This window comes from Cytobacillus kochii (genome assembly GCF_020171845.1).
GTDB lineage: Bacteria > Bacillota > Bacilli > Bacillales > Cytobacillaceae > Cytobacillus > Cytobacillus kochii.
In genome coordinates this window covers 1-57,671 of record NZ_JAIVAM010000010.1, presented here as the reverse complement: position 1 = coordinate 57,671, position 57,671 = coordinate 1, and the positions used below count along the sequence as shown (strand labels likewise).

The window sequence follows — 57,671 nt, the reverse complement described above, 5'->3', positions numbered from 1 at the left end:
TGAAAAATGAAAAGCAATTAGTACTTTCATTATGTAGCAAGGTAGATTGGGATCAGTTCCTGCTAGCAGTAAAGCATCATCGAATATTCCCGCAAATATATCATGCAATCAATGAACAAAAGGTAGCTGGTAAGATGCCAGCATATATATTTACAAAAATAAAGAAAGATTATGAGCAGAACATCTATCGTATGCTGCATTTGACTGCGGAAATGCATACACTCTATTTGCAGTTTCAACAAGCATCTCTACCGCTTCTTTTTCTCAAAGGTCCCATCCTAGCTAAAGAGCTTTACGGAGATCTGTCTTTGCGTACTTGTGCTGATATTGATTTGCTTGTGCCAATTGAACGTATTGAACAAGCAGAACAATTAATGCTCCTACATGGTTATGAAAAAGATGAATATATTGAATCGGTGATGGATGATTGGAAGTGGCGACATCATCACTTTACCTATTTTCATAAGCAACATCGAACGAAGGTAGAAGTTCACTGGCGTCTTCACCCTGCACCAAGCACAGAGCCTCATTTTACCGAGTTATGGGAGAGAAGAAGAGAAAGTCAATGGAGTAGTCAAATCAGCTTTCCTTATTTAGGTGAAAAAGATTTATTCTATTTCTTAAGCACTCACGGTGCTAGACACGGTTGGTCAAGGTTAAGATGGCTGTTTGATATTCATCAGATCTTGTTACAGGGAAGTTTTGTGAATGATAAGGAATGGTCACATCATTTAACCCAATACCAATACGATAAAATCGCTGGGCAGGCATTATTATTATCAGTGAAACTATTTAATTCAAATGTAAAATCAACATACATGGATAAGCGCGCATCAATAAAGTTAGCAAGAGGGGCATCGTTTTATTTTCACCAATTGGTTTCGTTACATGATCATCATGTACCAAAGGAAATTGCTCATTATCATGCGCAATATTTACGCAGTTTATTTACTTTGAAGCAGAAATTCATTCATTATTTGCAATGGTTCTATCCTTTGTCCGAAGATTATCAAGCATTCCCGTTACCGAAAAGATTGTTCCCACTCTATTATGTGATAAAACCTTTTCTATGGCTAAATAGGAAACGGCAAATGCTACAAAATGCAAGAAAGAAAACTTGTTGACTTGTTCTTTATAAAGAACTAAAATGAAATAAACCTAATCTGATTATATTTTTTTACTCTTTTTGTTCTTTATAAAGAAAATACAAAAGGTGGATTACAAATGAACAGATATTTGAATGAACCTGGGGCTAAAGAAATACAATTACCTGAACTATTTAAAGTCATTAAGAAAAGGTTTTGGCTGGTGCTCCTTTTTACGTTGCTTGCTTGTGGGTTTGCTTTTATTTATCACTTATTAAATAAACCAACATTACTTTATCAAAGCGATACGAATATTATTATTGGGGCAGAAGTAGGGTATCGAAATACTCTACAGGTCATCATCAGAGACACAGTTGTGTTAGAGGAAGTAATTAAAGAATTGAAATTAGCGGAAACAAGTGATCAATTAGCGAATAAGATTGCTGTTACGAGTGTTGATGATACGCAGGTGGTGAATATAACCGTAGTTGATTCACATCCAGAAAGAGCCGCTTTAATTGCTAATACTACAGCAAAAGTATTTATTGAAAAAATCCCCACAATTATGGATTTTGATGAAGTCAGCATTTTGTCGGAGGCGAGAACAAACCCGAGCCCTATTAATGAAAGTAATGGGCTGAATATCATTGTGATTGCAGGGGTGTTAGGTTTAGTTGCAGGAATAGGCTTTATTTTTCTATTAGACTCATTAAATGATTCTGTAAAGTCAGAAAGCCAGCTTGAGAGATTAATCGATGTGCCGACAATTGGTACTGTCTCAATCATACATACGAAAAATTTAAAACAAAAGAAACAAAAACAAACAGTGAAAGAAAGGAGAAAGACTAATGGTCAATATGCGGAAATGGAAAATCGGTACGAGCAATAAGGAACGAAACTTAGTCACTTATTTGTACCCCCATTCTATCATTTCTGAACAATTCCGCACGATAAGAACAAATATCCAATTTATCAATGGTGAGAAAAAGCATATGGTCTTACTTATTACTTCACCCGATCGTTATGAAGGTAAAACGACAATGATAGGCAATATTGCTGTATCAATTGCGAACCAAAAAGAGAAAGTGCTCTTGATTGATGCTAATTTAAGAAATCCAGCATTACATCAAATGTTTATGGCAGCGCAAGAGCCTGGTTTAACAGATGTACTGAAAGGCGATGCAATACAAGAACAAGTGACCGTTTCTACGCAAATTCCTGGTCTAAAACTATTACCTAGTGGGAAGATTCCATCCAATCCCTCAGAACTACTTGGTTCTAGTGTCATGAAGAAACTCATTGCTAAAGTTAGCCCATTATATGATGTGATACTAATTGATTCTCCTTGTTTATTAGATGTGACTGATACAAAGGTGTTAGCGAATGTTAGTGATGGTGTGATACTCGTCGTAAAACAAGGGCAAACAAAAGCAGAACATGTCTACAATGCTAAAAAAACACTACAATATGCAAAGTCGAACATTATTGGCACCATCTTGAATGGAAGCCATTAATTTTTTTATAAATGTTCGTTATAAAGAATACCTAAGGTGATGTCTCCTTGCCTTTATCTAAGAGAGATACTCGGTCATGCTGTGGGTTGAAAAAAACCTTAGACGCCTTGTCGTCAAGAGTGTGGTGAGAGGTGGGGTTAGATGCCCTGTTTTACTTTTTAAAATTGTAAATGTCTATACATGAGTTGAGACTTGTGCTAGTTCTAATCATTCACTGATGGTAAGGCATTTGAAATCCTGAAGCAAGGGAGGGATGATATTGTGTCATACAGACTAAAGCTGATATTTTCGTTATTGATGGATGCAGTATTACTATTGAGTTCTTTTATATTTACGTATCTATTACTCCCAACTTCTATCTCATACAATCAAGCTATTATATTTTATAGTTTATTACTTCTATTTTATTATATCTTTGCATATAAACAGCAATTCTATGAGCAATTATGGTCCTATGCTAGTATCCGAGAATTTCTCATTATTCTCAGGCTTGTGGGAACGACAGTCTGTTTAACAATGATTACATACTACATGTTAATAAAAGCGTTTCTTCCTCAATTTACAATCATTTATAGTTTAGTGCTGCTTATTGTATTAACAGGTTCAAGATATGGCGTTAGACTCTATCGAGAACAAATGCAAGAGCTAGCTATGAATAAGAAAAAAACGTTAATTATTGGTGCTGGTTCAGCAGGGGGGATGCTTGCTAAACAATTGATGCAAGGACATGATCAATTAATTCCAGTCGGGTTTATTGATGATGACTATAGGAAGCAAGGGTTGTATTTAGCAGGCTTAAAGGTTTTAGGGAAGGTTGAACAATTAAGAGAGATTGTTCATGAAATGGATATAGAGCATTTAATTATTGCTATCCCTTCACTTAAAAAAGAAGAGCTCGAGATCATTTTTAATGAATGTACCAAAACGAATATTAAGACACAAACACTACCCTTTATTGAAGATATTGTCATGGGAGAAGTAAAAGTCAATCATATACGAGATGTAAAGGTGGAAGATTTACTCGGGAGAGAGCCGATTCTCTTAGAGGACAATAGTATTTCGGAGTATATTGCCAATCAAACGGTACTTGTCTCTGGTGCAGGAGGTTCAATTGGTTCAGAGATTTGTCGACAGATTTTAAATTTCTCACCAAAGCGTTTGATTCTTCTCGGTCATGGAGAAAACAGCATTTATTCCATACTATTAGAACTGGTAGATATGAAAAGTGATAGCGAACTGATTCCTGTTATTGCTGATATTCAAGATAAGGAACGCATGATTCAAGTCATGAAAAAATATCAACCGGCAGTTGTTTATCATGCAGCCGCCCACAAGCATGTACCATTAATGGAAGAACATCCAGAGGAAGCAGTAAAAAATAATATAATTGGTACAAGGAATATGGCAGAGGCAGCTCATCAGTCACAAGTCAATGTATTTGTAATGGTGTCAACAGATAAAGCTGTTAATCCAACAAGTGTAATGGGCTCATCGAAGCGTCTTGCGGAAATGCTTGTTCAACAAATGAATAAAGTAAGTGCAACTCGTTTTGTTGCGGTAAGGTTTGGCAATGTATTAGGTAGTAGAGGGAGTGTCATTCCCCTTTTTAAAAAGCAAATCGAAAAAGGGGGACCAATTACTGTCACGCACCCTGATATGGTGAGATATTTTATGACCATCCCTGAGGCATCAAGGCTTGTACTACAGGCAGGTGCACTAGCATTAGGTGGTGAGATATTTATTTTAGATATGGGTAAACCGGTAAGAATATATGATTTAGCAAAAAATTTAATTAAACTTTCCGGCTATACAACTCAGGAAATAAGTATTAAATTCACCGGTATTCGCCAAGGGGAGAAGTTATTTGAAGAACTATTGAATAAAGAAGAGATGGGCGATCAGCAAATTTACCCACATATTTATATTGGGAAAAGCGCCACCCTTTATATTGAGGAGATTGAAAGTTTAATTGATCTATATCCTGTGATCAGTAAAGAGGAATTAAGAGAACGTTTGTTAACCCTTGCAAACCGAAAAGAAACGCCAGAGAAACAGCAGGAAGTTGCTAATATGTTATCACTATCTTAATGAAGAAGGAGTGAGTAAGTATGGGGCAAGTAAGAAAAGCGATTATTCCAGCTGCCGGTTTAGGAACTAGATTTCTTCCTGCAACAAAAGCAATGCCAAAAGAAATGTTACCACTTGTCGATAAACCGGCAATTCAATACATTGTAGAAGAAGCAGTTGCTGCTGGTATTGAAGATATTATTATTGTTACAGGTAAAGGGAAAAGGGCAATAGAGGATCACTTTGATTATTCTTTTGAACTAGAACAAAATTTAATGAGCAAAGGTAAATTTGAATTACTATCAGAAGTGAAGAAGTCATCTCAACTGGCCAACCTTCATTATATCAGACAAAAAGAACCGCTTGGGTTAGGGCATGCCATATGGTGTGCACGGAAGTTTATTGGCGATGAGCCGTTTGCGGTCTTGTTAGGTGACGATATTATTGAAGGATTTACGCCCTGCATAGCTCAAATGATAGAACAGTATGAAGAGCATAAAGGTACGATTCTTGGGGTGAAAAAAGTGAAAGACGAAGAAGTATCAAGATATGGCATCATTGATGGTGAAATAGTGACGGAAAGACTTCATACGGTTCGTTCTTTAATTGAAAAGCCAGACCTTAATCAGGCGCCATCTAATTTAGCAATCATGGGGCGATACATCCTACCACCGAGTATTTTTGATATTCTTTCATATCAAGAGCCAGGGAGGGGGAATGAAATTCAACTAACAGATGCGTTAGCCACTTTAAATCATAGTGAACCGATATTTGCATTCGAATTTCAAGGAGAGCGCTATGATGTTGGTGAGAGACTTGGTTATATTCAAACATCCATTGAGTTTGCTTTAAAACGTAAGGATTTACAAGAGGAGCTGTTAGGTTTTCTACAAACGATAACAGAAAGATATCCAATCAAATGACGGCAAAAAAACTGCTATTAGTTGCCACAGTCGACTATCATTTCAAGGCATTTCATCTCCCCTTTATGCGACAACTATACGAACAAGGTTGGGAAATACATATAGCGGCTAAAGGTGACTTAACCTTACCTTTTGTATCCAAACAGCATCGCCTCCCAATTGAAAGGCATCCGTTGAAAAAAGCCAATCTATATGCGTACAAGCAGTTGAAAAGCTTAATGGAGATTCATCAATTCGATATTGTTCATTGTCATACACCCACTGGTGGACTACTTGGGAGATTGGCGACTTTTAGTATGAAGAAGAAGCCATTACTATTTTATACTGCCCATGGATTTCATTTTTGCAAAGGTGCCCCACTACTTAATTGGCTTATCTATTATCCTATTGAAAAAACCTTGGCGCGGAAAACGGATTGTTTGATTACGATTAATCAAGAAGATTATGCCTTAGCCACTAAGGCATTGAAAGCGAAGGAAATAGCTTTTATCCATGGAGTAGGCGTCAATGTGGCACAATATCAGCCAATTGATAAGGAAATAAAGGAAAAACTAAGAGAAAAGCATCTGATTGAAAAAGAGGCTTTTTTATTTTTTTATGCAGCAGAGTTTAATCGAAACAAAAACCAAAGGCTTTTACTACAAGCGTTTAAAAAAATAGCGAAACAACACCCATCTAGCCAATTACTATTAGCAGGAGAAGGACCGCTGTTATCAGATTGTCAAAGACTTGCTACTGAGCTTGGAATTGATCGTCAGGTAGTATTTCTCGGGTTTACTAATGAAGTGAAGGAATGGTTGCAAATGAGTGATGTGGCTGTGGCTTCTAGTTTTAGGGAGGGCCTCCCAGTGAATATTTTGGAAGCAATGGCTTGTGGCCTACCCATTATAGCTACTATGAATCGAGGGCATCATGAATTGATCAGGGACAGGCATAATGGATATCTGATAGCAGCGACTGATGTGCATCGTTTCGCCGAAAAAATGGAGAGTCTTATACTTTCTGAACAAGAGAGAGAGAGGTTCGCTAAAGCAAATAGGCAACTTGTTAGCAAGTATTCAACTGAAGTCGTCATGGAAGAATTAATGATCCTTTATGCTAAATACACGCAGGAGAAGAAAGATGAAAGCAATCATCAGCATTATCGTGCCTATATATAATATGGAAATGTATATTGAAAGATGTCTACATAGTTTACTCACACAAACATTTAAAAGAATTGAAATTATTGCCGTCAATGATGGTTCAACCGATCAAACGGGGGACATTCTTTCAAAATATCAAGAGAAGGATAAAAGGCTGAAGGTCTTCTACCAGGAGAATAAAGGTGTCTCCCAGGCCCGTAATTTTGGACTAAAGCACGCGGAGGGAGAGTATATTGGTTTTGTCGATCCTGATGACTGGGTTCACCAAGAGATGTATGAGGCATTATATGAAGCGCTTCAACGAGAGCAGGCAGATATCGCTATGTGTCGATACACACGAGCGTATCAACACTTCTCTAAGGAAAGATACTTCCATCACTTGAAAGAAAAAACCTATAGAGGTCAAGCCTATAAAGAACAAATTGTCAGGCGATTAGTAGGTCCAATTAAGGAAGAAGTATCTGATCCTAGTATGCTTGATGCTATGGGAACCGTTTGGTCAAAGTTATACCGTACAAATTTATTAACAAAACAACCTATCTTTTTTACAGATTTACATCATATTGGATCAAATGAGGATACCCTTTTCAATATGAAAGTGATGAGCCTGGCCGACTCTTTTGTCTATGTCGATCGGCCTTTATATCATTACTGGAAAGAAAATGAACATTCACAAACGAGTGAATATAAATCGGATTTATTTCAGCTTTGGCAGCAACTTTATGATGAAATGAATCAATGCATAAAGGAATATTCATTCAGTCGTCATGCTCAATCAGCTTTAAATAATCGTATTTGCTTAAATATGATTGGTTTAGGCTTAAATATCCTTGCTTCTAAAAGCCAACTAACGATACGAGAAAAAATCAATGAAATAGATAACATATTAAGTGCACCTATTGTTAGAGAGGCTTTTAAAGCGTTGGAACTCAACTACTTTCCATTCGTTTGGAGGGTATTTTTTGTTTGTGCCCGTTCACGTTCAGCTAGCAGTGTTTACTATATGCTTATGATGATTGATAAATTAAGAAAAAAACGCTGGGGGGGTAGGTCATAATGGAATTAAGAGTGTTGCAAGTGGTAACGATTATGAATCGTGGTGGGTTAGAGACCATGTTAATGAATTATTATCGTCGGCTTAGGCATGTTGGCATTCAATTTGACTTCATTGTCCATCGGCAGGAAGAAGGTCATTATGACGAGGAAATTAAGAGGCTAGGTGGTCGTATATTTCATATGCCGTCCATTCGCCCAGGCAATTACCAAAAATACTTTAGACAATTGGACACCTTTTTTGCCGAACACCCATATTATCGAATTGTACATGCTCATTTAAACGAAAATAGTAGTTTTGTTATGCGTGCAGCATATGATGCTGGAGTGCCGTGTCGGATTGCGCATAGCCATTTGAGTGATTTACATATAGATTTTAAATGGCCGTTTCGCAAGTATGCAAGATCATGTATGAAGGAATATCCTAATTATTACTTTGCATGTTCAGAACGTGCTGGGGAATGGTTATTTACATCATCTAAGAACAAGGTAACCGTTTTACCTAACGCAGTAAATGTGAGTCAATATCTTTATCATTTGCCAGAGCGAAAGCGGATAAGAAGAGAATTGGACGTGGATGATTCTTTTGTAATTGGTCATATTGGGCGCTTTAATTATCAGAAGAATCATGATTTCATCATAGATATTTTCCAATCTATATCTGATAAAAGAAAAGACGCTGTTTTAATTTTAGCTGGAGATGGTGACTTAATGCCACAAATAAAGAAAAAAGTTCACAAGCTAGGGCTAGAACAACAAGTGAAATTTTTAGGTGTTAGAGATGATATTCCTTCGCTTTTGCAATCCTTGGACGTCTTTTTATTCCCTTCTCATTTTGAAGGTTTACCTGTAGTTTTAATTGAAGCACAGGCTGCAGGTCTCAGTTGTCTTGTCTCTGATACGATAACGGCAGAAGTGAATCTGACGAATAGGGTAACATTTATGAGCTTACCTAGAAAGGCTTCTGAATGGGCAGATAAACTGTTGCAATTAGATAACCAACATAAGGATACCTCTACGGCGTTAAAAGTAGCTGGTTATGATATCGAGACCACGAGTCAGTGGTTATCTACCTTTTATAACGAATATAACGATACTAAAAATCATGCAAGCGGGACGAGATAAGATGAAACCAATATTAACAATCTTTACCCCGACCTATAACCGTGCTTACACCCTACATTTAGGCTATGAAAGTTTAAAGAAACAAACATGTCAATCCTTTGTGTGGTTAATCATTGATGATGGTTCGAATGATGGAACAAGGTCATTGGTTCAAGGGTGGATAGAAGAGGGAATCATTTCTATTCGCTACCATTACCAGGAAAATTTAGGTATGCATGGGGCACATAATACAGCTTATGAATTAATCGAAACAGAATTGAATGTTTGCATTGATTCTGATGATTATATGCCAGTGGATGCGGTACAGAAAATCATTACTTATTGGAACCAATTTGGAAGTGAGGAGGTAGCTGGTATTGTCGGGCTTGATGCCTATCAAAATGGGGATATCATAGGGACCGAATTACCCGCTGATTTGTCTACTTGTACTCTAGGGGGATTGTATGGTGTTCATAAAGTGAAGGGTGATAAGAAGCTTGTCTATCGAACAGCATTGACAAAAACGACCCCTGCCTATCCTATTTTCTCAGGAGAAAAGTATTGCCCATTAAGCTATAAGTACATTTTTATTGATCAGTTAAAACCGTTATTACTTCTCAATGAAGTATTATGCCATGTCGAATATTTACCAGACGGATCGAGTTTAAATATGCTTAATCAATATTATAAAAACCCGAAAGGCTTTGCGTTCTTTCGTCAAACAGCAATGATTCATGCTCCATCATTGAAAGAAAAGTTAAGAGAATGTATACATTACGTTTCTAGTTGTTTATTAAGTCAAAAGAAACACTTCATTCAAGCGTCACCTTTAAAAGGTATGACACTTGTTGCGCTACCATTTGGATATCTACTTTCATTTTATGTACGCTATGAGCAACGAAAGAGGAATGCCATGGGAAGTGAGCAGTAATCATGACTGTTTTTTGGATGTGTTTATTCGCAAGTTTTAGTGTGGCTTTAATAGCTAGATACTTTTCTAGACCTGTACTTGTAGGGGATTCAGTCCAGACTGTTTATCCTAATAAACTGATGATTACTTTTGTTGCTTTCATTCTTATTGCTGTTTCTGGGGCAAGAACCAATATTGGCGATACCTTTTTTTATATGCATGCATATGAAGTTAATGATTTTAGCTGGGCAACAATAGTAGAGGGAAAGGATATTGGCTTCGGATTATTACAAATGGTTCTGAAGTTTTATACTGATGACCCGCAAGTTTTAATTTTCGTTGTCTCGTTATTGACGAACAGTTTAATAGTATTTGTTCTCGCACACTATGCAAGATTATTTGAATTGAGTATTTATATTTATATAACTGGTGGTTTATTTTTAGTTACGATGAATGGTATTCGCCAATGCTTAGCAGCGGCGATAGTATTTGCGGCAACAAAGTTCCTTATAAATGGGAATTGGCCTGTGTACTTTTTATTTGTTATCCTTGCTTCTTCTTTTCATCAAAGTGCGCTCATTTTATTACCTATTTACTTTTTTGTACGTTATAAGGCTTGGTCGAAAGCGACGTTGATATTACTTCTGATTGCCGTTCTTATTGTTGTCGGCTTTAATGAGTTTTCGACGCTCCTTTTTTCAGCGATAGAAGATACCCAATATGGCCAATATGCAGAATTCCAAGAAGGAGGAGCAAATATTTTACGCGTCGCTGTGGAAGCAACCCCTTTATTCATTGCTTATCTTGGGAGAGAGAAGTTAAGGACTATCTTTCCTAAAAGTGATTTTATTGTGAATATGGCACTAGTTGGTTTAGTATTTATGATTATTTCTACACAAAACTGGATTTTTGCGCGATTTTCTATTTATTTTAGTCTTTATCAATTGATTCTTGTTGCTTGGATAGTCAAATTATTTCAACCAAAGGATCAACGCTTTATTTATTATTGTATCCTTGTGCTATATTTTTTCTATTATTTTTATGAAACAGTCATTAGTTTAAATATTCAGTATCAAAGTGATTGGTTAGGATAACGAGAGAAAGAGGGGAGAAAAAATGAGTGTTCTCGTCACCGGTGGAGCAGGGTATATTGGCAGTCACACATGTGTCTCTTTATTAAACCGTGGTATGGATGTCATTATTCTTGATGACTTCTCCAACAGTAATCAAGAAGTCGTGCAGCGGATTGAGCATATGACGAAGAAAGAGGTAAAGTACTATTCGATTGATTTAAAGGAAAAAGACGCAGTTCATTCTGTCTTTGCTGATAATGAAATCGAAGCAGTGATTCATTTTGCCGGGTATAAAGCAGTTGGAGAATCGGTTGTTAATCCACTTTCCTATTATGATAATAATCTCATTTCCACGATTTACTTATTGCAAGTAATGAAACAGTTTAACGTAAAAAAACTGGTGTTTAGCTCTTCAGCGACTGTTTATGGTAGACCAAAACAGGTACCGATTGCGGAGAATGCTCATCTATCGGCAACTAATCCATATGGCAGAACAAAACTAATAATCGAAGATATGTTGAGAGATATTTTTGCATCCGATAATGAGTGGGCGATTACATGCTTACGTTATTTTAATCCAATCGGTGCCCATCCAAGTGGAAATTTAGGTGAAGATCCACGGGGTATCCCTAATAATCTCATGCCTTATATTACCCAAGTAGCTATTGGTAAACGGCCGGTATTACAAATATTCGGTGATGGCTTTTCTACTAAAGATGGTACAGGAGTAAGAGATTATATCCATGTAATGGATTTAGCTGAGGGACATATCTGTGCACTAGAACAATTAAAAAAGGAGACCGGTTTTAATTTTTATAATTTAGGTACAGGGAAAGGCTATAGTGTTTTAGAAATTGTCCAAACTTTTGAGAGAGTAAATCATGTGAATATACCGTATATCATTACGGATGCCCGTATGGGTGATATCCCTATTAGTTATGCTGATCCAACAGCTGCAGCGACGGGGTTAGGCTGGAAGGCTCAAAGAGGATTAGAGGAAATGTGTATAGACGCCTGGCGGTGGCAGAAAAATAACCCCGCTGGTTATAGTGATAAGAAAAATCCGCACTTAATGCAAAGTGGGGATTTTTCTTTTTCTTAATAAGATGTCGGATGACGTATAAGAAGAGGAAGGAAATGAAAAGATTATTTGATTTTATTTGCGCATGTATACTGCTTCTTTTATTTGCACCTGTAATGGCAATTATATCTACCGTTTTGCTTATCAACGGATCGTCCATTTTTTTCAAACAAGAAAGACCTGGACTTAATGGATCATCCTTTCGCTTATATAAATTTTGTACAATGACTAATGAAACAAATGAGCAAGGTCATCTGTTACCAGATGAGAAAAGATTGACCAAAATCGGTAGCAAGTTAAGAAAATATAGTTTGGATGAATTACCACAACTTCTTAATGTCTTAAAAGGTGAAATGAGTTTGGTTGGACCTCGTCCGTTACTAATAGCGTATTTACCATTATATTCACCAGAACAAGTAAGAAGACATTGTGTCAAGCCTGGAATCACAGGCTGGGCACAAGTAAATGGCCGGAATGCGATTAGTTGGGAAGAAAAGTTAAAAATGGATGTATGGTATGTCGATCATCAACATTTTTTACTAGATTTAAAAATTCTTTTTCTTACGATTAGTAAGGTCATCCGTTCAGAAGGAATTAATCAGCCAGGTGCTGCCACAACTGAAGTGTTTAAGGGAAACCAAATAAAAATGAAAGAGTGACATAAATGGATATTGCATTAATTGGTTATGGCGGGCATAGCAAAGTAATCTTTGACATTATTACAATGCAAAAAAATAATGTGGTTGGTATTTTTGATGATAAGCATCGCTCATTAAAAATGAAAGGGAATGTGTTTTTAGCACCGATTGATTATGTACATGATGTCCTAAAAATCAACCCTAATATTAGGTTGGTTATCTCTATAGGCAATAATAAAATCCGCAAGCAAATGTTCGAAAGGCTAGCTTTACCAATAGAATACTATACCACTTGTATCCATCCTTCTGCTTGTATTAGTCCGAGCGCAATGATTGGTAAAGGAACCGTCATCATGCCACAGACGGTTATTAATGCGGATGCGGTGATTGGTCATCATACAATCATTAATACAGGAGCAGTGATTGAACATGATAATGAAATTGGTGATTATGTGCATATCTCTCCGCGTTCAACTTTAACTGGATCAGTAAAAGTTGAAGAGGGGGTGCATCTCGGTTCTGCTTCTGTTGTCATTCCACAAGTAACATTAGGGAAATGGTCTGTCATAGGGGCAGGCTCGACAGTGATTCACTCAATACCAGAGCGAGTGATGGCAGTGGGATTACCCGCACAAGCAAAGAAAATATTGAAATGGAGTGATGACATTGGCTGAGCGTATTTATTTATCGCCTCCCCATTTGACTGGTGAAGAAATTCATTATGTACAATCCGCATTTACGGATAATTGGGTGGCACCCGTCGGTCCTCATATCGATTTGTTTGAACAAGAAATGTCAACACTTGTGAATGTGCAATCTTGCTTAGCGGTGAACTCGGGTACTGCTGCCATCCACCTCTCATTATTAGCACTTGGTATTAGCTCTCTAGACACCGTTTTTTGTTCTACATTTACATTTGTAGCTACGGCTAATCCTATACTTTATATTGGGGCAAAACCGGTATTCATTGATTCAGAACCCGAAACTTGGAATATGTCTCCTGATGCGTTAGAAAGAGCTCTAAAGGAAGCGAATGCAAATGGAAATTTACCAAAAGCGGTGATTGTCGTTCATTTATATGGGCAACCTGCCAAAATGGATGAATTGCTAAAAGTTTGTCAACGTTATGGTGTGCCTTTAATTGAAGATGCTGCTGAATCGCTCGGCTCTACTTACAAGGAGAAGCCAACCGGCACAATCGGCAGTTATGGTATTTACTCATTTAATGGTAATAAAATCATTACTACTTCTGGAGGGGGGATGCTCGTCTCCAATCATAAAGAAGGTGTGGAATATGCTTCGTTTTTAGCCACACAGGCAAAAGATACAGCACTACATTACCAGCATAGCCAAATCGGGTTTAATTATCGTATGAGTAATATCGCTGCCGGTATTGGTAGAGCCCAATTGACCTATCTGGAAAACAGAATAAATGCACGTAGGAAAATTTTTCAGCGGTATGAAGAAGGGCTTAAAGGATTAGAAGGCATTTCATTTTTACCTGAGCTTCCGGGAACCTATTCCAATAGATGGCTAACTACTATATTGATTGATAGTGAGACAATAGGTGTAACCGTCGAGGAGCTAATTTTCGCTCTTAGAAATAAGAATATAGAGGCTCGTCCAGTATGGAAACCATTACATCTACAACCGTTATTTCAAGGTTATAGTTTTTATCCACATGATGTGGAGCACGAATCTATCTCGGAAATGATATTCGAAAAAGGAATTTGTTTACCTTCAGGATCTGATTTAACAATTGAGCAACAAAACAGAGTAATTCAATGTATTCAAACGACCATTACCTCAAGTCTTCATCTGCATCCTTATTTATTAGGATAGGAGGCAGATAATGATAGGAAAAAATATTGCCAAACTACGTAAACAAAAAGGATTAACATTAACAGAACTAGCCGAACGAGCGGGCGTAGCGAAGTCATATCTTAGTAATATTGAAAGGGAGGTCCATCAAAATCCTTCTATTCAAGTCATTGAAAAAATTATTTTCGTACTCGGTGTGGAAATAGAAGAAGTCATCAGAGGCGTTTATATCACGGAGCAAAATAGACAATGGCAAATACTTATTAAGGAAATGCGAGAGTTAGGCATTGAAAAAGATCAGATGGAGACAGTTAAACAAAGAATTTATGAAGTAAAGAATAAATAACTCAGTTTTAAGAAAAGGAAGAGAGCGCTGGAATGATGGAGAAGATACCAAGAATTATTCATTATTGTTGGTTTGGGGGCGGGGAAAAGCCAGAGTTAATGAAACAGTGTATAAGGTCCTGGGAAGAACATCTCCCTCATTATGAGCTAAAGCAATGGGATGAAAGCAATGTAGATGTAACATGTAATGCTTATGTACACGAAGCGTATCAAGCGAAAAAATATGCTTTTGTGAGTGATTATTTCAGAATGTATGCTTTGTATACAGAAGGTGGGGTTTATCTTGATACAGATGTCGAGGTTTATCAATCTTTTGATCGTTTCCTTCACTATCCATCCTTTTGGGGATTTGAAGAAGGCAATTATATTGCAACAAGTACGATTGGTGCCAGTAAGGGGCATCCGCTTATCCAGTATTTTCTAGATTCCTATCAATCTAATCATTTTATCAATGATGACGGGACTTTTAACGAATGGACAAATGTTGCCGCCATAACAGAAGAAATGAAGAAAAAAGGGGTTATATGTAACGGACAAAAGCAAGTGATAGAAGATTTGGGGGTAATATTTGAGCAAGCTATTTTCTCCCCATATGATTATATTAATTGCCGCGACCTGCAATCAGACGACACGGTAACGAAGCATCATTTTTATCAAAGTTGGTTGCCTCCTCATGTGTTAGTTAAACGAATGGTGAAAAGGAATATAGTCAAATTGATTGGCGGAGAAAAATTAGCTAGTTTACGTAAGAAGTTTTCGGGAGTGAGGTCATGAGGCGAATATTCATTGCTACATATGATATGGAAATTGGCGGGGTAGAAAGAAGTTTATTACAATTATTGAAACAACTTAACTACGAAAAGTATGAGGTGGATCTATTATTATATCGTCATCAAGGCGATTTTTTTCACTTGCTGCCTAAACAAGTGCATTTGTTGCAAGAGTTTTCAAGTATGGCTACTTTTCGTCAGTCCATTATTGAAACAATCCAAAAGAAACATATGCTATTGGCTTCTGTAAGACTATTAGCCAAATGGCAAACACAATGGAAAAGCCTGCACGCACGTGATGAAGAGTGGGGTTACTATCAGATGCAGCAAATCGGTAAATATTCATCACCGTTCCTTCCTACAATGGATAAAACTTACGATGTGGCTATTAGTTATTTATGGCCCCACCATTTTGTAGCCTATAAAGTAAAGGCTAAAAAGAAGATTGCTTGGATTCATACTGACTTTTCCTCTCTCCATATTGATACGAATGAGGATGAAAAAGTTTGGCGGTTATTTGATCATATTATCGCAGTTTCTGATGCTTGTAGAGAAGCATTTCTTACCGTTTATCCACAGTTAGCCAATAAGGTGATGGTGATGGAAAATCTGATATCGCCGACCTTTATACAAGAATTGTCTGAGGAAATGGTCGAAAATCCTATTCTCTTAGATCATCGCTTTACCATTGTAACAGTTGCTAGACTATCAAAAGCAAAAGGAATAGATATTGCCATACAGGCGATGAAAATAGTAAAAGAAAAAGGTTATCACAACATTGTCTGGTATGTGATTGGCTTTGGTGGAGATGAAAAAGAACTGACACAACTCATTCAAGCTTGTCATTTAGAAAGTCAGTTTATATTACTTGGTAAAAAGGTCAACCCTTATCCATTTATGAAGGCATGTGACCTCTATGTTCAACCCTCTCGTTATGAAGGTAAGGCTGTTACAGTAAGTGAAGCGCAAATACTAGCAAAGCCAGTACTACTTATGAATTATCCTACAGCAAAAAGCCAAATTCGTGTTGGAGTGGATGGTTATATCGCTGGCAACAATCCAGAAGAATTAGCTTCAAGCATTATTCAGCTATATGAACATCCCGAGGAAAGGGAGAGGTTGAGCAGGAATTGTCAACGAACGAATTTTAGTAATGAAGCCGAGCTTGAAAAATTACATGCCATCTGTGAATAAAAAAGGGGGATAGGGCCATTGGAACAACCGAAAGTAAGTGTCGTCATCCCCGTTTATAACGCAGCCGATTATTTGGAAGAATGTATTCAATCTTTACTTACGCAAAGTTTACAACAATGTGAATTTATCTTCGTCAATGATGGGTCTAGTGACCACAGTCAACAACTCATTGAAGCTTATCAAGAAAAAGATCATCGCATTAAACTTTTGAATCAAGAAAACCACGGGGTCAGCTATGCGAGGAATAAGGGGATTGAAATAGCTAAAGGTGAATATATCGGATTTATAGATGCTGATGATACAATAACAGAAAATACTTATCAGCACGTATATCAGCTTGCTAATCAATTCGATAGTGAGGTCGTTATTTTTCACTTAGTTGAAGAGGTCAATGGCATTCAAAGAGTGATTAGCTATCCCTTTCCAATGCGGGTAAAATTACATAAAAAGGACATTCATGAGTTTATCATTCCACACATGTTACAAAAAGAAGATTTTAATAGTGTGTGTAACAAGTTATATAGAAGAGAAACATTGAATAAGCTTCGGCTGCAATTTCCGATAAACGAGGTGCTTGGGGAAGATGGACAATTTAATTGGTCCTTTTTTTTATGTGCGAATTCAGCGATTTATAGCGATCTTCCTGGTTATTATTATCGTGAAGTAGCAGGCAGTGCGACAAGAAATCTCCAAGAAAAAGATTACTTTTCTCATGCGTTACGCTCTTATCAGCGTAGTATACCAGATCAGATTGAAATGAGTAGCCATCAAATCAAGATATTAAAGGCTATGAAGCTGCTTCAACAAGTGTTAGCTTATATTCACATCTATATTTTACCTACAAATGAATTAAGTAAAAAAGAAAGAAGGCAATATGTACAAACAATGATTCATCATCCAGTTGTTCAAGAAGCTTTACGACTCTACCCGTTAGAAAAGGTAAGAATGCTCGGCAGATATGACCGCTTCTTAATGAAGTGTATAAAGCATCAATCGCTTCTTGGCTTATATAGTGCAACGGCATATAGTAGGTGGCGAAATAGAAAAAAAGGGGAGGTTCATTCATGAAAATATTGATGTTTGCCCATGGAGGAAGTGAGAATCGCGGTTGTGAGGCGATTGTACGATCAACTTCAACTATGCTCAAAGAAAAAGTGGAAGATGTGGTTGTTTTTCTTTCATCTTATCATCCTGAAACTGATCAACATATACAACAGCTAGATGGAATCTTTGATGGTTCAGAAACAATTATAAGAAAATATTCAACAGATTGGTGGAGAGCTGCGATTCGGAATAAACTTTTTCAAGACGAAACATACGCCTTGCAAAAAGCGCAACAAAAAACGATTGATCAAATTGATGTGGCTGACATTTGTCTTTCAATAGGCGGAGATAATTACTGTTATGGTGAACAACCCGGTTGGTATGAAGTGGATAAAATGGTCAAAAAGAAAGGGAAAAAATTAGTATTATGGGGGTGTTCGATCGGAGAGGAAGATATGTCGGCAAGAAAGCTAGCAGATCTCAAAATATTTGATTTAATTTTGGCTCGAGAGACATATACGTACCAAATGTTAAAAAAGAGAGGCATTCATCATGTGTCACTTTGTGGTGATCCTGCATTTACACTAGAGAAAGAAGTAGTAGACCTGCCCTTTGGTTGGAAAGATGGGGATACGATTGGCTTAAATATCAGTCCACTTTTAGTTAGCAAGAATCAAGGTAGTAAACAAGCTGTATCTCATTTAATAGAATATATTTTAGAAAATACCGAATCTGTCATCGCGCTCACACCACATGTCATGCAAAAGGGGAATAATGATTATGATTTATTACAAGAATACTATCAAAAATATAAAAGTTCACGAAGAGTCATATTGCTACCAGCGCATTTAAACGCATTACAGTATAAAGGGTATATTGCAAAAATGCGTTTTTTTATTGGCGCAAGAACACATGCAACGATTGCAGCCTATTCCAGTTTTGTCCCGACCCTCGTTTTAGGCTATAGTGTGAAGTCAAGAGGTATCGCCTATGACTTATTCAATAGTGAAAGATTTGTAGTTTCGATTGAGGAAGTGTCAAATAGTAATAAACTGATTCAATATTTTGGTGAAATGGTAGAACAAGAAGCCCAGATTAAAGAACAATTGCTAAAAGTCATCCCCATTATACAAAACCGTTCGTATGAAGCCGTGCATTCTTTAAAGGAATTGCTAGGATAATGAAAAAACAACTATTATTTATTATCCCTAGTTTAGCAGCAGGTGGAGGAGAAAAAAGCTTGATCAATCTTCTATCACAAATCGATTATGACCAGTATGAGGTGGATGTTTTTCTTTTTGCCAAAAAAGGTGTATTTCTATCGTTTCTACCTCCTCAAGTGTCTGTGCTAAATCACTCCGTAGATTTTGAACATTTCTCTTTACCAGTCCATTCAGCTATATGGGCTCTAGCCAAGAGGCGCAGGTGGAAGCTCGTGTATAACCGTCTATTATACTTTTTAGCTAATAGAAGAATGGGAAATACAGCTCAGAAAGAACAGTATGCCTGGAAATATTTAAAACAAGCATGTCCACAACTAGTCAAAACGTACGATGCAGCGATCGGATTTTTAGAGAAATCTTCAACATATTTTTGTGTGGAGAAAGTAAATGCGAAACAGAAAATTGGGTGGGTACATATTGATTACAATGAAATGGGCATGGATGCAACATACGATCATACTTATTTTAAAGAAATGTCAACTATTGTCACAGTCTCTCATGAATGTGCGCGGGTGTTTATCGAACAGTTTCCTTCATTGAAATATAAAGTAAAGGTGATTCATAACATTGTGTCACCAACAATCATTTACGAAATGTCACGTCAGAACATACCGTTACAAAAGCAAATGTTAACGTTACTAACCATTGGCCGTTTACATCCGCAAAAAGGTCTAGATATGGCAATTGAGGCTTGTAGCCGTTTAGTACGAAAAGGAATGAAACTGAAATGGTACATTATTGGCGAGGGGCAAGAAAGAATCAAATTGGAAAGATTGATTAGAATTCATCAACTAGAGGAACACTTCATCTTGCTTGGACAACAAGCGAACCCCTATCCTTGGCTCGATGTAGCTGACATTTATGTACAGCCTTCAAGGTTTGAAGGTAAGGCAATTGCTATAGACGAGGCGAAAATACTGCACAAACCGATTGTCGTAACAAACTATACGACAGCAAAAGATCAAATTATAGATAGAGTAACGGGACTCATCGTAGATTTAAACGTGGATGGGATCGAAAAGGGGATTAGCTTATTAATGAAAGATGATGCTTTAAGAAAACAGTTAACAGTCAATTTAAGCGGGCACTCTTATGGAACAGAATCTGAAATAGACAAGTTTTATCAAATCGTATAGAGGGGTATAAGCATGAAAACAAAACTACTCTTTGTGATGAATAACCTCCAATGTGGCGGTGCAGAAAAGGCGCTTATCTCCTTATTACATGCCATTGACTATAAAAGATATGAGGTGGACTTGCTGTTATTTAAAAAGGAAGGCGTATTTTTGAATATCGTGCCAAATGAAGTAACCATTTTAAATGAACAAGAGGAATTTCGTTACTTTGATGGTAGAGTCATCGATAATGTGTTAAAAGCTATTTCATCTCGAAGATTTGATCTCGCCATTTCTCGTATAAAAGCAGCACGTATTTTTAGAACGGAAAATAATGGAGCTGTTTGTGAACAAAAAGTGTGGAAATATATATCCCCATGCTTATCTAATGTAAAAAAAGAATATGATGTCGCCATAGGATTCTTAGAAAAGAATCCTATTTATTTTTGTCTAGAAAAAGTAAAAGCGAAGCGAAAAATAGGGTTTATCCATAATGATTATAAACAAATGGGCATGGATAGAACGTTGGACCTTCCATACTTTCAGCAATTGGACGGTATTATGACAGTGTCAGATTCCTGTGCCGATGTATTACGCCAACAATTTCCAGAATATCAACAGAAAATAAAAGTCATACAAAATATCTTATCTAAATCGACTATTCACACGTTAGCTATGAATGAGATGCCTTTACCATTTCAAGGATTGAAGCTTTTATCTATCGGACGATTACATCGACAAAAAGGTTTTGACTTAGCTTTAAAGACAGCTGCGTTACTGAAGAAAAAAGGCGTACCATTTAAATGGCTCATCTTAGGAGAAGGTAGCGAAAGGGAGAATTTAATCCAGTTATCTACAAAGTATCAATTAGAAGAAGAAGTGCAATTTATCGGAATAAAGGAGAATCCTTATCCATATATTCGCTGGGCAGATGCATATATACAGCCTTCGAGATTTGAAGGAAAGTCAATTGCTGTTGAGGAAGCCAAAATATTATACAAGCCAGTGATTGTCACAAACTATAGCACATCAGGCGATCAAATTATTCATGGACAGACGGGGTTAATCGCAAATATGACAGCAGAATCACTTGCAGAAACGATTCTACAATTATTTGCAGATGAATCTTTACAGCATCAGTTAATGGATGGACTAGGGAAAGAGAAACTTGGAACAGAAGACGAAATCAAGCGTTTTTACCAATATATAAAAGTAGGGTAGGCGAATCTTTAATGATTATATGGCTGTTAGCCTTTTTCATACTGATTTTGGTTGGAGCAATCGGTTTGGATTTATTTCTTATATTCAAAACTTGGTTTTCGCGGATTCATTTTGGCAAATATGAAAATGAACACGATTGGGAGAAACCTATCATCACTACAGTGGCTCGTTGGTTAAAGCGAACACCGAAAGTACCTTTAACCGACCAAAGGCGTTGGGTGGCTTTAGATATCATCAAAGGTCAATATACAAGAGGCGAGATTCAATATTGGCAAGAGGCAGCTTTGTTATTGGCATTACCATCACCTCAGTTTATTTCAGAAATCGATCGTTTTATCAATAAGAAAATCACTCCCTCTGGTGAATGGAAAACATGTCCACAACAGATAGATGGTGCAATCTTAGCTTATGCAATCCTTAAAAATAATCGGCTAAATGGTGAGTGTTATCAGCAAGCAATGGATGAGATGTGGCAAGTGATTCAAGCACATATTGGGAAGGATGGAACCGTCATGTATAGAAAGTCGATGGTAGACTATCGGTACGTCGATACAATTGGTTTTATTTGTCCTTTTCTGATTACTTACGGTGTGAAAAATAATAAGCCGGAGTGCATTGACCTTGCAATTCTTCAAATAGAATCCTTCTTTACTCATGGGATGAGTAGTCAGATAGCAGTACCCGCTCATGCTTATCATATAAAATCAAAGGTGGGGACTGGACTATATGGATGGGGACGAGGAATGGCATGGTTAGCACTAGGCGTGATTGATTCGTGGAAGGAATTACCGAATCATCATCCTTATAAACATGAATTAGAGTTTAGGATAACACAATTGGCAAAAGTCATTTTGAGTCTACAGCAAGACTCTGGTTCCTGGAATTGGTTAATGACTAGAAAAGAAGCGAGAGCGGACTCTTCGACAACGGCGACATTAGGATATTTCTTAGCTCATGCTGCTTATATCGATGAGATTGCGGATCAGTGTTGCCAAGGTAGAGATAAAGCTATTCATTATTTGATGAAGGTAACAAGAAGGACGGGAGCGATTGACTTCTCACAAGGAGATACAAAAGATATTGGCGTTTATTCCCAATTGTTTGATATCCTTCCGTTTACGCAAGGGATGTCGCTAAGATTATTGGCAGAGAAAAGAAGATATCAGGAAGCAAAAAAAGATAGACAAGCTGTGAGCTAATGGGTGTGAACAAAGAAAAGTGAGAAGGGGACAAAATGAGATCACGCTACTCTCTAATTAATATAACAGCAGGTTTAACCAATCAGTTGATTATCACCATGTTAAGCTTCTTATCAAGAACGATTTTTATCCAAACATTAGGTGTAGAATATTTAGGTATTAATGGTTTGTTTACGAATCTTTTAGCGATGCTTACACTCGCTGAAGCAGGTCTAGGTGCTAGCATTATGTACAGTTTATATAAGCCTGTTGCGGACAATGATTATATGAAAATCCGCATTCTTATGAAATTTTATCGTCAAGCGTATATGGTTATTGCAGCAATTGTCTTCGTACTCGGTTTATTGCTTTTTCCGTTCCTTGATTTTTTTGTAAAAGGGGCGAATATTGAAGATGTAGAACTCATTTACTTTATCTTTTTGCTTAATACAGTTGCTCCTTATTTTTATATTCATAAAAATTCATTTCTGAATGTCGCACAGCGTGGTTATATTGTTACAGCCGTTTACACGGTTTCATCGATAGTAACGGCTGTAATGAAAATAGCTATTTTATCTTATACTCACAATTATTTACTTTATTTAATAATTGATAGTGTTATTACAATTGCCAATTCCATTATCCTTGCTGTGATGGTCAATCGAATGTACCCATATTTGCGCGAGAAGGTGGAGGGTAAATTAGATGAAATAACAAAGGGACAAATCACTACCAACGTGAAGGCGATTGTCATTCAAAACATAGGGAATTATTTATTATTCGGGACAGAGCATCTTCTGATTGCATCCTTTGTTAGCTTAGTGGCTGTTGGGATTTATTCGAATTATAAAATGGTCATTGATATTGCTCGTACGTTTATTAACCAGGTATTTAGTAATGTGTATCATAGTGTTGGCAATCTCGTGGCTAATGAATCAATGGTGAAGATCATAGCGATTTATAAATGTTATCGTTTAGTGAATTTTTGGCTGTATTCTTCGTTAACCATTGTATTGGCATTTACATTGGAGCCGTTTATAAGAATCTGGTTAGGAAGCGACTTCTTGTTTTATCAAGAAGCGTTACTCGTCATTCTATTATTGACGTTCTATGAACGTGGCATGCGAAATTCTATATCGGCAATAAAAACTACAGCGGGTTTATTTCGAGCAGATCAATATGCACCGCTATTACAAGCAGGAATCAGCTTAATATTTGCACTTGTCCTTGTACAATTTCTAGGGATTACAGGCATATTTTTAGGGCATTTCCTTAGTGCGCTTTTCGTTCCGTTTTGGTTTACCCCGTATGTGGTCTATAAAAAATTGTTTAAGCTACCAGTAAGACAATATTTTACTTCATATTTGTCTCTTATGTTCATAGGAATGGTAGCTTATTTATTAACGAAAGTCATTCTTATGCCGTTTTCTCCTGTCAGTTTTTCTACTTTTCTTATTTACTTATTTGTCAGTTTAGTGCTACCTAATTTATTATATATAATCGTATTTTACCGAACGGACGAATTCCAATATATTTTAAAAATGGTTTTGACTATACTAAGACGCTTGCAAGCGAAGCGAAGAGATAGAATGCTCTCTTCTTAGCACTAATATTTTAGGTGATTCTTGTCTAGTCCTGGACGTGATATTGGCTTTTTTAAATAGTAGTATTCTGGTAAGTGTGAACTTGATAGGATCCATTCTCATGTTCTTTACCAGTGGTAAAACCGGCACCATCGGTAAATATATTTCTGGCGAGAATGGATTCTGCCTGCGTACTAAAGTCATTGGTGATGGCGCCTTTACCCATAAAAATATTATTATAAATTCTAAAGTTTTGTGTTCTTCCCCATGCCTTCATTGTTGACATAGTAAATTCGTTTTCATAAATAGCTAAACTGCTACCAGCACTTAAGATAATACCTAGGGGCGAAGTAAAACGGTTATACCTCACAACATCCAACGCCATTGCATCCCAGCCATCTTCCCAATCAATGTCACAGCCTGGTGTTCGTCCTTTATTATTAACAAATGTGTTTCCTTCAATTAACCACTCTTGACCACCACACATCGCAAGACCTGTGCTGGTGTTTTCTTCAAAATGACAGTTTTTAATTTTACATTGTCTTGGCATGCCAATGGTACGAAGGAAAGCGACTGCGCCGTTAAAGTCGGTATCGCCATCTGCAGGGGGGGCTTCTTGATAAATGACAATTTTGACCCATTTTGCCGCTTGTGGCTTATCATAATTGTAAAATTGTAGATTATAAGTTTGGGAAGAAATGAATAGGTGATTTTCATCGTAAAAGTATATAGAATACAGTCTGGACCGTAAATAACGGAACCCTTGATAACCTTGAGTGTAACCTAACAAATAATAACTACCCAGTCCTGAAACATTTAAATAGGTAGATGAACGAAAACGATGGCTGTTTATTTCCGTGCGTGAGTTACCTTGATCATCTATATCTCCTGGTTCAAAATGTGACCAGCTAACAACCGTATCACTTTTCACTTCTCCAAGCTCACGGTTATGAATTGTTCCAGTGATGAAATTGAATCCTGGTGATTGATTAAACGTACAAGATTCAAATGAAATATTTTTACAATCATCTATGAGCACACTCAAGCACCCTTCTGTAGACTCTCCAACAGTTGTGTCATTTTTTTCGCCATAAATATGGGTATTTATGAGTTTGGTATTTTCAAGATTAGTAAAGTAGAACATTCTGTAACCTGTTGTTGTTTTTTCACTTGCTTCAATTTGAATCTTACTATCACTGAAATCAATGATGATATTAGTCGGAGGAAACAATGTTCTAACAGTTGGATTAACTAAATAATGGCCGTAGGGGAAAATGACTTTTTTATATGGGCCTAGTAAGGCATCATCAAATGCTGCTTGAATCCCGTTAGTAGTTGCGAGAGCGTTTGTTCCATCTAAATGTATATCATATTGTTCTGCATCCACATGCAAAATGTCGGCTTCATCAATCGGTTGCTCTGCTCGTTCAGATACAGTCAAAGTAAAGCTTGCAGATATTGTTTTACTACTATCATAAGCAGTAATGGTCGTTGTACCGCTCGAAAGTGCTTCAACCACCCCATATTGTACTGTGGCGATTTGAATATTTCCACTTTCCCAGAAGACGATATTATCATTTAGCACATCAAAGGGTAATCCTTCTGATAAAGCAGTCGCCATCAATACAGTCGCTTCACCAACAACCATCGTTTCCTTCTTTTTATTAATCACGATCTCGGTGACCGTCCGATTAGATGGGGGGAGAGAGGGAGATAATTGCACATCTATAGGAATAGTTGTCGTAAAGCTCTGTTCTTCATAGGCTGCCATTACATTTACGGATGTCTGCCCTGCGGTTAATGCCTTTATACGGCCTCTGTTATCTACTTCTACTATTTGTTCATTATTACTTTGAAAATCAAGGGTGAGGTCTGAAGTGTATTGACTTGGAATGGCTTCAATAAATAACTTTTGGCTTTCACCAATTGCTAAAGAGATGGTTTGTGGTAACGCAGAAATGCCAATTAATTGTTCTGTTTGCTGATAATAGTCATAATTGTTTTTTACTTCCTCATCCGTTAATGCCCGATTATAAATAGCAAAAGCCACAATGGTTTCAGGTGCTTGATTATGTGCGACAAAGTCCTTTCTTAATTGAAGTGGTGATTGAATAAGCGCATTTACGGTACTAGCAAAATCAGTAGGTACAGGTCTTGGATCATTCTCATTGATTGCATCATTGATAAAGAGACTGGCTGTTTGATCGGTATTAAATCTGAGTGTAAAGAGATTAATCGCATGTGAATCAATAGGATTTAGCCAATCTTGATAACTTTTCTTTTGTCCTTGTTCATCTTTAAACCAATATGAATTAATGGCTCTTGTGTTTTGCTGTCCTGTTGTAGTCAAATACGGAATAAATACATCTGAGCGTGCAGCTGTGAATTTCCCATCTACTGTTTTCCAGTGCGATCCATTTGTGTTGAAGCTGGCCATTTGGATGGTTAATCCATTTTCAAAAGAAATGAGTTGATTCAGTGGGGAGGCATTTGTCGGTATTTCTACATAATCCTCGCGATTGACTAATAAGCCTTGATCTGTCACATAACCATCGCTCACTCCATCATGTGAAAGACCTATTAAGGAAGCAACGACCCCATGAATCGTATCACTAATAGAATTATTCGTTTCTCCAGAACGGTTGGTAAAGTCATAATGAAGAATAATACCCTCAGTTTGAATGCCAATTTTTTGATACAAGGCAGATTGTAGCGTACTCTTGTTTCCAGCATTATCTATTGCGTAAGCCTGTACGGTTGTGGTCTCAGTAATTATAAAAGGACCTGAATAAACCGGGCTTGTTGAAGTGGGTTCGTCTCCATTTAAAGTATAATAGATCGCCGCTGGTTCACTTGAAGTAATAGTAATTTCGTGTGATTGTGAAAAAAAGCCACTAGGTGTCACCGTTAAAGTAGGTGGTGTTTCGTCTAATTCTAAGGTAGTAACGGTAATGCTAACCCCTGAAGAGGTTTGACCTGCTTCGTTTTTTGCTTGTACGGTAAAAGTATAAAAGGTGGATGGGGACAAGTTTGCTAAAGTGACAGAAGGATTGACGACATTCTCTCTAAATTGGTCATTTTGAGAAATGTCATAAGAGGTAATTCCATCATGATAAAGAGGTGGGTCCCATTGTAACGTAACGGTAGTAGCAGTTACTTGATGAATGATTAAGTTTTCTATATTTCTTGGAGGTGATTCAGGCTCAGGTTTGAGTTCGTCATTATTTAACCAAGAACTTACATAACATCTAAAAGGGACAGATGATTGCACAGAGAGCGTGTTAAACGGAGCAAAGTTTCCCTCGAATGTTTCATTTGCCTTAACGGTAATCGTGATATTGTGAATGTTAAATGACAACGAAGTGGTTGGATGTAAATTTGTTATTTTTAAACGGATCATCGCGGTATCGTAATTCTTAATCGTTGGTGCATTATTCTCAAAATAATCTTTGATAATAAAAATCACTTTTTCTCGCCTCCTTTTCTAGATAGGTTATCTTATGCGCGTACTGTCGCTTTTTTACTATATATTTATGTTTAATAGTACTTTAGATGAGAAAATCAGTGTCAACCATTATGAAAGTAATTAAATATAGTTCGTTTAACCTAATTTTTATTGACGTCTAGTGGTGAATCATGGTAAATTGATAATGATAGTTCGTTATATAGAATATAAATGTTCTTTTTTAGGAATAAGGAGTGGTTACTTGAAGGATATTGTCTATTTTTTAAAACAAGTTTACCAATACGCTGGCTGGAGACTATTCGCTAGCTTAATAGCAGTTACAATTGTCAGTCTATTAGATGGATTAGCTATCCTATTACTAATCCCATTGATTCATTTTACCGGAATGGTCGATTTCGGCTTAGAAAACTCCTTTTTATCCTCTTTTTCCTTATTCGAACATGTACCATCTAGTGTAGTACTGCCGTTGATCTTACTGATTTTTGTTGTCATTGTAGCTGTTCATCATCTTATTGAAAAAGCTGTGATGATAAAGCATACGCGCATACAAATGGGTTTTTTGACACATTTACGGATGAGTATCTATCAGGACATATTGTTGAGTAATTGGTCTTTTTTCCTGAAAAAGAGCAGTTCCGATTTAATCCATACAGTGCTAACCGAGATTGCTAAAACAAGTGGTGGTACGAGGTCTATTTTACAATTATGTACGAATCTGATTTTCGCTTTCGTGCAAATTGGCATGGCGTTTATTCTGTCTCCGTATATTACAAGCTTTGTCCTTTTGCTTGGCATGGTGGCCATTTATATGAACAGGAAATATTTGAAGCTGACACAAGCTTTTGGTAAACAAAATTATACGTTAGGTAAAAAATTCCTAGCCGGAATAACAGACCAATTAGGGGGAATCAAGGAAATTAAATCTAACCATTTAGAAGAAGCACAACTACGCTGGGCTGGTGAAATGACGGCTCAAATGCAAGAAGAACAAGTGAATTATATGAATACGAGATTACGTTCACAGTTGAATTATAAAATTTCATTAGCTGTATTCATCGCGGTCTTTGTTTATCTATCTATTCAATTATTTCAAGCTCAATCAGCAACACTATTACTAATTGTTGTTATATTTTCTCGCCTTTGGCCGAGAGTTGCAGGTATTCAATCCTCTTTAGAACAAATAACAACAGCTATCCCATCTTTTAAAGCGGTAAAATTATTACAAAGTGAATGTAAACAAGCTCGCGAGGAACTTATTTCATCAGATGAAAAACTCAAATTAGAGAACAGTATTACTTATCAACAGGTGTCTTTTCGCTACGTTAAAGAGAAATATGCCTTAAAGGATATTAATGTAACGATCCCATCAAAAAAGATGACAGCAATTGTCGGCAAATCAGGTGCGGGTAAAAGTACATTCGTGGATTTACTGATGGGCTTAAATCAACCACAGGAAGGCGCATTGTATATTGATGGACATAAGATTAGCAATCAGTCTCTTGCCCTTTTAAGACAGAGCATTGGTTATGTCTCTCAAGAGCCTTTCTTATTTAACGGTACGATTAGAGAAAACTTGCTACTCCTTCGCCCGAATGCGACAGATCAAGAACTATGGCAAGCATTGACCTTTGCTTCAGCAGCTGATTTTGTGAAAAAATTACCTGAATCTTTAGACACTTACATTGGCGATCGAGGAATAAAGTTATCTGGTGGTGAGAAACAAAGGCTTGTTTTAGCAAGAGTGATTTTAAAAGATCCTTTAATTCTTATACTTGATGAAGCAACGAGTAGTTTAGATACCGAAAATGAAAAGAACATTCAAGAGAGTATTGAACAATTAAAAGGAAAAATGACAATCATAGTAATTGCTCACCGCCTCTCCACCATTAGAGATGCCGATCAAGTAATCGTGTTAGATGAAGGTAAAGTTGTTCAAGTCGGAGAATTTGTTCAATTATCTAAAGATAAGAACCAGTTATTTAGTCAACTATTACAGAGGCAGGTGGAGGCAATGTAAATATTACCTTTTCCTAAAGAAAAAATAGAAAGGATTCGTGATTTTATGAAAAAGCCGTGGGGAGAAGTAAAACTGGAAGTACTAGATGTAAAAATGACCATGAAAGGTGGAGGACATGGGGGAGGAAAGGATCCCCAGGATCCTGCTGATCCAGAGCCGGAAACAGATATCTACAGTTGAGGAAATGTCCTTATGTACTTTTGTACATAAGGATTTTTTACTAGAAAAGAGATTAAGTTGTTTATTTCAGGGCGCTCTGCGTTTTTTATTTAGGTGGTGAGTATATGTTTAAAAAAGTAACTAGTCAGAAGGAACAAGAGGCTTTTGCTGCTACATGGGAATATTTTTGTGAGAGGAATGGTTGGCATAAAGACCCTTATGCACAAACAGGCGAGAGGTATCAACTATTGTTATCTAAAAAGGACCCGACCATTATCGGTACGATTGAATTTATTCCTTATCATGAAGAAGCGCAAGTAGAAAGGTATTTTCGCTTTTCTAAAATCCCATCTATTTTTCAACAACAGGAACGGGTATGGGAGATAGATAAACTTTGCTTACATAAAGATTATCATAGACAAGGGTATTTCTTTCATTTTTTTGAAATCATTTATGATCATGCCCTTCTTCATCAGCCGAAATATTATATAGCTATATTAGAAAAAAAGTTATATCGACTTTTAAAAATGTCTGTTGGTCGACGAATAATACGGGTCGATAAACAAACTGTCAGATCAGAAGCATCACTTATTCCAGTTGTAATACAGATAGAACAAATAATGAAGGATGATACAATCTTACAGTCACTTCTCTTGCGTAGAAATAAATTATTGTTGTGGAAATATTTCTTCAGAACAGGATTAAACCGATTGAAAAATAAAGCTGTGCGTATTCTTAGGGGGTAAATCATTGGTACTTTGGAGATACGGAAAACAGGTTAGTTGGATGCTCATGACGATTGGTTATATGGTTTTCATTTGGCTTCAATCTGAATATTTTAACCCCCAATTAATTGAAATATATGCTTATAGACTAGATTTTCCTATATTAGTAATTCTCGGCACTGTTTTTGAATTATTGCATCTTATCGAGTTTGGCATTTTATTTATTTTCCTTATCTTTACCTTTAAGGCCAATCCAAATGGGGAGTTTACAAAAGAGAAAATGATTGTTTGTTTCATTTTGTCCTTACTTTATAGTCTGATTGATGAAATTCATCAATTATATGTTCCTTATCGTTCTTTCTCTTTTGTTGATATTTTTAAGAACTTTATCGGTATTTTCATTATTTATTATATTGTTAAGAAAAGGTATAAGTGGTGAATTGTAGTGTCCATTTCTTCTCTTCAATTAAAGCTTTTTTATTTCGTTTATTTTGTTACAATTGTCTATTTACAGGCGAATACACAAACAGAATACTTCGATGGGAATAGCATATAGGTAGTTGAATATGAAACGTATATAAAATAAATAGATAAAAAGTTTATTAGTATCTATAAGGGAGAGAGGAAATTTGAGATATGTGAGAATCATCGAGGAAATCAATCAATTGAGGCAATTGTTAAGTAATATGTATGAACAAGGCCTATTCGATGGTGAAGAGGTAGAAGAGAGGCTCACATATCTTTTTCAATTGCTGTTTCCGGATAGAATAGGTGAATTTTTACAGGAAATTCATGAGATTCCTGATGAGTCTCTTAGACTCTTGGCTGAGATTTTACAAGATCCCATATTAGTTCCAATCTTGAGAGAAGTAAGTGAAGGAGCAGCTGGTGAAATAAATATGCCTCATGCTTGTAGTCAAAGATGTAATTGTCGGATGTGTAGATGGTGCAGAAGAGGGGTAACGGGTGCAACAGGAGTAACTGGACCAACGGGTATGACAGGTGCAATAGGCTTAACCGGGGCGACTGGAATAACTGGTTCCATAGGAACCACCGGCCCTAATGGTGTGACAGGAGTAACGGGAATGACTGGAGCTACTGGCTTAACAGGTAGTGCAGGGGTGACGGGAACAACTGGAGAAGCAGGGGTCACAGGCGTTACTGGTCCCACAGGCACAACAGGTATCACTGGGAGCACAGGAAATACCGGAGCTACGGGTCTAACTGGAAAAATGGGATTAACAGGTCCAACAGGGACCACCGGTTTGACCGGGATAACTGGAGAAACAGGTTCAACAGGAGTCGCAGGCTTGACAGGGGCTACGGGCGTATCAGGTGTGACGGGAAGTACTGGTGCGACAGGAGTAACGGGAATGACTGGAGCTACAGGAATCACAGGCCAAATCGGTCTTACAGGGAGTACCGGAGCCACTGGCAACACCGGAGTAGCAGGAATAATGGGTTTAACAGGAGCAACAGGTTCAATCGGTTTGACGGGAGTAACAGGATCGACGGGGATCACCGGTTCAAGGGGCTTAACAGGAACAACAGGAACAACAGGAATAACGGGAACTACGGGTTCAACAGGAGTAACAGGGGTCACGGGTCCAACAGGCTTGGCGGGAATAACCGGAGTGACAGGTTCAATCGGTTCGACGGGTCTAACGGGAGCCACAGGTTCAACGGGTGCAACAGGAATCACCGGAGCAATTGGCTTGACGGGGTCTACGGGTTCAACAGGAGTGACAGGTATCACAGGAAGTACTGGACCGACTGGAATCATTGGAACTACTGGTTCAACTGGTAACACAGGAAATACAGGTCTTACGGGTCTAACTGGCTTAACGGGCTTAACAGGTGCAACTGGAATTACGGGGTCAATCGGTTTGACAGGAGTCACCGGTTCAACCGGCTTGACGGGAGTAACCGGTTTAACAGGGGCGGCCGGAATCACAGGTCCAACTGGTACAACAGGATTAACAGGTATAACGGGACCAACCGGCTTGACCGGAATAACTGGTCTAACCGGTGTAAACGGTTTGACTGGGACTACAGGAACCACTGGGCTAACAGGAGCGACGGGGATCACAGGCCCAACTGGCTTGACGGGAGTAACCGGTTTAACAGGAACCACAGGATTAACAGGGTCAACCGGAATCACTGGTGCAATAGGTTTAACCGGAGTAACAGGTCTAACAGGGACGACCGGAAACACGGGTTCAACAGGAGTGACTGGCATTACGGGAAGTACAGGTTCAACTGGTGTGACTGGCATTATAGGTCTAACGGGTCCAACTGGCTCAACAGGGTCAACTGGAATTACCGGTCTAACGGGTATCACCGGTTTAACAGGCTTGACAGGAATCACAGGGAATACCGGAGTAACGGGTAGTACTGGAACGACGGGAACTACAGGAACTACAGGTCTAACGGGAGTAACAGGAATTACCGGAGCAATAGGTTTAACCGGAGTCACAGGCCTAACAGGGACGACCGGAATCACGGGTTCAACTGGCGCAACGGGCGTAATAGGTCTAACAGGATCGACCGGAATCACCGGATCAACAGGGATTACAGGAGCAACTGGCTCAATGGGCTTAACAGGAATTACGGGGTCAATCGGCTTGACTGGAGTAACCGGTTTAACAGGAACAACCGGTTTGACAGGAGCCACGGGAGTCACGGGTTCAACAGGAGTGACCGGTATAATAGGAACTACGGGAGTTACTGGTAGTACTGGATCAACAGGAGTAACGGGAACAACGGGTTCAACCGGCGCAACGGGAGTAATAGGGCTCACAGGATCGACTGGAATTACCGGCTTGACAGGAGCTACAGGTCTAACTGGAGCCACGGGGGGCACGGGTTCAACAGGAACAACAGGAATTACGGGGTTAATCGGCTCGACAGGATTAACGGGTTTAACTGGACCAACAGGAATCACAGGAACAACTGGTTTGACAGGAGCTACGGGTTCACCAGGAGTAACAGGAATCACCGGTTCATCCGGCACGACGGGTCTAACAGGGGGAACTGGAGTAACAGGTTCCACCGGCGCAACGGGAGTAATGGGGCTTACAGGATCGACCGGTTTAACAGGAATCACGGGATCAACGGGTCCAACCGGTGTCACAGGAACCACAGGAAATACTGGGTCAGTCGGCTTGACGGGAGTAACTGGTTTAACTGGATCAACAGGAGTCACGGGAACAACCGGTCTATCGGGAATCACCGGTCCAACCGGAGCAACGGGTATAACAGGATCGACCGGCATCACGGGTTTAATTGGAGCCATGGGTCCAACAGGAGCGACAGGAATAACAGGATCAGCAGGTTTGACAGGTTTAACAGGGTCAACAGGAACAACAGGAATTACGGGGTCAATCGGCTCGACAGGATTAACGGGTTTAACTGGACCAACAGGAATCACAGGAACAACTGGTTTGACAGGAGCTACGGGTTCACCAGGTGTAACAGGAATTACCGGTTCATCCGGCACGACGGGTCTAACAGGGGTAACTGGAGTAACGGGTTCCACCGGCTCAACGGGAGTAATGGGGCTTACAGGATCGACCGGTTTAACAGGAAACACGGGATCAACGGGTCCAACCGGCTTGACAGGAGCTACAGGTCTAACTGGAGCCACGGGTTCAACAGGACCGACCGGTATCACGGGATCAACTGGCTCAACGGGCTTAACAGGAACCACAGGAAATACTGGGTCAGTCGGCTTGACGGGAGCAACGGGTATAACAGGATCCACCGGCATCACGGGTTTAATTGGAGCCACGGGTCCAACAGGAGCGACAGGAATAACAGGATCAGCAGGTTTGACAGGTTTAACAGGGTCAACAGGAATCACAGGAACAACCGGCTTGACAGGAGCTGCAGGTCTAACTGGAGCCACGGGGGTCACGGGTTCAACAGGAACAACAGGAATTACGGGGTCAATCGGCTCGACAGGATTAACGGGTTTAACTGGACCAACAGGAGTCACAGGAACAACCGGTTTGACAGGAGCTACGGGTTCAACAGGAGCGGCCGGAATCACCGGAGCAATAGGTTTAACGGGAGTAACAGGTCTAACAGGGTCGACCGGAAATACGGGTTCAACCGGTGTCACAGGAACCGCAGGGCTAACGGGAATCACAGGTCCAACTGGCTCAACGGGCATAACAGGAACCACAGGAATTACTGGGTCAGTCGGCTCGACTGGAGTAACTGGTTTAACTGGAACAACCGGTTTGACAGGAGCTACTGGTTTAATTGGAGCCACGGGTTCAACAGGATTGACCGGTATCACCGGAAGTACTGGAGCAACGGGCATAACAGGAACCACAGGAATTACGGGGTCAATCGGCTCCACAGGATTAACGGGTTTAACTGGACCAACAGGAGTCACAGGAACAACCGGTTTGACAGGAGCTACGGGTTCAACAGGAGCGACCGGAATCACCGGAGCAATAGGTTTAACAGGAGTAACAGGTCTAACAGGGTCGACCGGAAATACGGGTTCAACCGGTGTCACAGGAACCACAGGGCTAACGGGAATCACAGGTCCAACTGGCTCAACGGGCTTAACAGGAACCACAGGAATTACGGGGTCAGTCGGCTCGACAGGAGTAACTGGTTTAACTGGATCAACTGGTTCAACAGGAGCGACCGGTATCACTGGATCAACAGGAATCACCGGTTCATCCGGCACGACGGGTCAAACAGGGGCCACAGGAACTACAGGGCTAACGGGAATCACCGGAGCAATAGGTTTAACAGGAGTAACAGGTTCAACAGGAGTGACCGGTATCACCGGAAGTACTGGAGCAACGGGCATAACAGGAACAACAGGAATTACGGGTTCAATCGGCTTGACAGGAGTAACTGGTTTAACTGGATCAACAGGTCCAACAGGAATCACAGGAACAACGGGTCCAACAGGCTTGAGTGGATCAACTGGCCTAACAGGGGTAACCGGTTTGACTGGGGCGACAGGAACTACTGGGCTAACAGGAGTGACGGGGATCACAGGCCCATCCGGCTTGACGGGAGTCACGGGTTCAACAGGCCCAACCGGCTTGATTGGAGCTACAGGTCTAACGGGAGCCACAGGGGTCACGGGTTCAACAGGGGTGACCGGTCTAACGGGAAGTACCGGAGTAACGGGTGTTACTGGAGCGACAGGATTCACGGGGACTGCAGGCACAACCGGTCTAACGGGAGTAACAGGAATCACAGGTGCAACCGGCTTAACGGGTGTAACAGGACCTACGGGTCTAACGGGAGTCACGGGTTCAACAGGGGTGACCGGCATCACTGGAAGTACTGGACCAACGGGAATCACGGGCCCAACCGGTACAACTGGTTTAACAGGGCTAACGGGAATAACAGGTCTAACAGGGTCGACAGGAATCACCGGTAGTACTGGATCGACGGGAATCACCGGTTCAACAGGCTCAATCGGCCCAACGGGAGTCACAGGTCTGACTGGGCTAACAGGTCCAACAGGAGCCACGGGACTAACAGGATCTACCGGAATCACGGGTCCAACAGGTCCAACCGGAGCGACAGGAATCACAGGTGTAACTGGTCCATCGGGCATTTCAGTACCTATTGTCGGATTTTCAGCTAGAACAAACTTAAGTGGGATTAGTACTTCACAACAAATTGCTAATTGGAATATTGCTTCGCCAAGCTATAGTAGTGCAAGTTTTAATGCTACTACAGGTACTTTTACAGTACCAAATACAGGGAGATATTCTATTAAGGCAACAATTAATTATCAAACAACTACCACTATTTCTATAGCTATCGGTGCAGGAGTTAGTCCGACTTTTAGTGTTAGAAGAATATCTACTTCAACAGATTTAATTACTGGTGTATTTCCTATTCTAGATGTGAATATTGTTTTATTATTGAGTCTGAGAACTATATTAGGAGCTGGAACAGTTACTCTTTCAGGTGATATGACTTTAAATGCGGGAGATACAGTGGGTTTATTCTATAATGCAAATGGGCTTACAATTAGCTTGAATTTGGGATCAGGGGCTTTACCCATTGTTTGGTCCATCCACCAAATTGGATAAAAAGAGCAATGTGGGAATTATTATCCTCACATTGCTTATTTGATGTAATTCTCTTTGAAAAAAAGCTCGTTATGATTGACTCTTGGATCATTGGGTCGGTACTCTTTTGCTTTACAGTGATGGAAATATGATTGATTTTCATTACCATTTTGCCAGTAACAATAACATAGTTGAATATGTGGGTACCAGGTAGTATAAGATTCATCTTTAAAATTAAAATGAGTCGGTTCCTCGAGCGTAGTTGCTAATTGATACCAAAAAATGGCCTTATTGAAGTCATTTTTTTCTTTATAAATATCACCAATTTTACAAGCGGCTTCGGGTCTAGGTGTATCAAACTTCATGGTTAAAATGAGTGCATCAAGCTCACTTTCTTCTATATTTAAATGTTTATAACATTCAGCTATAGATAAGCATGCCCTAATTTCATCCTCGACCCATCCCTTTTTACTTTGTAAAAATTGTGCATAATAGGCAATTGCATTTTCGAATCTAGCATGGTCTTTTAGTTCATTTGCAAAATAAAACAAATCCCTTGGTGAAAACTCCTCACCCTTTTCTAACCTTTTCTCGTATATTTTAATATTGCGATCACTTTGTTCATGATGAGTTTGTTTCCTACTTTTATTATGCTTAATGGCAATATCTGACTCAATAATATGGCCCCCGACTTCCAAATATTCATGGACAGGCCCATGCCACTTGAAATGTCGGTCTCTTTTAACTAACCGATGTCTACGAGAACTAAAGGTTGGTTTATTTTCCTCATCAAAGGCTAAATGGTAGAGCATCGCGACAGCATCTACGTCAAAAGATAACGCTCCTTTTAAGTCTTTCATTTTTTGTCTGTCATCTGGTAAAAGTATATCGTCTGCATCTAACCAGAGAATATAATCTTGTGTGGCTTGCTCAAAAGCATAATTCCTTGCTGCGGCAAAATCATCTGTCCATTTATAGTGAAAAAGATGTTCAGTAAATCCTTTAGCGATTTTCTCTGTTTTATCTGTTGAGCCCGTGTCTACAATTATAATTTCATCACATAAATCAGACACACTTTTTAAGCATTCAGCAAGTACTTCCTCTTCATTTCTTACAATCATACAAAGGCTAATTGTTATCATCCCGTTCACCACCAAATAAAGAATCCTTATACTATATGAATGGTGAAAGAGATGGGTTCAAACCTAATTAGTTATTTCATTGCAAGTCTTAAAAATAGTAAATAAAGTAAGAAAACCCCGAGATATCCCCCTGTTATTAAAAATAAAGGGTTAAGAAAGACGACATGGACGGTTGTCATAAATACTAAGTTTTCGCTAATGATTTCATAAACTGTTGTAGCTGTTATACTTTCAAAAACGATGAGGGAAATGGTAGCAAAAGAAATGAGCACAATATGTGTGGGTGCCCAATATTTATTAGCAAAAACCATTAAAAGGGGAATCATTATAATCATCAATACAATGAAAAATACCATTAAAAAACCCTCCTAAGAAGAGTGATAGGATTAGCTTCTGTTATTTTTCAAAGAAAGATACATTTATTTTCCGAAAAATATAAAAACGAAAAGGAACTTACCTAGATTTGTCGAATGATAGGTGAAAAGGAGTTGAGAGTAATGAAACAAGTGAAACAACAACAGTGGATTTGCTCTAAATGTGAGAAAGTAATAGAAGACAAGAATGAATATATCGATAATGATGGTGTTTGTGACCAATGCTATTCTCGTAAACTGAAAATAAGGCGTGGTTTTAAGGTTTAAGAAAAAAATTAGCGAATCCCATATTTGTAATAATCAAATATGGGACACCGCTTATTTTGATTTGTGAACAACTCTTTTAGTTAAACAAGTCATACAAATGATCTTTCTTTTTACAATTTGTATTTCATGATAATAAACAAGCTCTTGACATTTATTGCAAAGCACAAATTCACTCATAAAATTTACACATCCTTTCTTTAAAGGTATATGTAAAAAAAGAGGTAAACATGATTACTTGTACGAAGCTTATAAACTTACTCATTAATATGAAGTGCAATTTCTTGAAGCTCTTCTTTCATTTGGCCAATAAGTGATAAAACAGACCCGATCGCCTGAATCCAACTACCATAAAACCCCAATGCTTCACCGCTCTCACTACTCTTGTCTCTTAATGTTTCTATCCCTCCTTTTGCTTGCATACTATTGCCAATTCCTTGAAGGAAGCCACCAACTATATTTAAAGATCTACCCGAGGGTGTTAAATCAAAAAACTCATCACTTAATGCAACAAAACTTCCTAAAGCTTGGAGCCAATTACCAGTAATGATTATTCTTTGGTTCAAATCTTTATTCGGGTCAAAAAGGATGCCTGTGACAACGAGAGAATTGCCGACAGCTTGGACTTCATCACCAATAAGCTCAAGCGAATAGGTTCCTTGACCATCAGCGGAAAGTGCTTCGCCTGTAGCTTGAAGTATATTCCCTTGCAAACGCAAATCAATTTTTAGCTGTTGATTGATAGGGATTTGAGGCGTACTTCCTAAAGCTGCTTCAATTGTACCGATAGTTGACAATACAGAGCCAAAAATCTCCTTTAGTTGACTATTCAGGCCTAATCCCTCCCATACTCGCTTCATTATATGTATGTGGTGAAGGAAGTGGGTTTGTACTTAAGGAGATAAAAATGAAAGATATACATTTATCGGTACTTCTTCCGAATAAAGACCATTTATTAACTAGTACACAACCCGTAGTAAGAGTCGGCTCATTAGCAGCTAGGTACATCAGCATAACCTCATCGACTAACGGTTTTTTGGCAATTAGTTTATCTTTTTAAAATTGTCTGTTGCCAGTTCATCGCAATGGAATCAGGCAGGGCTCTATTCATACGAATATTCTACTCTTTAGCAATATGAAGTAAAGCCAGTCGATTGTGTCTCCTTTATTGCTTGAACTTTTAAGAATGTCCCATCTAATCAACATGGACTTTTTTTATTCATCATTTGTTTTATCCTCAGAAACTCTTTTATACAAGGATTGAATGCTGTTAAGTCTGATTCATTTGCTTAAACTTCTCTCCCTCATTTACAACATTTAATTTTTTAAAGCATTTTCTTCTCTTGCTTGATCATTTATATCTGTTACGATTACTTCTGCACCTTTTGAGCAAACATAGGAGAACTGCAGCGATTATACGAGATATCTCCCCAGTAATAATCTAATCGTAAATCTGTTGTAAATCCCATTATCTTATCTTCTTTCGTTAGCAGTGAACTTAACAAATAACTTGATTCACCTACTCTTAAAGGTTAACTTTAAGTAAATACAACCTAATACTTGTTTTTTATTTGAAAGAAGAGGGAATATAAAACATAAGTACATAATAGTTAAAGGAGAACGATTAAAGATGAAGAGATTTTTACTTATATTATCGATAATGACGATTTTTTGTTTGACTGCATGTGGCGATGGTGATGGTGAGGGCGATTCTAAGAGTGCAAACATGGATAAACCTAATCTAGCTGAAGAAGAAATTGAAGTGAGTCTCCAAAATGCCGTAGATATCTTTCTGCGAGAATTCGAAGTGGATTATATCACAAAAGTCGAATTAGATAGTGATATGGATCAATGGAAATATGATGTGGCTGGAACTTCTAATGAAAAAGAGTATGAGCTTGTGATTGATGCACAAACTGGAGATATTTTAGATAAAAGTGAAGAGGCCATTGAAAAAGGGGACGAAGAACAAGGTATTTCATTAAATGAGATTATCTCACCTTCAGAAGCGATGAAAATTGTTCAATCAGAAACGAGTAATGAAATCGGTGGTTGGACATTAGAAGTAGAGAATGGAACAGAGCAGTATGAAATCGAAGTCAGAGATGGTAGTGAAGATATCGATTATATTATAAATGCGATAAGTGGTGAGTTAAAAGGCAAAGATTAAATTTTTTCCTCAGCAGATAGTAAAGTCCAATGATTAATTTAATCATTGGACTTTTTTTAACCGATTATTAAAGACTAGGTTGTACGACGGGTGATTTCTTATATTTTTTCTGGATGACATATGTCTGGATAATAAGGAATAATCCACTCACTGACCAATATAAAGGCAGTGCAGCTGGTGCAGATAGGGAAATAAACAAGATCATTGCCGGTGAAAGGTATCCCATGATTTTCATTGGTCCTTGTTGTTGATCCTTTGGTAATTGCATAAGGGAAACTCTGAATTGCAAATAATAAATGACACCAGCGATAATAGCCATTGGAATATTGGCGTGTCCTAAGCTAAACCATAAAAAGCCATGGGTAGCGATTTCAGGAGATGTTCTAATAGCATAATAAATAGCCATCAAAATCGGCATTTGTATCAGCAAGGGCAAACATCCCATATTCATTGGGTTGACCCCATGTTTCGCATATAAACCAATAAGCTCTTGTTGTAATTTTTGCTTCTTAGCTTCATCTTTTGTTTTGTTAATTTGCTCTTGTATAGCCTTCATTTCAGGTTGTAACGCTTCCATTTTGACCTTCATCGATTGAGAGCTTTTTACTTGTTTAACGGTTAAAGGTAGCAAGATCAACCTTAATAATAAAGTCACTAGCACAATACTCCAACCATAATTTCCGTGGAATATGCCTGCAAAAAAGTCGATGATAGAGATCAATGGCTGCACAAAATAATGATGGAAAAAACCTGTGTCTGTACCACCGTTTGCTTGACAGCCTGCTAAAAACAATGAACTTGTAATTACTAACCATATTATTTTCTTCAAAAATATTTCCTCCTCTAATGATTGTTTTAATTAGTCATTAGAGAAAGAAAAGCTTCATCGCTATCGTCTGGACTTTCTTTGCGACGGACTGTAAGTAAACGGTTTTGTTTACATGCCCAATTAAGCACATTAGAAAGAACAGATGCGTAGTGGTTAATTAAATCAGCGTCTGCTTCTTGAAGTCGATAAAAAAGCATGCCTGTATTTCGTTGTAAGAAATATATCGTTAAGGCGGGGAGTAGGATTGTTAAGACAATACCAGCTAACGTTAAGTCATGAATGGTTTGATAATCAAGTTCAAAAAGACCAGCAAATATCATCCCAAAGATTATGGTATGATTGAATAATAAATGTCTCATTAGACTGCTCCCCTCCTTTCAATTCTTTTACATATTTTCATCATAATCATAACGGAATCGGAAGGAAAAGTAAATGAAGCAAGACTTACACGCTTTGGACATCCTTTTTGTAACTATTATATTTAAATATTAAGTAGATAGTACAAGCATCTTTTTCTGGTACAACCATTCTAAAAAATGGTGTTAGGGGAGTATTCATGATTGTTCGTCTATTCTTTTTCTCCATCCTTCTCTAAGCCTTCACATGCATACTCTATTAAAGAAAAAATCAAAGCTAAAATAATTGTAGCGACCAATCCGATTTGGATAGAATGCATAACATAATCCAAAAAAGACACAATCGCCCAGTTTGTCAAAAAAGAAAACACTAAAGATGTAACCTGCTGTTGCCTCAGGGTATATTTCCCCGAATGATTCATCAATAAAATGAGTGCTCCTATAAAAATATCAGATACGATTCCAATGAGAAAATAAAGCAAAATAAATGAAATGATGGATAGGAAGGAGTCAAATTTGATGTTAAGTAAATGAAAGGTTCCTAGAGTACTAAAAAAGTAAAGAGCAAGAACGAATGATAAGACCAACAGAACAATGATGCTTATCGCGATAGTTGCCCCAATGATACTTTTGAAGTTACTTTTCTTTAATGATGGTTTGTCTTTCATCTTCTCATCCTCTCAATAGACTTTATTAATGTGTAAAATTTTACAGTGTATTAAAGTGTTTGCCAACTTATATAGTTATTCTTTTTAATAATCTTGTAGCAGGCATTGAAGGTCATGTACCGTTTTATTTCTATAGGGAGGGCCATCATTAGATGTATCAGTTCTAGATGAATTGTTTTGCCTTAGTGAGGCTATCGCTTTTTGCTACCGGACACTATTATAGGAATAACTCAATTAAAACTTTAAGGGGTTATATAATGAAAGCAAGAAAGTGAAGAATGAATGGCTCATTGTGTAACAAAAGGGCTCTAGGTGCTTGATATAGAGAGGTAGTTGAAATTTGGCTAGGAGAAGATGGCAAAGGAAACCGATGAAAAACAATACAAAGTTGTCTTTTAAAGGGCCTTTGCCTCTCTTTATTTTACTTTATGCCCTTATATTACTTTTAATTGAAGTCCTAAAGGTAAGAGTCATTTTAAGCAAACAATTACTCACTTTTACTTGCTTCTTGATTTATATACTTTGTTTGGACTATGAGAATATTTAATTTCTACATTTATATCTTCGGCAGTAATATTCTTAAACATGTCTTGAAATTTGTGTTGCTTCCAAATTTTATTATGATGCCTAAAGAGGTAATCTTCAAAAAGGTATACATCTATACCTTTTTCTCGCCCAGATTTTAAAGATAAGAACGCTTCTTCTCTGATTTTCTCTTCAACTTTATGTTTAAGTGCATCTTGATTTACTTCGGAGGCTCCCTCTCTTAAAATGATTGTGGATTTTATGTTTAACTTGAATTTAGAATGAAAGTTGTCTTCCTCCAACGTTAATTTCGTTTTAGGGTCTCTAAGTTCGACTTCAACAGGATCGTTTTTATTTTCCATATTGACCTGAATTAAACTTCTTTCTACATCTGCCTGCTTATTAGCTTTGATATACCCATTTAACTGAGATGAGTTCAAAAAACCTATGTAGTTCCCGCCTTTAATAAAATATCCTCCATTTAAATAGGGTACTAAAAATTTTAATTCATTTTTTCTCACATTATTATCAGTTATTTCAATTCGTGGTAGTAAGATAGTCTTTGTCGCTTCACCTAAACCAATAAGAAATTTAGTTGCATCAATAGCAGGTACTTCTGAAACTTGTGTTTGTGTGTCTAGAGGTTGGTTAATAATACTACTTGTATAGGGATAATAAAAAGGCATTTTAAGTGTCAATATTTTCTCCAAATCTTCACTTGTACCATAAATCCACCCATGGACACGTATGTTGTAATTCGAAGATAGTGAATCAGTCGTTTCCTTTAGTTTATACTTGATTATATTTTCTGAAAAAATAAAGCTATTGATATGATCAAAATTAATTTTTATTTGCATCGTTTTATAAATATTAATTAATGCTTTATTTATTGTATTGCCTTTTCCTACACCCAACCATACAGGTTTATCTTGATTAATAGAGCTGCTCTCGGTCTTAGCTACATTTGAAAAATCTAAGAATTGAACATATACCACATATTCTTCGTCAATAAAGTCAACACCAAAACCAATTGCGTATGCTTGATATTGAATTTCTACAGGCTTTTGACATCCACTTAACAAAAGAAACATAAACATGGTAATGAGGATCCTCTTAATTTTAACTCTCCCCTTTAAGGTATACTATCTTAACTTAGAGTGATGTTAAATGGACTTAAGTATTCATAAATTATAAAGTCATTTACATATTTCATGCTCTTTACCAGGTATGCTTTTGTATTTCAAAATATCAGAATCAAGTGCTTCGAAGTAGATGTATATTTTAATGAATCAATGTATCTGCGAATACAGGATGAATTACAGATAGATTATGTATAATGTTTCTTAAAAAAACACAGCCCACTGATGTGGGCTGTGCTTCAATATAATGGTTGTTGGTTATGACAGGATGGAAACCCACTTATATCTTGAATCATATGAAAATCATATTGCTTTAATGCGAATTGGGATTGATATAAATATTCAATCACTAATAATTTTCTTTGAGATGTACCACAAAGTTTCCCTGATGTCCCTTGACCATTGGTGAATGAAATACCAATAGGCTGGCCAATTAAATAATTTATTTTATGTTGCCATGGCATGGTGATATCACTCCTTCAAAGCATCTTATGATTTTGAAGGAATTGGGTGCATGTATGAGCTTTAATAAAGAATTATTAAGTTTATTTAAAAAAGCACCCAAATGAAGGTGCCTCCTTTATGCATTTTATGAAAAGTACCTACTTACATAAGTCCTAGATTACAAATAATATAGGTATTAGGATCAAAAATAACCACCATAGTGAAGGTTAATAACTGGGGCAACTGGAAATTTACGTTCTAAAGTTGTAGCGTATTTATTTACCAAATTATCAATAGAAGAAGTAGTTGTTGGTGTACGTGAAGACAAGTCTCAAAAAGCAATTGATATAAGAAACAAGGCTTGGGAGCTCGTGTTGAGAAACAAGATCCCCAAATTACAGATTAGAATCCACACATTCCGATTTGAAATTCTTTTTAAAACGTCCTGCTACATCATTGAGGCAAGCTCTTACAAAATTGTTAATAACTACAAAATAGGTAAATCAAACCTTCAGCCAAAAACAAAACAAAAATCTTATACCACTAAATGAACTTGTACTTTAGTTATAAAAGCCTTTCTATTTGGAAGGGCTTTTTAACATAAGTCATCATTAATACAAATAAAAAATTTAATTACTTCAAATCGGAAGGTAACATGCCATACACAATACTATCTGTCCATTCATTTTTATTCCAAAAATCTTGTATGAAATGTGCTTCCTTTCTCATACCAATTCTTTCACATAATTTTTGTGAAGCTATATTTCGTGCATCTAGATTAGCTTGTATACGATGCACTTTCAATTCATCAAATAATTTATTGACCAAACTACTTACTGCTTCTGTCGCCAAACCTCTACCAGATACTTCATTTGAAAAACTATAACCAATCTCAACAGTGTCTTTCATACCTGTATACCATACGGATAAATCACCAACTACTTTACTCTTGTATATAACTGCTAAACTTAACATGGATTCTTTAGTGAGTGCATAGTTTGCTAGCTTTTTATCAAACCTTTTGTTCATATCTTCGTCAGTCCACTTCTCATGTAATAGGAACTTACAAGTATCATCATTATTATAAATAGCAAATACATCCTGTAAATCATTACGCTTAAAAGGTCTGATTAGTAGTCTTTCTGTTGTGATTTTCAAGTTAGTTCTTCCCCCTTGCTTTTATTCTACAAACATTTCTTATAGTATTTAGCCTCCTTTTATATGTTACCTTAAATACATATTTCACCATAGTAAATGAATAGCCTCTTCACCTAAATTCTCCGTTTCTTTAAGTAAAACCTTAGGCAATATTAGAAAATGCTTATATTGAAGTCGAAAAAATTGCTTCTGAACTTGCACAGAAATAAATAAAAAAAGCAAAGAAGAGAAACTTTTAAATTTCTCTTTTTTGCTAATTGTGATATGGAATCTGACTATTTTATACTTTGCTTCAAACATGTTTCTTGTTAAAGTTAGCCTTATTTTTATTAAAATGATGGATATGTAATCTTTCCTGTTTCTACCAATTCTTTCAAACCTAAGAACATATAATGCCAACCTTGTTCGGTCTCTTTTTTCCAATCTTCATGTGCTTTTTGAATATCTTCAGTAGTCCAATCTTTTTCATGGATTACGTTAATTTCTTGTGTGAAAATCATTTCACAGCCTGATTCAAGCGATTCGATTTCCACTGTAATGTCGTCTTCTAAATCACTAAATTGAGGCATTTTGAATGTGAAAATAAGTTTCGCTGGTGGTTCAACCAATTTGTATTCTCCAATAGCTCGATAATCTTTCCCATCCCGATGATCCACAACTTCCCATGTTCCACCTACACGAGGATTACTCCTTGCCACTTTATTTGTATGTTCCATGGTGAACATCCATTTCTTAATCGTGTCTGCTTTAGTCCACGCGTCAAATACTTTTTCTGCTGGAACATTAAATTTGCGTTTCATATTAAGGGTTGTTATTGATGTTTTTGCCATCTGAACCATCCTCTCAACGATTATTATTCTGTTTATTTATTCTTACGTTTCTACTTTAAACGTTGTTCTTATATAACGAAAGTGCCTTTCAAAAAAATAGTATAACCAATATTGGATAATATTATGGGAGCAAGAAAATACAACAAGTACGGCAACCACAAACAAGTTGTCGATGGACATAAGTTTGATAGCAAAGCAGAAGCAATGTATTACGGCCAATTAAAATGGTTGCTGCAAACTAAACAGATTAAAGGGTTTAAGATGCAACAGAGATACCTTCTTCAAGAGGGTTTTAAAAAGAACGGAAAGACTTACAGAAAGATTGAATATGTTGCTGATTTTGAAGTAGAAAAATTAGATGGAACAATAGAGATCATTGATATAAAAGGAACAGTCACCAAAGAATTTTTAATAAAAAGAAAACTGTTCGAGCGTCATATATGGATTCTATTAAAATATGACCGAGATAGGGGATTCGTGGAGGTAAGTTAATGGCTAGAAGAATCGTAGAAACGAATGCGGTTAGCCTTGATCGAGAAAAGCTACAGGTTGTTGTCATCTACGAGGAAGGCATATCGAAGCAGCAGATTAGAAATGAAAATCCATATAGCAAACGGCATGGGGTTATTTTCCCCAGTGCCGGGGCTTATGAGGTGAGGGGAGATTACTGATTTTGTATTGTGTTTCGTTAAATGGAGGAGAAAAAATGAGCGAAGTAATCAATGTGGGGTTATATGGAGGCAAGGGTATTTTTTTGGGGAAAGACAAAAGTGATAGATACCCGAATCTTAATAGTAAATGGGAGTGGGATGGTGAGTTTTCAACCTATAAATCTGGCTATGTCAGTAGCGTTTCTATAATCAAAGATTATGAGATTGATCAATTCAAATTGAGACCATCAGAAAAAACCGTTGTGGAAATTACGAGCAATGATCAAGTTACAGATGAGACTGTTTTCGTTAATTAATCACAAGAATTAATTTGTTCCCTACCGGCAGCTAGGAAAATTCCTAGCTAAGCCGATTGATTTTCTTATTAATTATAACCACAAGACTAATGAGAATGGCACTAAAGATACTGGAAAGGACAGCACTCCCAACACCCATCCACATAAGAGAAACCAGTTTCTTTTTGTATGCAGGAAACATAAGACACATCCTTTCTAAATTTAAGGTTGCCAATTTTATTGCAAAGTATGTAAAAACGGAGGAATGAACGTGCGTGAGATAAAGTTTGATGCAATTTATAAGCCAACAGGAGAACACTTTACTCCGATTTCAATAAATTTTAATGACAATTCGGTTGTAGGAAATTTTGATGGTGAGCAAGGAGATTGGTGTCATTTTTCTTTAGATGGAAATTACGGTGATGTGATCTTACGTCAGTACACAGGGTTTAAAGACAAAAACGGCAAGGAGATTTATGAGGGGGATATTGTAAAGCGGCCGTTAGGCGGATAAGGAGTTGTTAAATTCCATGAATCATGGGGGTCATTTTATTGTTCTACGTTCATAGCAGTTGATGAACATGGCGATTTGGTTAAAGCCAGTAGTTCGGTTCCGTTCTAGAATGACTCCAATAAATTTGAAGTAGTTTATACGAGGACAAACATTTAATCAACTCTTGAATTAATTTGTTTCCTACCGGCAGCTAGGAAATTTCCTAGCTAAGCCGATTGATTTTCTTATTAATTAATTGTTAGAATGCAGTTTACTTTTTAGAGTATCCACATGTTCCCTTTGTTTATCTAAGATCCTATGAACAAGATTTAAACTTTTATCATCTAGTTTATCTCGTACCAAGTTCTCGGTCATTTTTATTCCATAAAGGTTTTCTCCTTTTATAGCATGTTTTAAGATTTCTTTTTCATCATGAGGACGATCAATATTTTCACTAATAAAAAGTTCTATCTTACCAATTACTCCTTCACTAGTCTCAGGAGTTCCATGTAATTCTTGAATTCGTTCAGATAATAACTCTGCATGATACTTCAAGTCCTTTTGTATTGTAATGAACATACTGCGTAATGGAGAGGAGTCATCCAATTTTTTAATGAAGTTTTCATATGAATGTATACCCATATATTGTCCTTGAAGTAGCTTGTTTAAGGTTTTTATGATTTGTTGATCTTCCATTGATATCACTCCTTTCATTAGAACAGTTTAAACTTCAAAGGCAAATTATATGCAAAATTTAGAGTAGCACTAAGAGCTAGGTTGAAATTGATTAGCAAATTATATTACTTAATTTTTCTTCTTATTTCGATCGTAGTAAATAGCGAACAGAGCACAAGCAATTGCAACTACAGAGAGAATATGACTTTCATCCATTTGATCCACCTCTTTATTTTGAATATATAGTTAGATGAATGAAAAGCAAATTTTGTTCATTTTTTTATACAAAAGAATAAAAAACGTTAATTAAGGAGGAATTACATTGGAAGTAAACTCAGTAAGCAAAATGTTTCACAAATGAAAAAAGAGAACCCACTATAGATTCTCTAATCAATTAGGACAATTTCCAAGCAGGAATTAAAGAATGGAAATTAAAAAATAAGCTCATGATAACGTGTATTACTGAGTATATAGCTAATGTTATTGAATAAGTAAGTAGCCACGTTAGCCAAGGTTCATTTAAGAAGAGAAAAAGCGATAGCATCCCAATTGGGAAAGGCACTAAGATGATTAACCACATAGGACCTTTTAATGCTTCTGTAATAGCACCTAATAAGACAACGGTAGCGCCAATTATTAGAGCTTGCCATATTGGTAATCCATTACTAAGAAGTGTACTGCCGATGAAATAAGATAAAGCAGTTAGTAAAATTGCCAAAAAAAAATCAAAATAATATCTCAACAAGATCAAACCTTTCAATAAATAAATTGAATATTCATAAGAATATTTTACTATTTATTTTGGTCGATGTAATTAATAGCTTGTAAATAATTTATATATATTTCGATAATTTAACGAAACAAAATGATAGATAAATAAACTAATTCTAGTCTCAAATAAATAAAGAAGAGTGCAGTGAATGCAGCTCTTCTTTATTCTTAATAATCTGATGCTAATTTGGAATATATTTTAAGATCAATATATCGACCCTTAGATTTCTCTGATTGTCTTAATGTCCCTTCATATGTGAAATTTAGCTTTTCAATCAATTGTATTGAATTAGTATTTTCTGGTTCGATTTTAGCTTCTATTCTATTGAGATTTAATACATTGAAAGCATGTTGGATTAAACAAGTGATTGCCTCTTTAGCAAATCCTTGTCCCCAATATATTTTATTTAGGTCATATCCAATTTCGGCTTTAGCGTTCTCAAAATCAATATAATTAAATCCACATGTACCAATAATTTGGTTTGATTTTAATTCAATTAGAGTGTAACGAATTGCTTCATCATTTTTTGAAAGTTTGTCAAATAATAAAATCATTTCTTTGACTTGATTTTCATTATTAAACCTTTCGATGTTCATAAATTTTGTTACTTCAGGATCAGACCATATCTGAAAAAGCTCGGCTGAGTCTAATACGTCCATTTTTTTTAATAATAATCGCGGTGTGTTGAGTTTTTTAATCAATATTTTTACCTCCGTATTGATTTTATTATCTGAGGGTTTGATATTGATATCTGTACATAGTTCATTCCCTTCATTTAGGTGTTTTTATATTATAACAAAATTGTTTTTAGTAATAAATTTGATGGGAAACAAAAGGTAGGAGAAGTATCCTTGGAAAAAGATTTGAAATTCAATGAAAAGAATCTGAATCACGGATTTATAATAACTGGCTTGCTCGGGTTGGTTGAAGATGAAGGATTGAGTCCCCATGAAGCTTTTCGAGTGGTAGAAGATATTAAGAACCAAACATTTTAGGCACTGTCCGAAATACGCAGGGAGCCTAAACAAGGTAGGAGGAGTTAATTATCTTTAGTCTCTTTACCTCTTTCATAAAAGTATTTACGAAACTCATAGCCTAATGCCAATAATCCCAAAATCATCATAATAAAAAATAAAATTTGACTCGTTGAACTAAGTGATTCAGGTAGCCAACCACCATTAATAAAATGTCTGAATGTAGTTAAGGTTGCACCTAATGTAGCAATAAATACTATTATTAAACGAATCATTACTGCACACCCTTTACATGATTAGTTATTTAAAAATTAACATAATTTGGATTGTTAAACAAGTGAAGAATAGGGGGTATGTTTGAAAACATATTAAGAATTGGAAGTTCTCTTATGAAACAAAAGATAGAGGGAGTTGATTATATGAAGATGACGAGTTGTAGCGTTTTTCGTCGTACTTCCAGTAAAAGAAACAATGGTGTTTGAACATAGGGGGATTTGCCGTAAATGTCGCAGTAAGCAATAAAAAAAGCCAGGAATCCCCGGCACCCTGTAAATAATGGAACTTCTCAAACTATACGTTCTTATCATTGGTAGGACAGGCTTTGGATTTTGTTCCAGTTAACTCAAAAGGTGAGACTCTTTGGAAGGGATATGGTGCAGCCGATGTAAAAAAAGCTATTAAAGAAGCCAAGCGCCTTGGTTTTGAGTGGGGTGGAGATTGGAAAAGTTTTATTGATAAGCCACACCTTCAATTTATTTATAAAGGTTATGGAACAGATACGTTTAACGGTTCAAATGTGGATACTTCGTCTAAAGGTGAAGGTACTAAGCCATCTAATATTGCTACAAGTATTGTGGATTACCTTAAATCAAAAGGGATTGATTCTTCATTCTCTAATCGTAAAAAAATCGCTCAACAGGATGGCATAAATAATTATAAGGGGACACCCGAGCAAAACACAACATTATTGAAAAAACTGCAAAGTGGGGCTAAACCAGCTCAGCAAAGCAAAGCCAAAGGGCGATATGAAAGCAACTAGTGTGGTTGACTATCTGAAATCAATTAATGTCGATTCTTCCATGACTAACCGTAAAAAACTTGCTGTTAAATATGGTATTAAAAATTATAGAGGTACAGGCGCGCAAAACACACAGTTACTAAAGAAGTTGCGTGCTTAAAATAAGTGTATTTGTTCACAAAAAATAATAAGAGATACAACTATTTAACTGCTTTCCAAATCGTCCATCTGTCTTTTTCAACTATGTTCTGCTCAATTGAAATTAATTCATCTATATAGTTAATTAATACTTTCAATTCTCGAGCTTCTAAATCATGTAGAATGCTTCTTCCTGTTCTTTTGCTTAAATCTTGAAGTAATTGTTCTTTGGAATCATACACCCTTCGAATTTCCCATAATTTAACTTCTTGAATCTCTCTGAACCCTACTTGCTGAAGTGCTTCCTCAACATATTGGCTACTATATCTCCGTTTAGTTTCTTTACTTATTAACTTTGGAAATAAATCAAAGAAATACCCTCTAATATGACTGTCACTCCCTTTTAATAAACAGTCTTCGGGCGTACGGTCTTGAATAATAAAGTATCCATTATCTTGTAGTAATCTATATGCCTCCATAAAACAATGCTGTAAATCGCCTATATGATGGATCAATGCTCTTTCAAGCAAAAAATCATAACAGCCACTTTCCAATTCCGTATGTAAAGCATTTCCTTGTTTAAAAGTTATGTTGCTATAATCTTTACAGTTTTCTTTAGCACCTTCAAGTATTGCGTTGGAAAAGTCGACACCAGTAATAGATTTTGCGCCCATATCAGTTAATGCCTTAGAATAAATTCCTCCACCACACCCTATATCTAATGCATTAGAAATTTGTTGTATTGGTACAAGCTCCTTTATAGCATCCATCCACGACTTATCTGCTTTTCGAGTCGCATAAGTCTTACGATTTTCATCTTTATGAAAATCAATCCCCATACTTAGCATCCCCTTTTTTGAACTGTTCTCAATTTTAAATTCTACACTATTGGTAATTACTTGAAAATTCATAATTATTTATCCGTTTCCATAAGTTTTCATTATAGTTAAACTACTTTTGAAAAATCTGTACTGTACAACAAAACTGCCCCGGTTTGTTAAACAAGAAAAAAGAACGCCCCAGCGATCCTCATTTTTAACTCTTGCACCCGTTACTTTAAGTGCACTATTTCACTAACTACGTTGCAAGTAATAGGAGAACATTATTATTGTTTAAATGATAAACCTTCTTCTTCTAATGAAATCCTCATAGTTGGTAAGGATGCTGGTCCAATACCATGGATTTTTAGAATTTCTTTTTCGGTGTACTTGGAGAGTTTTTGCAAAGTATCAATTCCTTCGTGAACTAAGGCGTTTCTAGCAGGTGAACTTAGTTTCGACAGGAAGCCACTTTCAGGTTTATTCTCTTTATCGCAAGTAGGGCAACTTGGACAATCACTATTTTTGTAATACTCATGTCCCTTTTCACAAACCCTTAAACTTTTTTCAGCTTTCAAAATAACCCCTCCTTATAAATTTTGATTCAATTTTAACATATTATTTTTCTATACTCGGTTTACAACCAATAAAAGCTCTGTTATTAAACAAAACTGCCCCGTTAGTTGAAGAATTCCCCTTTAAAGTACCTCTTATGTCAAATGAAAATTTAACATTTTCACACTTATTCTTAATTCTTGGATTGAAAAAAATTATATAGCTTGCTCTAGCACATCACGATCGGTTTCATTAATCCTAGTCATGTTGTTATACCCTTTCGACTGATATCACTTCATCTATGTGAAATTTTAAGATTTTTAAATCGTTCGTTTCCAAATGAATGTACATATTAATATGATCGATTTTATCGACTATGCCCTCATAAGTTTTTGTGAATCCATCAATCCAGATGGTCATTTTGATTGTAAGGGTGTAGTTTAATGATTCCATTGTTATTATCTGTATTTCTTGAAGTTGTTGCTCATCTAACTCTGGCTTTTTCACTTTTTCATATTCGGCGGGTATCTGCTTAAGTAATTCGGTGTGTTCGCTCATAAAGAACCCTTGCCATTTCATTTTTCCACGATCACGAATCATAAGAGAGCAGCGCACTTTTAAGGTAAGTAATGTCCTATCGATTGGTCCAGTCAGGAAAGTAAGGAGAGGAGCTTAATCATGGGAGTGAAAATGCCGAAAAAGTCAAAACCGCAAAGACCTTCAAGGGATGAATTTGAATTAGAAGAGCTGGGGAATGCAGTAGTTGAGGCACATAGGGAGAAAACTGAAGTTTTAATATTGTTGGGGTAAAGAGATTCTATACAAGGAGTCTATAGATATTTTATCAATAAAAAACGCTCTTTAATAAGAGGGGGCTTTTGAATTTTATATGAGGTTATTTCACTAAAGCCCACGTTAGTTATATAAGAAAAGGGACGATTACTCCACAATCGCGCTCGATCTTGAATAAGCAGCTACCTACTATTAGCTGGTTTAATGGAAGATTGATAACACGATATTATTTACTCGAGGAGAGCATCAATCTCAATTAATGCATGTGTCCATTTATCTCTGGCTTGATTCCTTTTATCAACATTAGAAAGAAAGGAGCTTATTTCACGCAAAACGACTTTTGTAACATTTGGTTGAGTCTCATTAAACTCTAATATAATTTCTGAGTTTAGCGTTTTGTCTGGTGACATTGGTCCTTCATAATTCCAGCTTTTTTCAATGCGTTTATATGGTTCAATAACCTTATACTCTCCAGATTCAGTATGCATTCCAGGTAATTCCTTAACTTGATTTGTAGCCAAACGAAAGCTTCCCCCAACACGAACATCCATATCAATTTCTGTAAGCCCGAATAAGTCCTTAAGTATTTGAGGGGATGTCCAAGCATCAAATAGAATTTCTGGTTTATACTTATATTCTCTGTTTACTTCTATAGTGTACGTATCATCCGTTTCGAGCCAAGACATTATTTCCCAAGTATATCCATTTGTGTCTTTAAAAAGGCCTGTATATCCCCAATCATCTGCGGTACCTTCTTTCGTAACCGTGCCGCCAGCTCTTAATGCACGTGAAAGAATGGAATTAACCTCCTTAGTATCTTTAGCAGTGTGACTGAAAATAACGCTAGAAGCGTTTAGATTATCTTCATGCTGTTCAGTCATCTGAGCGAACCCTGAACGCTCATACAAAACTAAAGACATTTCTCCTTCTAGAAAGAAAGCAACGTGATCTTCACCCGATGAAATTTTATCTTCTGGAAGAGCGAATACTTCTCTGTAAAATCCTGTTGACAGATCTAAATTCTCAACAGGAATTGTTACAATATCAATTTTGGGATTCATCATCTATCACTCCTAGACTTTTTAAGTATATATGCCTCTTAAGTGTGGACGACCAGCTTAATATACTCAATTATATTTCATTTCACCATCCATTACCAACTTTCTATTGATATACCTTATTCCGTTAAATGCCCCGTTTGTTGAATAATAAGGAATTAATTTTGAATGTACTTAAGCAGGTAGAAAGTGTCATTTAAAACATAAAAAAATATAAAAAAATGAATTTTGACGGCAAAATGACGGCAAAGGGAACTTAGGGGATAAATCATAAATAGGGAAAAATAAAAGAAGCCCTGATAAATCAAGGCTTCTTGGTATGGAGAATAGGGGGCTCGAACCCCTGACCTCATCGCTGCCAGCGATGCGCTCTCCCAGCTGAGCTAATCCCCCGCTAGATATATAGAAATTATAGCGAGAGAATGAATATTTTTCAATAGTCAAAAATAAAAAAATTAGTGCAAGCTTTCTATTTCCATCGACTTTACTCCTGGCACTTGAGAAATTGTATGATAAAAGTCAGTTGTTTTTTTACGATAATCAACTGCAATAGTTAAATAAACTTGTGGGTATCCCTCTTCAGTATCTTTAATTCTCATCCTGCGAATAGCCGCTTGCTGCTCTTTAATGGTATGAATAATAGTCGTGATCTGTTCCTTCGTTTCAACTGCCATTTTCATCGTAATCTCTTTTTCTCGTAGTTGTCTTGGGCCAATAAGCCCTAATAAGTAGGGAACAACTTCAACTGAAATAATAAGTAATACGACGCCTGCAACAGCCTCCATGTAATATCCAGCTCCAACAGCGATACCAATCCCGGCTGCGCCCCAAATTAAGGCGGCTGTTGTGAGGCCGGAGATACTATCATTCCCTCTCCTCAATATGACCCCTGCGCCAAGAAAGCCAATTCCTGATACAATTTGAGCTGCTAAACGTAAAGGATCCATTGTAATATTAATATCGTCATTACCTGGAAATATGTATGCTGATTCTATTGACACAATAGTGAGAAGGCAGCTAACGATTGAAATGACTAGGCTTGTTTTTAAGCCAACTGGTTTACGTTTTAGTTCTCTTTCTAGTCCTATAATAAGACCAAGCACAGCTGAAATCCCTAACTTTATTAGGACATCCATTTCTAATCCGTACATATTATCGCCTGCTTTATCATTTAATAAATTTTATATAAGATACCTTTACTATAGGTTTAAGGTGTAAAATAGTCTATACCTAAATAACAATATAATAGAGACAAGGTGATAGCGTGGGGTAGTGAAGATGAATCCGTTTTTTGTATTAGCTATAGGTGTTGTTTCAGTTTCAACTTCAGCCATTTTTGTAAAGTTGATTTCAGCTCCCCCTGGTATTATTGCTTTTTATCGTCTCCTTTTTTCAGTCGTGCTTATGATGCCAATCTTTCTTTTAAAATATGTCCATGAAATTCGTCATATTACAATCAAGGATTGGCTGTTTTCTATCATTGCGGGTATTTTTTTAGCTTTCCATTTTATTTTATGGTTTGAGTCTCTTCAATACACATCGGTTGCTAGCTCGACTGTGTTAGTTGCCTTACAACCGATTTTTGCATTTATAGGTACTTATCTCTTCTTTAAAGAAAAAACTTCTTGGAAATCCATTTTGTCAACTATAACTGCGATAGGCGGTTGTATCATTATTAGCTGGGGTGATTTTCTACTAAGTGAAAGGGCGCTCTATGGAGATTTGTTAGCACTTATCGCCTGTGGGCTAGTAACAGGTTATTTACTGTTTGGGCAGACCGTCCGTCAAAGAGTATCGCTCATTACTTATACATTTATTGTATACAGTATTAGTACATTGACACTTTTTATCTATGTCATGCTTAACAAACAACCTTTGTATCCTTATCAAGTAAATGACTGGATTTTTTTAATTCTCTTAGCACTTTTTCCAACATTATTAGGCCATACATTATTTAATTGGTCTGTAAAGTATTTAAGTACTTCTGTTATTTCGATGGCGACTTTGTTTGAACCTGTGGGTGCAGCCATTTTAGCTTATTTTGTACTACAAGAAAGAATAGCTTGGACACAAATATTGGGTGGGTTATTTGTTATAGTAGGGCTATCTTTCTTTTTAATAGATGAAAGAAGGACAAGAAAGAAACGACTATAGGCATATTGAAGTTCAAATATTAAGAAATGAAGCAAAAGGTGAGCCAAGAATGAGCTCACCTTTTTTATATAAATAAATAGGATAATCTACTAAAAATAAATGCTGCTGTTACGGTGAAGATGAAAGTTCCTCCATATACTTTACCTGGTGAATTAGCGATGCGAATACCTTCCACATAAGCGAATGAAAATAAAAAAAGGGCCATAATTACTGATACGTATAATGCTACATCTTCCAGCTCTATTCACACCTTTCATATATAATAGAATGAGATTAGTAGATTATATGACCCATTTTCAACTTTATGACAACTATCTATGATAAGTATGAAGAGAAAGAGGGATTACTTATTAAGTTAAGACGGCGCTTAGAAGAAGGGAAGAATAATCGAAGAGTATCTATATATAAGTAAAGCAAAGATAATCAATAGTTTCTTGTGATTATCAATAAATGGAAACGCTTAACTATATGATAGCTACCATACTTAATAAAAATATGAAAAACTTGAATAAAACTTTAAAAATTATATTGCAAACACTTTTTAATCATGATATAGTTATTTTTGTTCCCGATAAAAGAAAAATTTACTAATTTAATCACTTAAATTATTTTAAAAAATGGTTGACGTGATGTAGACGGGATGTTATGATAATAAAGTCGCTTTTGAAGCGAACGAGATTGTTCTTTGAAAACTGAACGAACGTAAAACGTCAAGCGTAATTCTAAAAAAGCTGATTTATCAGCAATAAAGCACCATAGGTGCAAATGAGCTAATCAAACACTTTATTGGAGAGTTTGATCCTGGCTCAGGACGAACGCTGGCGGCGTGCCTAATACATGCAAGTCGAGCGAATCTGAGGGAGCTT

Annotated in this window: 59 protein-coding genes, 1 tRNA gene, 1 rRNA gene and 1 pseudogene (1 of these 62 running past the window's edge); 41 read left to right on the top strand and 21 right to left on the bottom strand. The window is 37.0% G+C overall.

What is annotated here, in order from left to right; all coding sequences use genetic code 11:
- From LCM23_RS16675 to LCM23_RS16565, 23 genes are all read left to right on the top strand, one after another.
- Positions 1 to 1,124, top strand: partial view of a nucleotidyltransferase domain-containing protein gene (locus tag LCM23_RS16675; RefSeq protein WP_224937962.1) — the 3' portion only. Its footprint begins 64 nt before the window's first position; the window shows 1,124 of its 1,188 coding nt (coding positions 65-1,188); its start codon lies beyond the left edge, outside the window; its stop codon occupies positions 1,122 to 1,124.
- 100 nt (positions 1,125 to 1,224) lie between these two features.
- Positions 1,225 to 1,974, top strand: coding sequence for a YveK family protein (locus tag LCM23_RS16670; RefSeq protein WP_224937961.1), 750 nt, complete (start codon positions 1,225 to 1,227; stop codon positions 1,972 to 1,974).
- Complete coding sequence (locus tag LCM23_RS16665; protein ID WP_224937960.1) at positions 1,934 to 2,599, top strand: CpsD/CapB family tyrosine-protein kinase; 666 nt, start codon at positions 1,934 to 1,936, stop codon at positions 2,597 to 2,599. The genes LCM23_RS16670 and LCM23_RS16665 overlap by 41 nt, the downstream gene beginning before the upstream one ends.
- Positions 2,600 to 2,860: 261 nt before the next feature.
- Positions 2,861 to 4,687 (top strand): polysaccharide biosynthesis protein, encoded by a 1,827-nt coding sequence (locus LCM23_RS16660; protein WP_224937959.1) that lies wholly within the window; start codon positions 2,861 to 2,863, stop codon positions 4,685 to 4,687.
- A 20-nt stretch (positions 4,688 to 4,707) separates the two neighbouring features.
- Complete coding sequence (galU, locus tag LCM23_RS16655; RefSeq protein WP_224937958.1) at positions 4,708 to 5,589, top strand: UTP--glucose-1-phosphate uridylyltransferase GalU; 882 nt, start codon at positions 4,708 to 4,710, stop codon at positions 5,587 to 5,589.
- On the top strand, positions 5,586 to 6,749 hold the full coding sequence (locus LCM23_RS16650) for a glycosyltransferase family 4 protein (RefSeq protein ID WP_224937957.1): 1,164 nt from the start codon (positions 5,586 to 5,588) through the stop codon (positions 6,747 to 6,749). Before galU ends, LCM23_RS16650 begins: the two co-directional genes overlap by 4 nt.
- The gene (locus LCM23_RS16645; protein ID WP_224937956.1) at positions 6,712 to 7,791 is read left to right on the top strand and encodes a glycosyltransferase family 2 protein; all 1,080 of its coding nucleotides are present in this window, start codon (positions 6,712 to 6,714) and stop codon (positions 7,789 to 7,791) included. Before LCM23_RS16650 ends, LCM23_RS16645 begins: the two co-directional genes overlap by 38 nt.
- Positions 7,791 to 8,912 (top strand): glycosyltransferase family 1 protein, encoded by a 1,122-nt coding sequence (locus LCM23_RS16640; RefSeq protein WP_224937955.1) that lies wholly within the window; start codon positions 7,791 to 7,793, stop codon positions 8,910 to 8,912. Before LCM23_RS16645 ends, LCM23_RS16640 begins: the two co-directional genes overlap by 1 nt.
- Position 8,913: 1 nt before the next feature.
- Entirely contained in the window at positions 8,914 to 9,822 is a 909-nt protein-coding gene (locus LCM23_RS16635; protein WP_224937954.1) for a glycosyltransferase family 2 protein, read from the top strand.
- Positions 9,823 to 9,824: 2 nt separating this feature from the next.
- On the top strand, positions 9,825 to 10,895 hold the full coding sequence (locus LCM23_RS16630) for an EpsG family protein (protein WP_224937953.1): 1,071 nt from the start codon (positions 9,825 to 9,827) through the stop codon (positions 10,893 to 10,895).
- A gap of 22 nt (positions 10,896 to 10,917) precedes the next feature.
- The gene (galE, locus tag LCM23_RS16625; RefSeq protein ID WP_224937952.1) at positions 10,918 to 11,976 is read left to right on the top strand and encodes a UDP-glucose 4-epimerase GalE; all 1,059 of its coding nucleotides are present in this window, start codon (positions 10,918 to 10,920) and stop codon (positions 11,974 to 11,976) included.
- Positions 11,977 to 12,011: 35 nt separating this feature from the next.
- Positions 12,012 to 12,614 carry a sugar transferase gene (locus LCM23_RS16620; protein ID WP_224937951.1) on the top strand — a complete coding sequence of 201 codons (603 nt, stop codon included), beginning with the start codon at positions 12,012 to 12,014 and terminating at the stop codon, positions 12,612 to 12,614.
- 5 nt (positions 12,615 to 12,619) lie between these two features.
- Positions 12,620 to 13,267, top strand: coding sequence for an acetyltransferase (locus tag LCM23_RS16615; RefSeq protein WP_224937950.1), 648 nt, complete (start codon positions 12,620 to 12,622; stop codon positions 13,265 to 13,267).
- Positions 13,254 to 14,435 (top strand): DegT/DnrJ/EryC1/StrS family aminotransferase, encoded by a 1,182-nt coding sequence (locus tag LCM23_RS16610; RefSeq protein WP_318247538.1) that lies wholly within the window; start codon positions 13,254 to 13,256, stop codon positions 14,433 to 14,435. The genes LCM23_RS16615 and LCM23_RS16610 overlap by 14 nt, the downstream gene beginning before the upstream one ends.
- Positions 14,436 to 14,445: 10 nt before the next feature.
- Positions 14,446 to 14,760 (top strand): helix-turn-helix domain-containing protein, encoded by a 315-nt coding sequence (locus LCM23_RS16605; protein WP_095372106.1) that lies wholly within the window; start codon positions 14,446 to 14,448, stop codon positions 14,758 to 14,760.
- A gap of 35 nt (positions 14,761 to 14,795) precedes the next feature.
- Positions 14,796 to 15,533, top strand: coding sequence for a glycosyltransferase family 32 protein (locus tag LCM23_RS16600; RefSeq protein ID WP_224938111.1), 738 nt, complete (start codon positions 14,796 to 14,798; stop codon positions 15,531 to 15,533).
- Positions 15,530 to 16,723, top strand: a complete 1,194-nt coding sequence (locus tag LCM23_RS16595; protein WP_224937948.1) for a glycosyltransferase — start codon at positions 15,530 to 15,532, stop codon at positions 16,721 to 16,723. Before LCM23_RS16600 ends, LCM23_RS16595 begins: the two co-directional genes overlap by 4 nt.
- 18 nt (positions 16,724 to 16,741) lie before the next feature.
- Positions 16,742 to 17,791, top strand: coding sequence for a glycosyltransferase family 2 protein (locus tag LCM23_RS16590; RefSeq protein ID WP_224937947.1), 1,050 nt, complete (start codon positions 16,742 to 16,744; stop codon positions 17,789 to 17,791).
- Complete coding sequence (locus LCM23_RS16585) at positions 17,788 to 18,948, top strand: polysaccharide pyruvyl transferase family protein (RefSeq protein WP_224937946.1); 1,161 nt, start codon at positions 17,788 to 17,790, stop codon at positions 18,946 to 18,948. Before LCM23_RS16590 ends, LCM23_RS16585 begins: the two co-directional genes overlap by 4 nt.
- Positions 18,948 to 20,126, top strand: coding sequence for a glycosyltransferase (locus LCM23_RS16580; protein WP_224937945.1), 1,179 nt, complete (start codon positions 18,948 to 18,950; stop codon positions 20,124 to 20,126). The genes LCM23_RS16585 and LCM23_RS16580 overlap by 1 nt, the downstream gene beginning before the upstream one ends.
- A gap of 12 nt (positions 20,127 to 20,138) precedes the next feature.
- On the top strand, positions 20,139 to 21,326 hold the full coding sequence (locus tag LCM23_RS16575; RefSeq protein ID WP_224937944.1) for a glycosyltransferase: 1,188 nt from the start codon (positions 20,139 to 20,141) through the stop codon (positions 21,324 to 21,326).
- Between the two features lie 11 nt (positions 21,327 to 21,337).
- Positions 21,338 to 22,525 carry a glycoside hydrolase family 88 protein gene (locus tag LCM23_RS16570; RefSeq protein ID WP_224937943.1) on the top strand — a complete coding sequence of 396 codons (1,188 nt, stop codon included), beginning with the start codon at positions 21,338 to 21,340 and terminating at the stop codon, positions 22,523 to 22,525.
- Between the two features lie 35 nt (positions 22,526 to 22,560).
- The gene (locus LCM23_RS16565) at positions 22,561 to 24,108 is read left to right on the top strand and encodes a lipopolysaccharide biosynthesis protein (RefSeq protein WP_224937942.1); all 1,548 of its coding nucleotides are present in this window, start codon (positions 22,561 to 22,563) and stop codon (positions 24,106 to 24,108) included.
- A 52-nt stretch (positions 24,109 to 24,160) separates the two neighbouring features.
- Here the strand turns inward: LCM23_RS16565 and LCM23_RS16560 are convergent, their stop codons facing one another.
- Entirely contained in the window at positions 24,161 to 27,553 is a 3,393-nt protein-coding gene (locus tag LCM23_RS16560) for a chitobiase/beta-hexosaminidase C-terminal domain-containing protein (RefSeq protein ID WP_224937941.1), read from the bottom strand.
- Between the two features lie 241 nt (positions 27,554 to 27,794).
- Here LCM23_RS16560 and LCM23_RS16555 point away from each other — a divergent pair, with 241 nt between their 5' ends.
- From LCM23_RS16555 to LCM23_RS25960, 5 genes are all read left to right on the top strand, one after another.
- Complete coding sequence (locus LCM23_RS16555; RefSeq protein WP_224937940.1) at positions 27,795 to 29,570, top strand: ABC transporter ATP-binding protein; 1,776 nt, start codon at positions 27,795 to 27,797, stop codon at positions 29,568 to 29,570.
- A gap of 45 nt (positions 29,571 to 29,615) precedes the next feature.
- Positions 29,616 to 29,750, top strand: a complete 135-nt coding sequence (locus tag LCM23_RS16550; protein ID WP_224937939.1) for a paeninodin family lasso peptide — start codon at positions 29,616 to 29,618, stop codon at positions 29,748 to 29,750.
- A 104-nt stretch (positions 29,751 to 29,854) separates the two neighbouring features.
- Positions 29,855 to 30,475 (top strand): hypothetical protein, encoded by a 621-nt coding sequence (locus LCM23_RS16545; protein WP_224937938.1) that lies wholly within the window; start codon positions 29,855 to 29,857, stop codon positions 30,473 to 30,475.
- Between the two features lie 4 nt (positions 30,476 to 30,479).
- A complete protein-coding gene (locus LCM23_RS16540) occupies positions 30,480 to 30,893 on the top strand; it encodes a VanZ family protein (RefSeq protein ID WP_224937937.1) in 414 nt (137 codons plus the stop codon).
- A 460-nt stretch (positions 30,894 to 31,353) separates the two neighbouring features.
- On the top strand, positions 31,354 to 36,534 hold the full coding sequence (locus LCM23_RS25960) for a beta strand repeat-containing protein (RefSeq protein WP_455738028.1): 5,181 nt from the start codon (positions 31,354 to 31,356) through the stop codon (positions 36,532 to 36,534).
- Positions 36,535 to 36,569: 35 nt separating this feature from the next.
- Here LCM23_RS25960 and LCM23_RS16530 read toward each other — a convergent pair whose 3' ends face one another.
- Together LCM23_RS16530 and LCM23_RS16525 are read right to left on the bottom strand one after the other, a co-directional pair.
- Entirely contained in the window at positions 36,570 to 37,655 is a 1,086-nt protein-coding gene (locus LCM23_RS16530; RefSeq protein WP_224937936.1) for a glycosyltransferase family 2 protein, read from the bottom strand.
- Positions 37,656 to 37,726: 71 nt separating this feature from the next.
- A complete protein-coding gene (locus LCM23_RS16525) occupies positions 37,727 to 38,011 on the bottom strand; it encodes a transposase (RefSeq protein WP_224937935.1) in 285 nt (94 codons plus the stop codon).
- Between the two features lie 141 nt (positions 38,012 to 38,152).
- Here LCM23_RS16525 and LCM23_RS16520 point away from each other — a divergent pair, with 141 nt between their 5' ends.
- Complete coding sequence (locus LCM23_RS16520; protein WP_224937934.1) at positions 38,153 to 38,296, top strand: hypothetical protein; 144 nt, start codon at positions 38,153 to 38,155, stop codon at positions 38,294 to 38,296.
- A 254-nt stretch (positions 38,297 to 38,550) separates the two neighbouring features.
- Here LCM23_RS16520 and LCM23_RS16515 read toward each other — a convergent pair whose 3' ends face one another.
- Positions 38,551 to 39,153, bottom strand: coding sequence for a DUF6944 family repetitive protein (locus tag LCM23_RS16515; protein WP_404826617.1), 603 nt, complete (start codon positions 39,151 to 39,153; stop codon positions 38,551 to 38,553).
- A 510-nt stretch (positions 39,154 to 39,663) separates the two neighbouring features.
- Complete coding sequence (locus LCM23_RS25955; protein WP_263624323.1) at positions 39,664 to 39,798, bottom strand: hypothetical protein; 135 nt, start codon at positions 39,796 to 39,798, stop codon at positions 39,664 to 39,666.
- 125 nt (positions 39,799 to 39,923) lie between these two features.
- Between LCM23_RS25955 and LCM23_RS16510 the strand changes: the two genes are divergently transcribed.
- Complete coding sequence (locus LCM23_RS16510; RefSeq protein ID WP_224937933.1) at positions 39,924 to 40,463, top strand: PepSY domain-containing protein; 540 nt, start codon at positions 39,924 to 39,926, stop codon at positions 40,461 to 40,463.
- Positions 40,464 to 40,530: 67 nt separating this feature from the next.
- Here the strand turns inward: LCM23_RS16510 and yidC are convergent, their stop codons facing one another.
- The 7 genes from yidC to LCM23_RS16475 all read right to left on the bottom strand — a co-directional run bounded on the left by yidC (position 40,531) and on the right by LCM23_RS16475 (position 46,412).
- Positions 40,531 to 41,292, bottom strand: a complete 762-nt coding sequence (yidC, locus tag LCM23_RS16505; protein WP_224937932.1) for a membrane protein insertase YidC — start codon at positions 41,290 to 41,292, stop codon at positions 40,531 to 40,533.
- Positions 41,293 to 41,318: 26 nt separating this feature from the next.
- Positions 41,319 to 41,651, bottom strand: a complete 333-nt coding sequence (locus LCM23_RS16500) for a hypothetical protein (RefSeq protein ID WP_224937931.1) — start codon at positions 41,649 to 41,651, stop codon at positions 41,319 to 41,321.
- A 209-nt stretch (positions 41,652 to 41,860) separates the two neighbouring features.
- Positions 41,861 to 42,316 (bottom strand): YrvL family regulatory protein, encoded by a 456-nt coding sequence (locus tag LCM23_RS16495; RefSeq protein ID WP_224937930.1) that lies wholly within the window; start codon positions 42,314 to 42,316, stop codon positions 41,861 to 41,863.
- Between the two features lie 497 nt (positions 42,317 to 42,813).
- Positions 42,814 to 43,950, bottom strand: a complete 1,137-nt coding sequence (locus LCM23_RS16490; protein WP_224938108.1) for a Ger(x)C family spore germination protein — start codon at positions 43,948 to 43,950, stop codon at positions 42,814 to 42,816.
- 269 nt (positions 43,951 to 44,219) lie between these two features.
- Positions 44,220 to 44,444: a hypothetical protein gene (locus tag LCM23_RS16485; RefSeq protein ID WP_095372124.1), complete on the bottom strand. Its 225-nt coding sequence runs from the start codon at positions 44,442 to 44,444 to the stop codon at positions 44,220 to 44,222.
- 613 nt (positions 44,445 to 45,057) lie between these two features.
- Positions 45,058 to 45,582, bottom strand: coding sequence for a GNAT family N-acetyltransferase (locus tag LCM23_RS16480; RefSeq protein ID WP_224937929.1), 525 nt, complete (start codon positions 45,580 to 45,582; stop codon positions 45,058 to 45,060).
- A 329-nt stretch (positions 45,583 to 45,911) separates the two neighbouring features.
- Positions 45,912 to 46,412, bottom strand: a complete 501-nt coding sequence (locus LCM23_RS16475; RefSeq protein ID WP_224937928.1) for an SRPBCC family protein — start codon at positions 46,410 to 46,412, stop codon at positions 45,912 to 45,914.
- Positions 46,413 to 46,535: 123 nt separating this feature from the next.
- On the opposite strand from LCM23_RS16475, the pseudogene LCM23_RS16470 reads away from it, so the two are divergent.
- The 4 genes and pseudogenes from LCM23_RS16470 to LCM23_RS16455 all read left to right on the top strand — a co-directional run.
- Positions 46,536 to 46,898, top strand: a pseudogene (locus LCM23_RS16470) (DUF1064 domain-containing protein); the annotation flags it as partial.
- Between the two features lie 5 nt (positions 46,899 to 46,903).
- Positions 46,904 to 47,083: a hypothetical protein gene (locus LCM23_RS16465; RefSeq protein ID WP_224937927.1), complete on the top strand. Its 180-nt coding sequence runs from the start codon at positions 46,904 to 46,906 to the stop codon at positions 47,081 to 47,083.
- Positions 47,084 to 47,118: 35 nt separating this feature from the next.
- Positions 47,119 to 47,379, top strand: a complete 261-nt coding sequence (locus tag LCM23_RS16460) for a hypothetical protein (RefSeq protein ID WP_224937926.1) — start codon at positions 47,119 to 47,121, stop codon at positions 47,377 to 47,379.
- 250 nt (positions 47,380 to 47,629) lie between these two features.
- Positions 47,630 to 47,872 (top strand): YopX family protein, encoded by a 243-nt coding sequence (locus LCM23_RS16455; RefSeq protein WP_224937925.1) that lies wholly within the window; start codon positions 47,630 to 47,632, stop codon positions 47,870 to 47,872.
- 231 nt (positions 47,873 to 48,103) lie between these two features.
- Here LCM23_RS16455 and LCM23_RS16450 read toward each other — a convergent pair whose 3' ends face one another.
- Positions 48,104 to 48,547, bottom strand: coding sequence for a DUF2383 domain-containing protein (locus LCM23_RS16450; RefSeq protein ID WP_224937924.1), 444 nt, complete (start codon positions 48,545 to 48,547; stop codon positions 48,104 to 48,106).
- 545 nt (positions 48,548 to 49,092) lie between these two features.
- Here LCM23_RS16450 and LCM23_RS25950 point away from each other — a divergent pair.
- Positions 49,093 to 49,218 (top strand): hypothetical protein, encoded by a 126-nt coding sequence (locus tag LCM23_RS25950; RefSeq protein ID WP_263624321.1) that lies wholly within the window; start codon positions 49,093 to 49,095, stop codon positions 49,216 to 49,218.
- Between the two features lie 247 nt (positions 49,219 to 49,465).
- Here LCM23_RS25950 and LCM23_RS16445 read toward each other — a convergent pair whose 3' ends face one another.
- Positions 49,466 to 49,999 (bottom strand): GNAT family N-acetyltransferase, encoded by a 534-nt coding sequence (locus LCM23_RS16445; RefSeq protein ID WP_224937923.1) that lies wholly within the window; start codon positions 49,997 to 49,999, stop codon positions 49,466 to 49,468.
- Between the two features lie 150 nt (positions 50,000 to 50,149).
- Here LCM23_RS16445 and LCM23_RS16440 point away from each other — a divergent pair, with 150 nt between their 5' ends.
- The gene (locus LCM23_RS16440; RefSeq protein ID WP_224937922.1) at positions 50,150 to 50,293 is read left to right on the top strand and encodes a hypothetical protein; all 144 of its coding nucleotides are present in this window, start codon (positions 50,150 to 50,152) and stop codon (positions 50,291 to 50,293) included.
- Positions 50,294 to 50,337: 44 nt separating this feature from the next.
- Here LCM23_RS16440 and LCM23_RS16435 read toward each other — a convergent pair whose 3' ends face one another.
- Entirely contained in the window at positions 50,338 to 50,547 is a 210-nt protein-coding gene (locus LCM23_RS16435) for a hypothetical protein (RefSeq protein WP_224937921.1), read from the bottom strand.
- A gap of 326 nt (positions 50,548 to 50,873) precedes the next feature.
- On the opposite strand from LCM23_RS16435, the gene LCM23_RS26210 reads away from it, so the two are divergent.
- Positions 50,874 to 51,311, top strand: coding sequence for a M15 family metallopeptidase (locus LCM23_RS26210; protein WP_263624320.1), 438 nt, complete (start codon positions 50,874 to 50,876; stop codon positions 51,309 to 51,311).
- The gene (locus LCM23_RS26205) at positions 51,298 to 51,450 is read left to right on the top strand and encodes a DUF3597 family protein (RefSeq protein WP_251163369.1); all 153 of its coding nucleotides are present in this window, start codon (positions 51,298 to 51,300) and stop codon (positions 51,448 to 51,450) included. The genes LCM23_RS26210 and LCM23_RS26205 overlap by 14 nt, the downstream gene beginning before the upstream one ends.
- Before the next feature lie 40 nt (positions 51,451 to 51,490).
- Here LCM23_RS26205 and LCM23_RS16420 read toward each other — a convergent pair whose 3' ends face one another.
- The 3 genes from LCM23_RS16420 to LCM23_RS16410 form a co-directional block, all read right to left on the bottom strand.
- On the bottom strand, positions 51,491 to 52,267 hold the full coding sequence (locus LCM23_RS16420; protein WP_224937918.1) for a class I SAM-dependent methyltransferase: 777 nt from the start codon (positions 52,265 to 52,267) through the stop codon (positions 51,491 to 51,493).
- Positions 52,268 to 52,533: 266 nt separating this feature from the next.
- Positions 52,534 to 52,824 (bottom strand): RNA polymerase alpha subunit C-terminal domain-containing protein, encoded by a 291-nt coding sequence (locus LCM23_RS16415; protein WP_224937917.1) that lies wholly within the window; start codon positions 52,822 to 52,824, stop codon positions 52,534 to 52,536.
- A gap of 247 nt (positions 52,825 to 53,071) precedes the next feature.
- On the bottom strand, positions 53,072 to 53,359 hold the full coding sequence (locus LCM23_RS16410; protein ID WP_224937916.1) for a YolD-like family protein: 288 nt from the start codon (positions 53,357 to 53,359) through the stop codon (positions 53,072 to 53,074).
- 120 nt (positions 53,360 to 53,479) lie between these two features.
- Between LCM23_RS16410 and LCM23_RS25945 the strand changes: the two genes are divergently transcribed.
- Entirely contained in the window at positions 53,480 to 53,611 is a 132-nt protein-coding gene (locus LCM23_RS25945; protein ID WP_263624319.1) for a hypothetical protein, read from the top strand.
- 212 nt (positions 53,612 to 53,823) lie between these two features.
- On the opposite strand, the gene LCM23_RS16405 is transcribed toward LCM23_RS25945, so the two are convergent.
- The 3 genes from LCM23_RS16405 to LCM23_RS16395 form a co-directional block, all read right to left on the bottom strand.
- Entirely contained in the window at positions 53,824 to 54,654 is an 831-nt protein-coding gene (locus LCM23_RS16405; RefSeq protein WP_224937915.1) for an SRPBCC domain-containing protein, read from the bottom strand.
- A 317-nt stretch (positions 54,655 to 54,971) separates the two neighbouring features.
- Positions 54,972 to 55,044, bottom strand: a tRNA-Ala gene (locus LCM23_RS16400).
- Positions 55,045 to 55,106: 62 nt separating this feature from the next.
- Entirely contained in the window at positions 55,107 to 55,802 is a 696-nt protein-coding gene (locus LCM23_RS16395; protein WP_224937914.1) for an MgtC/SapB family protein, read from the bottom strand.
- Positions 55,803 to 55,929: 127 nt separating this feature from the next.
- On the opposite strand from LCM23_RS16395, the gene LCM23_RS16390 reads away from it, so the two are divergent.
- Together LCM23_RS16390 and LCM23_RS16385 are read left to right on the top strand one after the other, a co-directional pair.
- Positions 55,930 to 56,805: a DMT family transporter gene (locus tag LCM23_RS16390; protein ID WP_224937913.1), complete on the top strand. Its 876-nt coding sequence runs from the start codon at positions 55,930 to 55,932 to the stop codon at positions 56,803 to 56,805.
- A gap of 783 nt (positions 56,806 to 57,588) precedes the next feature.
- Positions 57,589 to 57,671: ribosomal RNA gene (locus LCM23_RS16385) — 16S ribosomal RNA — on the top strand; the annotation flags it as partial.

Coding starts and splice junctions, on each gene's coding strand:
- LCM23_RS16565 (WP_224937942.1), top strand. CDS start 22,561: ATGAGATCACGCTACTCTCTAATTAATATAACAGCAGGTTTAACCAAT.
- LCM23_RS16630 (WP_224937953.1), top strand. CDS start 9,825: ATGACTGTTTTTTGGATGTGTTTATTCGCAAGTTTTAGTGTGGCTTTA.
- LCM23_RS16585 (WP_224937946.1), top strand. CDS start 17,788: ATGAAAATATTGATGTTTGCCCATGGAGGAAGTGAGAATCGCGGTTGT.
- LCM23_RS16475 (WP_224937928.1), bottom strand. CDS start 46,412: ATGGCAAAAACATCAATAACAACCCTTAATATGAAACGCAAATTTAAT.
- LCM23_RS16395 (WP_224937914.1), bottom strand. CDS start 55,802: ATGTACGGATTAGAAATGGATGTCCTAATAAAGTTAGGGATTTCAGCT.
- LCM23_RS16500 (WP_224937931.1), bottom strand. CDS start 41,651: ATGAGACATTTATTATTCAATCATACCATAATCTTTGGGATGATATTT.
- LCM23_RS16665 (WP_224937960.1), top strand. CDS start 1,934: ATGGTCAATATGCGGAAATGGAAAATCGGTACGAGCAATAAGGAACGA.
- LCM23_RS16485 (WP_095372124.1), bottom strand. CDS start 44,444: ATGCCATGGCAACATAAAATAAATTATTTAATTGGCCAGCCTATTGGT.
- LCM23_RS26205 (WP_251163369.1), top strand. CDS start 51,298: ATGAAAGCAACTAGTGTGGTTGACTATCTGAAATCAATTAATGTCGAT.
- LCM23_RS16670 (WP_224937961.1), top strand. CDS start 1,225: ATGAACAGATATTTGAATGAACCTGGGGCTAAAGAAATACAATTACCT.
- LCM23_RS16550 (WP_224937939.1), top strand. CDS start 29,616: ATGAAAAAGCCGTGGGGAGAAGTAAAACTGGAAGTACTAGATGTAAAA.
- LCM23_RS16420 (WP_224937918.1), bottom strand. CDS start 52,267: ATGGGGATTGATTTTCATAAAGATGAAAATCGTAAGACTTATGCGACT.
- LCM23_RS16460 (WP_224937926.1), top strand. CDS start 47,119: ATGAGCGAAGTAATCAATGTGGGGTTATATGGAGGCAAGGGTATTTTT.
- LCM23_RS16570 (WP_224937943.1), top strand. CDS start 21,338: ATGATTATATGGCTGTTAGCCTTTTTCATACTGATTTTGGTTGGAGCA.
- LCM23_RS16645 (WP_224937956.1), top strand. CDS start 6,712: ATGAAAGCAATCATCAGCATTATCGTGCCTATATATAATATGGAAATG.
- LCM23_RS16465 (WP_224937927.1), top strand. CDS start 46,904: ATGGCTAGAAGAATCGTAGAAACGAATGCGGTTAGCCTTGATCGAGAA.
- LCM23_RS25960 (WP_455738028.1), top strand. CDS start 31,354: ATGCCTCATGCTTGTAGTCAAAGATGTAATTGTCGGATGTGTAGATGG.
- LCM23_RS16450 (WP_224937924.1), bottom strand. CDS start 48,547: ATGGAAGATCAACAAATCATAAAAACCTTAAACAAGCTACTTCAAGGA.
- LCM23_RS16410 (WP_224937916.1), bottom strand. CDS start 53,359: ATGAGCGAACACACCGAATTACTTAAGCAGATACCCGCCGAATATGAA.
- LCM23_RS16610 (WP_318247538.1), top strand. CDS start 13,254: ATGACATTGGCTGAGCGTATTTATTTATCGCCTCCCCATTTGACTGGT.
- LCM23_RS16635 (WP_224937954.1), top strand. CDS start 8,914: ATGAAACCAATATTAACAATCTTTACCCCGACCTATAACCGTGCTTAC.
- LCM23_RS16405 (WP_224937915.1), bottom strand. CDS start 54,654: ATGAATCCCAAAATTGATATTGTAACAATTCCTGTTGAGAATTTAGAT.
- LCM23_RS16545 (WP_224937938.1), top strand. CDS start 29,855: ATGTTTAAAAAAGTAACTAGTCAGAAGGAACAAGAGGCTTTTGCTGCT.
- LCM23_RS16605 (WP_095372106.1), top strand. CDS start 14,446: ATGATAGGAAAAAATATTGCCAAACTACGTAAACAAAAAGGATTAACA.
- LCM23_RS16495 (WP_224937930.1), bottom strand. CDS start 42,316: ATGAAAGACAAACCATCATTAAAGAAAAGTAACTTCAAAAGTATCATT.
- LCM23_RS16580 (WP_224937945.1), top strand. CDS start 18,948: ATGAAAAAACAACTATTATTTATTATCCCTAGTTTAGCAGCAGGTGGA.
- LCM23_RS16510 (WP_224937933.1), top strand. CDS start 39,924: ATGAAGAGATTTTTACTTATATTATCGATAATGACGATTTTTTGTTTG.
- LCM23_RS16575 (WP_224937944.1), top strand. CDS start 20,139: ATGAAAACAAAACTACTCTTTGTGATGAATAACCTCCAATGTGGCGGT.
- LCM23_RS16435 (WP_224937921.1), bottom strand. CDS start 50,547: ATGATTCGTTTAATAATAGTATTTATTGCTACATTAGGTGCAACCTTA.
- LCM23_RS16640 (WP_224937955.1), top strand. CDS start 7,791: ATGGAATTAAGAGTGTTGCAAGTGGTAACGATTATGAATCGTGGTGGG.
- LCM23_RS16390 (WP_224937913.1), top strand. CDS start 55,930: ATGAATCCGTTTTTTGTATTAGCTATAGGTGTTGTTTCAGTTTCAACT.
- galU (WP_224937958.1), top strand. CDS start 4,708: ATGGGGCAAGTAAGAAAAGCGATTATTCCAGCTGCCGGTTTAGGAACT.
- LCM23_RS16520 (WP_224937934.1), top strand. CDS start 38,153: ATGAAACAAGTGAAACAACAACAGTGGATTTGCTCTAAATGTGAGAAA.
- LCM23_RS16650 (WP_224937957.1), top strand. CDS start 5,586: ATGACGGCAAAAAAACTGCTATTAGTTGCCACAGTCGACTATCATTTC.
- LCM23_RS16515 (WP_404826617.1), bottom strand. CDS start 39,153: ATGAAGCGAGTATGGGAGGGATTAGGCCTGAATAGTCAACTAAAGGAG.
- LCM23_RS16525 (WP_224937935.1), bottom strand. CDS start 38,011: ATGGTATTTTTCATTGTATTGATGATTATAATGATTCCCCTTTTAATG.
- LCM23_RS16620 (WP_224937951.1), top strand. CDS start 12,012: ATGAAAAGATTATTTGATTTTATTTGCGCATGTATACTGCTTCTTTTA.
- LCM23_RS16615 (WP_224937950.1), top strand. CDS start 12,620: ATGGATATTGCATTAATTGGTTATGGCGGGCATAGCAAAGTAATCTTT.
- galE (WP_224937952.1), top strand. CDS start 10,918: ATGAGTGTTCTCGTCACCGGTGGAGCAGGGTATATTGGCAGTCACACA.
- LCM23_RS16530 (WP_224937936.1), bottom strand. CDS start 37,655: ATGATAACAATTAGCCTTTGTATGATTGTAAGAAATGAAGAGGAAGTA.
- LCM23_RS25945 (WP_263624319.1), top strand. CDS start 53,480: ATGGGAGTGAAAATGCCGAAAAAGTCAAAACCGCAAAGACCTTCAAGG.
- LCM23_RS25950 (WP_263624321.1), top strand. CDS start 49,093: ATGATTAACCACATAGGACCTTTTAATGCTTCTGTAATAGCACCTAAT.
- LCM23_RS16600 (WP_224938111.1), top strand. CDS start 14,796: ATGGAGAAGATACCAAGAATTATTCATTATTGTTGGTTTGGGGGCGGG.
- LCM23_RS16595 (WP_224937948.1), top strand. CDS start 15,530: ATGAGGCGAATATTCATTGCTACATATGATATGGAAATTGGCGGGGTA.